This window comes from Chondromyces apiculatus DSM 436 (assembly GCF_000601485.1).
Lineage (GTDB): Bacteria > Myxococcota_A > Polyangia > Polyangiales > Polyangiaceae > Chondromyces > Chondromyces apiculatus.
Genome location: NZ_ASRX01000068.1, coordinates 1 through 57,671 on the forward strand (window position 1 = coordinate 1; position 57,671 = coordinate 57,671).

At 71.3% G+C, this 57,671-nt stretch carries 43 protein-coding genes and 1 pseudogene (1 of these 44 running past the window's edge); 24 read left to right on the forward strand and 20 right to left on the reverse strand.

The annotated features are described in order from the left end of the window. Window positions 1-97 precede the first annotated feature (97 nt). The gene (locus tag CAP_RS51275) at window positions 98-1,483 is read left to right on the forward strand and encodes a hypothetical protein (RefSeq protein WP_156041366.1); all 1,386 of its coding nucleotides are present in this window, start codon (window positions 98-100) and stop codon (window positions 1,481-1,483) included. 79 nt (window positions 1,484-1,562) lie between these two features. Here the strand turns inward: CAP_RS51275 and CAP_RS33415 are convergent, their stop codons facing one another. Continuing rightward, window positions 1,563-3,275: a potassium channel family protein gene (locus CAP_RS33415; protein WP_044248287.1), complete on the reverse strand. Its 1,713-nt coding sequence runs from the start codon at window positions 3,273-3,275 to the stop codon at window positions 1,563-1,565. A gap of 308 nt (window positions 3,276-3,583) precedes the next feature. Here CAP_RS33415 and CAP_RS33420 point away from each other — a divergent pair. Together CAP_RS33420 and CAP_RS33425 are read left to right on the forward strand one after the other, a co-directional pair. Then, window positions 3,584-3,910: pseudogene (locus CAP_RS33420) on the forward strand (alpha/beta hydrolase fold domain-containing protein); the annotation flags it as partial. A 37-nt stretch (window positions 3,911-3,947) separates the two neighbouring features. After that, on the forward strand, window positions 3,948-4,577 hold the full coding sequence (locus CAP_RS33425; protein WP_044248289.1) for a TonB C-terminal domain-containing protein: 630 nt from the start codon (window positions 3,948-3,950) through the stop codon (window positions 4,575-4,577). Window positions 4,578-4,683: 106 nt separating this feature from the next. On the opposite strand, the gene CAP_RS55295 is transcribed toward CAP_RS33425, so the two are convergent. From CAP_RS55295 to CAP_RS33440, 3 genes are all read right to left on the reverse strand, one after another. Further along, a complete protein-coding gene (locus CAP_RS55295) occupies window positions 4,684-5,730 on the reverse strand; it encodes a Kelch repeat-containing protein (protein ID WP_052376475.1) in 1,047 nt (348 codons plus the stop codon). Window positions 5,731-5,916: 186 nt separating this feature from the next. After that, entirely contained in the window at window positions 5,917-6,774 is an 858-nt protein-coding gene (locus tag CAP_RS46110) for a hypothetical protein (RefSeq protein ID WP_052376476.1), read from the reverse strand. 207 nt (window positions 6,775-6,981) lie between these two features. Beyond that, complete coding sequence (locus CAP_RS33440; protein ID WP_044248290.1) at window positions 6,982-7,860, reverse strand: hypothetical protein; 879 nt, start codon at window positions 7,858-7,860, stop codon at window positions 6,982-6,984. Window positions 7,861-8,082: 222 nt separating this feature from the next. On the opposite strand from CAP_RS33440, the gene CAP_RS33445 reads away from it, so the two are divergent. Next, on the forward strand, window positions 8,083-8,853 hold the full coding sequence (locus CAP_RS33445; protein WP_044248291.1) for a ferritin-like domain-containing protein: 771 nt from the start codon (window positions 8,083-8,085) through the stop codon (window positions 8,851-8,853). Here the strand turns inward: CAP_RS33445 and CAP_RS33450 are convergent. From CAP_RS33450 to CAP_RS33460, 3 genes are read right to left on the reverse strand one after another with little or no spacing between them, the layout of a single operon-like run. Beyond that, complete coding sequence (locus CAP_RS33450) at window positions 8,805-11,945, reverse strand: efflux RND transporter permease subunit (RefSeq protein WP_231511838.1); 3,141 nt, start codon at window positions 11,943-11,945, stop codon at window positions 8,805-8,807. The genes CAP_RS33445 and CAP_RS33450 overlap by 49 nt on opposite strands. Next, entirely contained in the window at window positions 11,942-13,150 is a 1,209-nt protein-coding gene (locus tag CAP_RS33455; protein WP_044248296.1) for an efflux RND transporter periplasmic adaptor subunit, read from the reverse strand. The genes CAP_RS33450 and CAP_RS33455 overlap by 4 nt, the downstream gene beginning before the upstream one ends. After that, window positions 13,140-14,504 carry a TolC family protein gene (locus CAP_RS33460; RefSeq protein ID WP_156041367.1) on the reverse strand — a complete coding sequence of 455 codons (1,365 nt, stop codon included), beginning with the start codon at window positions 14,502-14,504 and terminating at the stop codon, window positions 13,140-13,142. Before CAP_RS33460 ends, CAP_RS33455 begins: the two co-directional genes overlap by 11 nt. A gap of 90 nt (window positions 14,505-14,594) precedes the next feature. Between CAP_RS33460 and CAP_RS33465 the strand changes: the two genes are divergently transcribed. Together CAP_RS33465 and CAP_RS46115 are read left to right on the forward strand one after the other, a co-directional pair. Next, window positions 14,595-15,251, forward strand: coding sequence for a response regulator transcription factor (locus CAP_RS33465; RefSeq protein ID WP_044248300.1), 657 nt, complete (start codon window positions 14,595-14,597; stop codon window positions 15,249-15,251). A gap of 70 nt (window positions 15,252-15,321) precedes the next feature. Then, a complete protein-coding gene (locus tag CAP_RS46115) occupies window positions 15,322-16,614 on the forward strand; it encodes a sensor histidine kinase (protein ID WP_052376477.1) in 1,293 nt (430 codons plus the stop codon). Window positions 16,615-16,632: 18 nt separating this feature from the next. Here the strand turns inward: CAP_RS46115 and CAP_RS33475 are convergent, their stop codons facing one another. Further along, window positions 16,633-17,499 (reverse strand): hypothetical protein, encoded by an 867-nt coding sequence (locus CAP_RS33475; protein WP_197041467.1) that lies wholly within the window; start codon window positions 17,497-17,499, stop codon window positions 16,633-16,635. Between the two features lie 364 nt (window positions 17,500-17,863). Here CAP_RS33475 and CAP_RS33480 point away from each other — a divergent pair, with 364 nt between their 5' ends. After that, the gene (locus CAP_RS33480) at window positions 17,864-19,258 is read left to right on the forward strand and encodes an MFS transporter (protein ID WP_081865531.1); all 1,395 of its coding nucleotides are present in this window, start codon (window positions 17,864-17,866) and stop codon (window positions 19,256-19,258) included. A 19-nt stretch (window positions 19,259-19,277) separates the two neighbouring features. Here the strand turns inward: CAP_RS33480 and CAP_RS33485 are convergent, their stop codons facing one another. Genes CAP_RS33485 through CAP_RS33495 form a run of 3 tightly spaced genes read right to left on the reverse strand, consistent with a single transcriptional unit; the run spans window position 19,278 to window position 26,567 of the window. Further along, window positions 19,278-22,385 carry a carboxypeptidase regulatory-like domain-containing protein gene (locus CAP_RS33485; RefSeq protein WP_044248305.1) on the reverse strand — a complete coding sequence of 1,036 codons (3,108 nt, stop codon included), beginning with the start codon at window positions 22,383-22,385 and terminating at the stop codon, window positions 19,278-19,280. 42 nt (window positions 22,386-22,427) lie between these two features. Beyond that, window positions 22,428-23,756 carry a sigma-54-dependent Fis family transcriptional regulator gene (locus CAP_RS33490; protein ID WP_044248308.1) on the reverse strand — a complete coding sequence of 443 codons (1,329 nt, stop codon included), beginning with the start codon at window positions 23,754-23,756 and terminating at the stop codon, window positions 22,428-22,430. Window positions 23,757-23,795: 39 nt separating this feature from the next. Then, a complete protein-coding gene (locus tag CAP_RS33495; RefSeq protein WP_052376478.1) occupies window positions 23,796-26,567 on the reverse strand; it encodes a serine/threonine-protein kinase in 2,772 nt (923 codons plus the stop codon). A 288-nt stretch (window positions 26,568-26,855) separates the two neighbouring features. On the opposite strand from CAP_RS33495, the gene CAP_RS33500 reads away from it, so the two are divergent. The 3 genes from CAP_RS33500 to CAP_RS33510 all read left to right on the forward strand — a co-directional run bounded on the left by CAP_RS33500 (window position 26,856) and on the right by CAP_RS33510 (window position 35,098). Further along, the gene (locus tag CAP_RS33500) at window positions 26,856-29,393 is read left to right on the forward strand and encodes an MYXO-CTERM sorting domain-containing protein (RefSeq protein WP_044248311.1); all 2,538 of its coding nucleotides are present in this window, start codon (window positions 26,856-26,858) and stop codon (window positions 29,391-29,393) included. 280 nt (window positions 29,394-29,673) lie between these two features. Further along, complete coding sequence (locus tag CAP_RS33505) at window positions 29,674-32,223, forward strand: MYXO-CTERM sorting domain-containing protein (protein ID WP_044248314.1); 2,550 nt, start codon at window positions 29,674-29,676, stop codon at window positions 32,221-32,223. Window positions 32,224-32,641: 418 nt separating this feature from the next. Continuing rightward, window positions 32,642-35,098, forward strand: coding sequence for a TolB-like translocation protein (locus CAP_RS33510; RefSeq protein WP_156041371.1), 2,457 nt, complete (start codon window positions 32,642-32,644; stop codon window positions 35,096-35,098). Here CAP_RS33510 and CAP_RS33515 read toward each other — a convergent pair. The 6 genes from CAP_RS33515 to bcp form a co-directional block, all read right to left on the reverse strand. Then, a complete protein-coding gene (locus tag CAP_RS33515; protein WP_044248321.1) occupies window positions 35,070-36,317 on the reverse strand; it encodes a cytochrome P450 in 1,248 nt (415 codons plus the stop codon). The two genes, CAP_RS33510 and CAP_RS33515, sit on opposite strands and share 29 nt — an antisense overlap. A gap of 135 nt (window positions 36,318-36,452) precedes the next feature. Further along, on the reverse strand, window positions 36,453-36,650 hold the full coding sequence (locus CAP_RS33520) for a ferredoxin (RefSeq protein ID WP_044248322.1): 198 nt from the start codon (window positions 36,648-36,650) through the stop codon (window positions 36,453-36,455). Between the two features lie 65 nt (window positions 36,651-36,715). Next, window positions 36,716-37,309 carry a TetR/AcrR family transcriptional regulator gene (locus CAP_RS33525; protein ID WP_044248324.1) on the reverse strand — a complete coding sequence of 198 codons (594 nt, stop codon included), beginning with the start codon at window positions 37,307-37,309 and terminating at the stop codon, window positions 36,716-36,718. Between the two features lie 152 nt (window positions 37,310-37,461). Next, window positions 37,462-38,409: a patatin-like phospholipase family protein gene (locus tag CAP_RS33530; protein ID WP_044248326.1), complete on the reverse strand. Its 948-nt coding sequence runs from the start codon at window positions 38,407-38,409 to the stop codon at window positions 37,462-37,464. Beyond that, on the reverse strand, window positions 38,397-39,158 hold the full coding sequence (locus CAP_RS33535) for a lysophospholipid acyltransferase family protein (protein WP_052376479.1): 762 nt from the start codon (window positions 39,156-39,158) through the stop codon (window positions 38,397-38,399). The genes CAP_RS33530 and CAP_RS33535 overlap by 13 nt, the downstream gene beginning before the upstream one ends. Window positions 39,159-39,267: 109 nt before the next feature. After that, window positions 39,268-39,732, reverse strand: a complete 465-nt coding sequence (gene bcp / locus CAP_RS33540) for a thioredoxin-dependent thiol peroxidase (protein WP_044248328.1) — start codon at window positions 39,730-39,732, stop codon at window positions 39,268-39,270. A 99-nt stretch (window positions 39,733-39,831) separates the two neighbouring features. Here bcp and CAP_RS33545 point away from each other — a divergent pair, with 99 nt between their 5' ends. Then, the gene (locus tag CAP_RS33545; RefSeq protein WP_044248331.1) at window positions 39,832-40,071 is read left to right on the forward strand and encodes a YggT family protein; all 240 of its coding nucleotides are present in this window, start codon (window positions 39,832-39,834) and stop codon (window positions 40,069-40,071) included. Between the two features lie 135 nt (window positions 40,072-40,206). Here CAP_RS33545 and CAP_RS33550 read toward each other — a convergent pair whose 3' ends face one another. After that, on the reverse strand, window positions 40,207-41,250 hold the full coding sequence (locus tag CAP_RS33550) for a D-alanine--D-alanine ligase (protein ID WP_044248333.1): 1,044 nt from the start codon (window positions 41,248-41,250) through the stop codon (window positions 40,207-40,209). A gap of 364 nt (window positions 41,251-41,614) precedes the next feature. Between CAP_RS33550 and CAP_RS33555 the strand changes: the two genes are divergently transcribed. Continuing rightward, a complete protein-coding gene (locus CAP_RS33555; protein ID WP_081865534.1) occupies window positions 41,615-42,832 on the forward strand; it encodes a S1C family serine protease in 1,218 nt (405 codons plus the stop codon). A gap of 39 nt (window positions 42,833-42,871) precedes the next feature. On the opposite strand, the gene CAP_RS33560 is transcribed toward CAP_RS33555, so the two are convergent. Further along, on the reverse strand, window positions 42,872-43,210 hold the full coding sequence (locus CAP_RS33560; RefSeq protein WP_044248336.1) for an STAS domain-containing protein: 339 nt from the start codon (window positions 43,208-43,210) through the stop codon (window positions 42,872-42,874). Next, entirely contained in the window at window positions 43,210-43,791 is a 582-nt protein-coding gene (locus CAP_RS33565; protein WP_044248338.1) for a PAS domain-containing protein, read from the reverse strand. Before CAP_RS33565 ends, CAP_RS33560 begins: the two co-directional genes overlap by 1 nt. A gap of 648 nt (window positions 43,792-44,439) precedes the next feature. Here CAP_RS33565 and CAP_RS46120 point away from each other — a divergent pair. The 12 genes from CAP_RS46120 to CAP_RS33625 form a co-directional block, all read left to right on the forward strand. Then, complete coding sequence (locus CAP_RS46120; RefSeq protein ID WP_052376480.1) at window positions 44,440-46,344, forward strand: serine/threonine-protein kinase; 1,905 nt, start codon at window positions 44,440-44,442, stop codon at window positions 46,342-46,344. Window positions 46,345-46,393: 49 nt separating this feature from the next. Then, window positions 46,394-47,755 (forward strand): 3-phosphoshikimate 1-carboxyvinyltransferase, encoded by a 1,362-nt coding sequence (gene aroA / locus CAP_RS33575; RefSeq protein ID WP_044248341.1) that lies wholly within the window; start codon window positions 46,394-46,396, stop codon window positions 47,753-47,755. Further along, window positions 47,752-48,504: a (d)CMP kinase gene (cmk, locus tag CAP_RS33580; protein WP_231511840.1), complete on the forward strand. Its 753-nt coding sequence runs from the start codon at window positions 47,752-47,754 to the stop codon at window positions 48,502-48,504. Before aroA ends, cmk begins: the two co-directional genes overlap by 4 nt. Further along, window positions 48,488-49,510, forward strand: a complete 1,023-nt coding sequence (locus CAP_RS33585; RefSeq protein WP_052376481.1) for a hypothetical protein — start codon at window positions 48,488-48,490, stop codon at window positions 49,508-49,510. The genes cmk and CAP_RS33585 overlap by 17 nt, the downstream gene beginning before the upstream one ends. Window positions 49,511-49,512: 2 nt before the next feature. Beyond that, window positions 49,513-50,649, forward strand: coding sequence for a hypothetical protein (locus tag CAP_RS33590; RefSeq protein WP_044248343.1), 1,137 nt, complete (start codon window positions 49,513-49,515; stop codon window positions 50,647-50,649). A 300-nt stretch (window positions 50,650-50,949) separates the two neighbouring features. Continuing rightward, window positions 50,950-52,683 carry a 30S ribosomal protein S1 gene (locus CAP_RS33595; RefSeq protein WP_044248344.1) on the forward strand — a complete coding sequence of 578 codons (1,734 nt, stop codon included), beginning with the start codon at window positions 50,950-50,952 and terminating at the stop codon, window positions 52,681-52,683. 349 nt (window positions 52,684-53,032) lie between these two features. Next, entirely contained in the window at window positions 53,033-53,470 is a 438-nt protein-coding gene (locus CAP_RS33600; RefSeq protein WP_052376482.1) for a YfiM family lipoprotein, read from the forward strand. Between the two features lie 131 nt (window positions 53,471-53,601). Then, window positions 53,602-54,123 (forward strand): HIT family protein, encoded by a 522-nt coding sequence (locus tag CAP_RS33605; RefSeq protein ID WP_044248347.1) that lies wholly within the window; start codon window positions 53,602-53,604, stop codon window positions 54,121-54,123. A 14-nt stretch (window positions 54,124-54,137) separates the two neighbouring features. After that, on the forward strand, window positions 54,138-55,514 hold the full coding sequence (locus CAP_RS33610; protein WP_156041372.1) for an AI-2E family transporter: 1,377 nt from the start codon (window positions 54,138-54,140) through the stop codon (window positions 55,512-55,514). A 21-nt stretch (window positions 55,515-55,535) separates the two neighbouring features. Continuing rightward, window positions 55,536-56,480 (forward strand): hypothetical protein, encoded by a 945-nt coding sequence (locus CAP_RS33615; RefSeq protein ID WP_044248349.1) that lies wholly within the window; start codon window positions 55,536-55,538, stop codon window positions 56,478-56,480. 45 nt (window positions 56,481-56,525) lie between these two features. Continuing rightward, window positions 56,526-57,467 carry a type 1 glutamine amidotransferase family protein gene (locus tag CAP_RS33620; protein ID WP_044248352.1) on the forward strand — a complete coding sequence of 314 codons (942 nt, stop codon included), beginning with the start codon at window positions 56,526-56,528 and terminating at the stop codon, window positions 57,465-57,467. 24 nt (window positions 57,468-57,491) lie between these two features. Then, window positions 57,492-57,671 carry the beginning of a hypothetical protein gene (locus CAP_RS33625; protein WP_044248353.1) on the forward strand. It continues 309 nt past the right edge of the window, so 180 of the gene's 489 nt are visible here — the first part of the coding sequence; its start codon is at window positions 57,492-57,494; the stop codon falls past the right edge of the window.

The window sequence follows — 57,671 nt, forward strand, 5'->3', positions numbered from 1 at the left end:
GCGGGAGGCGCGGGAGGCGCGGGAGGCGCGGAGGGTGGCGGTGCGGGAGCAGGGGGCATGCCCATGACGACGTCCAGCGCCGGAGGAGGCTGATTCCATGAAAACGAAAGCATTCATTCATGGCAAGAGCGCTCTCTGGAGACGGTTCTCTTGCGTCGTTGCATTCATCGCTCTCGGACTGTCGAGCGCACCTGCACATGCGCAAGTACCCACCTGCGCCGAAACCCAATGCAACGCTCAGAATCCGGCGTGCATCAAGGAATGGGTAGAATTCGCCCTCGAAAAAGCAAAAGAGCTACAGAAGGAACTCGATGATACCCACGTACAGTTCAACGCAGCGACCACCCGCGCGAGAGAAGCGATCGCTGTGCTGGAACGCGACGCTAGGACCCTGGCAGCCACCGCTGGCTCCTCGACGGCTTCCGGGTCAACTGCGTCGTACGAGAACGACTGCAACGACATCGCTCAGGACACGGACAGCGCTGAGAAGTCCGTGAACTGGGTGGAGGGCTGGGACCAAGACATCGCCAAGGTCTGCCGCGCTTCGTGTGCGTCACAGGATGTCTTCTGCATTGAGGCGACGACGGGTGAGCCCTTCTGCCGTAATGAACATGGCTTTCCCTATGCGGAGCTTCCCAGAAGTGTGCGTATGAAGACGACGCTCGTAGTGCGGGTCATGGGACTCGACAATACGGAGGGAACCATCGGCATCTCGACGAATTTCTTCAAGTCCCCAGACACCCCCCTGCCTCGGAAGGTGACGGATTCGTCTGCCAGGGCCGCGTCTTCTAGGGCTCCCGGGAGTAAGGATGGCCCACCCAATTCTCGGTTCATCCAGCTGAAGGACGACCATCCGATCGAGGTCCTAGGCGACGACACCCTGCAATCCTTCGCAATCGTCTTTCAATGGAAACCGGCAAGAGAAGATCGGCGAAGGCCCTTGCAGAAGAGCATCGAGATCGCCATCGACCACGGGAAGTACTATTACGAGGTCGGCCTCCTCGTGCCTTTTATCGTGAATGGGGCCAGGACGGTGACGCTGACGCCCCTCTCCGCGACAGGTGGTGAGCGACGCATCTCTGTCGTCGAGGACTCCGTGGTGAGGCCAGCGCTGGCGCTCAGCCTCTTTCCCTGGGGTCGACGCCAGGCGCGCGTCTCCGCGTGGGGCCCCTTCAGGTGTGGTGACCTGTTCGGCGTGCAGCTCGGCGTCGACCTCGACCTGGGAGACCCCTTCAACCGGATCTACGTCGGGGGTGTGCTCGAGCCTGTAGCAGGGCTCTCCGTGAACCTGGGCCTCGCCATGGTCAAGGGCCAGTTCGTGCCGTCAGGATATGCCGCGGGTACGGTCCTCTCGGTGGAAGACACCTTCACGCCAGACACCCGGTACATGCCGCGCCTGTACCTGGGCGCCACCGTGACCACGGACGTTCTCACGACCATCAAGGGGGCAGCGGCGGAAGTCCGCACGAGCGCAGGGCGCTAGCGTCGGCGCGGAGCAGGCGCGCCGCGCTGCAGGATGAGACACGTCCTCGGCTGCACGACCTCGGGAGCAGGGCTCCGGCTCAGCGCCCCTTACGCTCGGGGTAGTGCTCCAGGAACGCGCTGCGCTGCGCCTGCGTCCCGATCACCAGCAGCACCTCGCCTCGCGACAGCACGGCGCCCGGAGCCGGGTTCGCCTCGATTTCCTCCCCGCGCTGGATGGCGATCACGTTGAGCCCTGTGCGCGCCCCGAGGTCACTCTCGGCGAGGCTCTGACCCGCGAGCGCCCGCGGCACCGGCAGCGCGTGCAGGTCGATCCCCTCGCCGAGCAGGACCAGCTCCCGGCCTTGCAGCACGGAGAACATCATCTCCTTGCCGAGCGAGGCGTAGCTCAGCACGAAGTCGGCTCCCGCGCGCAGGATGGCTTCATGGTTGCGCTCGTGCGTGATCCGGCTGACGAGCCGCACGTCGGCGCGCAGCCGGCGCACGTAGATGGACAGGTACACGTTCATGGCGTCGTCGTTGGTCGTGACGATCACCGCGCTCGCCGCCCCGAGGCCGGCGCGCTCCAGCACCGCGCGATCGGCGGCCTCGCCCACCATCACCTCGTGGGCGACCTCCTTGCAGCGCGCCGCCGCTGCCGCTTCGTGCTCCACCAGGTGCACCCGCGCGCCCCGCTCGACGAGCGCGGCCGCCGCGGCACGCCCCACCGTCCCGCCCCCGATGATGAGCACCGTCGCGGCCTGCGCCTCCCCGAGCGGCACCTCGGCCCGCAGCGCCTCGATCTGCGCTTCGCTGCCGACGAGCACCGGCACCGACGCCGCCGTGAGCGGCACGTCTCCGCGCGCAGGCGCGAGGCGCCCGTGCTCCCAGATCCCCACCACGTTCACGCCCGTCCGCTGGCGGAGCCCCAGATCCCGCAGGCTGCGCCCGACGAGCGGTGTCCCGAGCGCGGGCAGCTCGGCCATGAGCACGTCGCGGAACCGCCCGACCACGTGGATCTCGCCCGAGCGCAGGCTGATCCGGCTGGCGAGCTGCTGCCCGAGGCGATGCTTGAGCGGCATCGTGTGCGTCGCGCCCGCGAACTCCAGCAGATCGCGCGACTCCATGTGCTCTACCGTGGCCACGATGGGCACCGTCGCCGAGACCTCGCGCACCGTCAGCGTCACGTTGGTGTTCTGCGCGTCGTCCAGGTTCGCGACCACCGCGCGCGCCTCCGCCGCGTGCACCGCGTCGTAGGTGGCCCGCGCGTCCACCTCCCCGGTCACCACCCGCACCCCGTCGGACATCATCTGCACCGCGGCCACCGGGTCTGGCACCAGGACTACGTAGGGCACCCCGGCCTCCCCGAGCTTCTGCGAGAGCCCCTGGGTCACCGCGTCCCACGCGCAGAACACCACGTGCCCCGCCGACCCCTCCGGCAGCGCCCGCGGCGCCCGCAGCTTGAGCTGCGCCTCCAGCCAGGGCGCGTAGAGGAACCGGATGAACGCGAACGGCAGCAGGATGAGCAAGAGCACGTTGCCCGACAGCAGCACCACCATGCTGAACAGGCGCCCGAGATCCGTCTTGAAGGTGATGTCGCCGAACCCCAGCGTCGTCATCACCGTCAGCGTCCAGTAGAACCCCGTGAACCAGGAGTGCTCCTGCCCCTCCAGCTCCATGAGCGCGTGGAAGATCGCGGTGAACACCAGGACCAGCACGCCGACCACGGCGAGCAGCTTCCCGAGCGCCGCGAGGTTGCGCTTGGTCTGCGACTGCCGCAGGAAGAAGGCGAGCTGTATCCCCAGGTATTTCATGGGCCGCGCCGCCCACCACCCCGGGCGGCGACGAGGTGCATCATACACATCCTCGGGAGCCCCACCTCCCGCGCCCATACACGCTCAAGCGTGCAGGTCGACGCTTGCCCACGCTTGGCCTGTCCACGACGTGCACGGGCGTGAGCGCCACGCGTCGTGTGGTAGGTTGCGCGCCCCCCTGTCTGCATCCCGAAAGGAGCCGCCCATGTCGCAGCCCAAGCCGGTCCTCGAACCTGCAGCGCAGGCGTTCGCCGACGCCAACGCCAAGCCGCCGTTTCTCCCCGATCTCGGCCCCGTCGAGGGCCGCAAGGTCGTCGACCATGCAGTGGTTCTGGGACCAGTACACCACGGACGCCGCCCAGCGCGCCGAGGTCACGGCGTCGCCCCTGCGCGCCAGCAAGGAGCAGCTCACCGGGCTCCCCCGTGCGCTCGTCATCACCGCCGAGGCCGACGTGCTGCGCGACGAGGGCGAGGCTTACGCCGCCAGGCTGCGCGAGGCGGGCGTGCCGGTCACTGCCGTGCGTTACCTGGGCATCATCCACGACGTCGTGATGCTCAACGCCCTCCGCGAGACCCACGCTGCCGCAGGCGCGATCGCTCAGGCCTCCGCCTTCCTTCGCGACGCGCTTCGTTGATGCGCGAGGACCGCGGGTCGCGCGATCATGGCGCGTCATGATCCCGCTTCGCCCCTCTCGTTCGGGTCTCCTCCCGGGATGCGCGCTCGCCCTGACGGGCGCGCTCTCCGCGTGCTCCCTGTCGGCCTCTCCGCCGCCGGTCGTTCCAACCCACACCCTCGTGCTGCCCGCCGTCCCCGAGCCGTCTCCGGCACCAGCCACCCCGACCGACGAGGCCACGCAGGCAGCCCCTTCTCCGACAGCGGGCCCCGGCGCGCCCGCACCCACCGCCGAGCCCCACGACCAGGCTGCGCGCCTCGCGCAAGCGGCGTACCTGAACAAGGTCCACGCCCGCATCCACCCGATCTTCGCCGACCAGTACCTGTCCTCGCTCGACAAGCTCCCCGCGTCGCATCTGCTGAACAACATGGATCTGGCCACGCACCTGGAGATCGTGGTGACCAGGGACAGCGGCAAGCTCGTGCGCATCGGCGTCACCAAGGCGAGCGGCGTGACGACCTTCGACGTCGCGACCATCGATGCGGTGCACCGCGCCTCACCCTTCGGCGAAGCGCCTGACGCCGTCCTTTCCGACGACGCCAACGTCTACCTGCACTGGGAGATCTACCGCGACCCGCAGCGCTCCTGCGGGACGAGCGGCGCGCGCGTCCTGTTCCTCAAGAAGTGAGGTGCTCCTGCCCGTCCGAGGCGCCAACCGGCGGTGGGCCAGGCGAGCGTGGCGCACGGAGAGGTGAAGAAGACCGCGCGAGGTGCTGTCCCCTGAGGTGTGAGGCTCAGCGGAGGGCGCGGCTGCGCCGGCGAGCGCGCCGGGCTCCGAGTACGCCGAGGAGGGAGAGCCAGGGGAGGGCCTTCGTGGTGCTCCCGGGATGATGGCTGAAGCCGCAGAAGCCACCGAAGGAGAAGGGAGGCTGCTGCCCCGAGCTGGAGCTGCTCCCCGCCGCATCGCCGGGGGCTGCCCCACTGCCACCCTGTCCCGCGCCACCAGCACCGCCGGAACCGCCAGCGCTTCCAGCGCCTCCTCCGCCAGTATTGCTGGTCGTGGTGGTCACGCTGCTGGATCCTCCGCCTTCTCCGCCAGCCCCCGACGCGTCGCCGCCGGTGCCTGTCGTGCTGGTGGTGCTGGTCGAGGTGGCGCTCGCGGCTCCGTCACCGCCCATGCCGCCGACGCCAGTGGAGGAGCTGGTGGTGGCAGAGGTGCTGCTGGTGCTGGGTGCATCGCCGCCCGCACCGCCCATGCCGCCGACGCCGACGGTCGTGCTGGCGGTGCTCGTGGCTGGGCCGGTACTCGCGCCTCCAGTGCCCATGGGCTCACCGCCGCCGCTGGCGTTGCCGCCGCTGCCGCTCGCACCAGCACCGCCCGCACCGCCCGCGCTGCCAGTGCCGCCAGCACTGCCAGTGCCGCCCCCTTCGCCTCCACCGCCGGAGCCTCCCGTGCCGCTGCCTTCCGAATGAGCGGTGGCGCTCTCCGGGGCGCTGGAGCGGAGGCCGCCGACCACCAGGGCGGTGCCGTCGGGGAGGAGGTTGAGGGTGTGGCGGTCGCGGCTGACATCGAGGCGTCCGGTCTCGGTCCAGGCGCTGGTCGCCGGGTCGTAGGTCTCCGAGGTCCAGCCGCCATGGACACCGCCGGCGAGGAGCACGTCCCCGTTCAGGAGCAAGACGGCGCCGTGGCGCTTGCGGCTGCCCGTGGTCGAGGCGGTCGGCGTCCAGGTGTCGGCGAGGGGATCGTAGACCTCGGGGATGTGGACGCTGGCTCCCCCGGTGAGGAGCACCCGGCCGTCCTGCAGGAGGGTCGCCCGGTGGATTTCCCGGCCGTGGTTCATCTGAGCAACACCAGCACAGGGAGGCGCCTCTCCCCGGGCTGAACGCCTTCGCCATGCTGCGTCACCCGTCCATGTCGCCGTCGAGCTTGCGCCATCTCCACCTCCACCGAGCGAGGGTGTGATGCGCGTGAGCCCTCCGACCTTCAGGCGGGCGGGACCTCGAGGTGCTTTCCGGTCAGCGTCGCTTCAGGGAACGGCGGCGGTGGTGGCGCCGATCAGGTACTCGACATCCAGGCCGAAGTTGCAGCCGCCGCTGGTGTCGTAGTTCCGGTAGTAGCGATCGTTGGTGACTTCCAGATCGCCCACGGTAGCGGTCTCTCCGTTCTTGATGGAGACCGGCTCGCCACCGGAGGCTTCGACGGTGATGGTGTGCTCCTCGTAGCCGCACAGATCGGTGTCGCGGTAGCAGCTCGTCTCGCCCTCGGTGAGGGGGAGGCCGACGGGATCGTTCTCGCCCACGGCGGCGACGAGCTGACCGCTGCGCTCGATGCGGAGGCTCGAGATCTTGCCGCCAAAGATGGTCGTCTCGCGGTTGACGTCGAAGGTCACGTCGAGCACGTCGCCCACGGCGACGGCGCTCTCGGTGAAGCCCGGGAGATCGATGCCCACCATGACATCTGCTCCGCTCTCCGTGGTGCCCTCGATGATGACCTCCGCGCGCCCCGAGCCCACCCGGTAGAAGTAGTACTCATCCGCGTGGCAAGGCTCGGAGGCCCCGGCAGCGCGCACGGCGGTCACGGTGATGGGCTCCTGGAACGAGAAGACGTCGATCGGCTCGCTGGAGATGGTCGGGGGCAGGAGGCAGCCGGCGACCGTGATCTCGCGCGTGTCGCAGGCGGGCGCCGTGATGCCACCGCCCTCGCCACCGGCGCCACCTGCGCCGCCGCTGCTGGTGTCGCTGCCGCCCCCGCCGCTGTTGGTTCCTGCGCCGCTACCTCCGCCGCCATTGCTGGAACTCCCGTCGTCGCCGCCATCGCATGCCGGCGCGGCGAGGAGCAGGGCGAAGAGGGTCGTGAGAACAGGAAGGCTAGTTCTGTGAAGCATGCTTCACAGGGGTTGCACGCGACATGCCAGCGATGAATGCCGCGCGTGACGGAGGATCCTGGTTTGCTGCATCGGGCGGCGCTGCTCAGTTCGGGCAGGCATCGCGCAACAAGCGCAGCCGCCGCGCGAACCGGGGACTCCGCGTGTGCCACGGGCGCGGGCGCTGGCACATGCGGGGGTACGCGCGCCGGTGAGGGGGTGGCCGGCTCAGGGGATGAGCAGGGGCGCCGCGCCGACGATGTACTCGACGGCGAGGCCGAAGTTGCAGGCGCCACTGATGTCGTAGTTCCTGAAGTGGCGGTCGTTGGTGACGCTCAGGCTGCCGACGGCATCGGTCGCGCCGTTCTCGATGGAGACCGGGGAGCCATCGGGCGCGGTGACGTTCAGGGTGTGCTCCTCGTAGCCGCACAGCCCTTCGAGGCGCGTGCTGTAGCAGGAGGCGGCGCCCTCGGTGAGGGTGAGGCCCACGGGGTGGTTCTCTCCGGCGGCCACGACGAGCTCACCGCCATGCTCGACGCGGAGGCCGGTCTGCTTGCCCCCGCCGAGCGCGAACTTGGTCTCGAACGTCACGTCGAGCACGTCCCCCGTCGCGACGGCGCTCTCGGTGAACTCAGGGAGCGAGAGCCCCAGGGTGATGGTGTCGCCGCCGGTCGTGGTGCCCTCGATCATGATCTCCGGAGCGCCATGGCCGACGTGGAAGAGGTACCTGTCGGTGTGATCCGCGCAGGCCTCGTTTGCCGCGGCAGCGCGCACGTCGGTCACGGTGATGGCGCCCTCGAAGGTGTACTCCTGGTCCGGGTTTCCGACGGCTGCGGGCGACAGGAAGCAGGCGGAGACCAGGGGCGGTCTGCTGTCCGCGCAGGCAGGCACCTCGGGCCCGCCACCCGCGCCGCCGCTGCCGCCAGCGCCACCGCTGCCGCCAGCGCCACCGCTGCCGGGGTCGCTGCCGCCACCACCGCTGTTGGTACCGGCGCCGCTGCCTCCGCCTCCCTCGTTCGTACCCCCGTCGCCGCCGTCACAGGCGGGCGCGGCGAGGAGCAAGGCACAGAGGGTGGTGAGGAGCGGCAGGCTGGTCCGGTGGAGCATGATGTCCTGCGAAATTGCATGCGACATGCCAGGCCGAGGGCCCTCGCCGCGGGGTGGTCCTGGTTTTGCTGAGCCGATCGCGAGACCATGCGTCGCGCGTCGTGCAGCGCCGCGGATGGCGAGGACTCCGGGGGCTCCCTCCCCGGGGCAGGGTTGTGCCACGGGTCCGATCGATGGCACACGACAGGCCTCGCCGTCATACCTTCGCCCGAGCACCGAACGATGTCCTCCAAGCCCCCCGCCGCTCCCTCCGTCACCTCTGCCGTCGACTTCTCCGCCCTCGATCCCGCGTCGCTGCCCCCCGTCCTGGTGGAGCACGCGCGGCTCGTGTGGGCCGACCGGGTGCGCACTGAGTACCAATCGATCCAGGTGGTGGGGCGGTTCTTGATCGAGGCGCTCGCGGCAGGAGAGCCGCTCGACGTGACGCAGCGGGTGTCGGAGACCATCGAGGAGGAGATCCGCCACGCGGCGCTCTGCCAGCAGATGTGCGCGGCGCTCGGGGGGAAGGTGCCCACGCCGAAGGAGGTGGCGGCGCCACTCGACGACCTGCACGAGGTGCCGGTGGAGGAGCGGGTGCTGGCGACGGCGATCTCGCTGTTCCTGGTCGCCGAGACGTTCTCGGTGGGCTACCTGGAGGACCTCTGGGCGCGGGCCAGCCACCCGGTGACGAAGGCGGTGCTCGAAGCCATCGTGGGGGACGAGGCGGAGCACGAGGCGTTCGGGCCGGAGCTGGTGGAGCGCAAGCTGCGGGAGGCGCCCGCGGCGAAGCGGGCAGGGTGGAAGACGTTCACGCAGCGGCTGGTGCGGGCGCACCTCGACCGCGCGGAGAAGTCGCTCGCGCAGGTGCCGGCGGAGGCGCGGGTGCTCGCGCGCTGGCCGGAGGAGGAGCGGGCGGTGCTCGGGCTCCTCGGGAAAGAGCGGCTCGCGCTCCTGTGCCAGCGGACCTACGCCGAGAGGCTCGAGCCCACGCTCGTGCGGCTCGGGCTCGGCTGATCCGGCGCAGGTGCGCCGGAGCCGGTTGGCCGGGAGAACCTCAGGTAGGCGCAAGGGACGGCGAAGACATTCAAGAGCGTCGAGCTCACCAGGCCTCCGAGGATGACGACGGCCATGGGTTGCTCGATCTCGTGGCCAGGCCGCGCGCCCGCGGCCACGAGGGGGATGAGGGCGAGGCCGGTGGCGAGCGCGGTCATGGCGATGGGGGTGAGGCGCTCGCGCACGCCGCGGAGGACCAGCTCGGCGCCGAAGGGGACGCCTTCTTCGCGTTCGAGGTGCTGGAAGTGGCTGACGAGCATCACGCCGTTGCGCGCGGCGATGCCGAGCACGGTGACGAACCCGACGAGGGAGCCGAGAGAGACCACGGCGCCCGTCAGGAGCACGGCGGCGATGCCGCCGACGAGGGCGAGCGGGAGGGTCGCAAAGACCAGCAGCGTGAGGCGGAAGGTCTGGAACTCGAGCTGCAGCACCAGGAAGATGCCGAGGAGCGCCACGGTCGAGAGGAGGGCGAGGCGTTGCTGGGCGGTGGTGCGGGCGGCGTACTCGCCGAGGACCTCAGCGTGGTGACCGGGCGTCATGGTGAGGGCCACGACCTTGTCCTGCACGTTCCTGGCGACCGCGCCGAGGTCGCGCCCCGAGGCGTCGCAGGAGATGTCGATGCGGCGCTGTCCGCCCTCGTGCTGGACGACGTTCGGCGCGTCGCCGAGGGTGATGTGGGCGAGGTCGCCGAGGCGGGCCTCGACGCCCAGCGGTGAGACCAAGACCAGGTTCTGGAGGGCTGCGATGTCGGTGCGCAGGCGAGGCTCGCCGACGACCACCACCTCGCGGAGCATGCCGGCGTCGGTCACCTCGCCGACGCGGGTGCCTTGCAGGACGGTGCGCAGCAAGGCCTGCACGTCGAGGGCGCTGAGCCCGGCGCGGGCGAGCGCGTCCTGTCGGAGGCGGACGTCGATCTGGGGGACGAGGACCTGGGGCTCGACCTTGATGTTGATGGTTCCCTCGACGGTCGCGAGGGTGCTGGCGACGAGGGCGGCCTCGCTGCGGAGGGCGTCGAGGTTGTGGCCCTGGATGCGTACCACGATGGAGCCCGAGCCGCCGCTGAGGACCTCTTTCATGCGCTCGTGCAGGTAGGTCTGCACGTCGCGCTGGAGACCTGGGTAGCCATCGACGACGCGCTGGACCTCGGCCGTGGTGGCGGCGAGATCGACCTCTGGGTCGACGCTGATCCACAGCTCGGCGAAGTTCGCGCCGACGACCTCATCGGCGGCCTCGGCGCGGCCGAGGTGGGCGCCGAAGTGGTGGACGCCGGGGATCCCGCGCAGCTCCTTGCTGGCGCGGAGGGCGGTGCGCTGCAGCTCTTCGAGAGAGGTCCCTGGCTTCGCGACCCAGTGCATGAGGAAGTCGTTCTCGCGGAAGTCCGGCAGGAAGGACTCGCCGAGGGAGGTGGCGGCGAGGCCAGCGGCGAGGAAGGCGCCGAGGGTGGTGACGAGGGCGACGCGAGGACGGGCCACGCTCCAGCGGATCGCGGGCATGGCGGCGTGGGTGAGGGCGGCAGCGACGGGAGAGGTGCGGTGCGCGCGGGGGGCGCCTCCCGCGCCGGGGAGGAGGAGCAGGCACAGCGCCGGGGTGATGGTGAGCGCGACGACGAGCGACGCGAGGATCGCGAGGACGTAGGCACCGGCGAGGGGGCGGAAGAAGGCACCCGCGAGGCCATCGAGGAAGAACACCGGGAGGAAGACGAGGATGACGATGGCGGTGGCGTGGACGACTGCGCTGCGCACCTCGAGCGAGGCTTCGAGGACGACCACCAGCGTGGGTCGTGGGGAAGGGGACGCGCGCTCCAGGTCGAGGCGGCGGAGGACGTTCTCGACGTCGATGATGGCGTCGTCGACCACCTCCCCGAGGGCGACCGCGAGGCCGGCGAGGGTCATGGTGTCGACGGTGCCGAAGACGGCGTTCATGATCACCGCGGCGGCGAGGAGCGAGGTCGGGATGGCGATGACGCTGATGAAGGCGGTGCGCAGGTCGTAGAGGAAGGCGCCGAGGACGAGGATGACCAGGAGGCAGCCGATGAGCAGCGCCTCACCGAGGTTGTGGAGGGCGCGCTCGACGAAGCTCGCCGGGCGAAAGATGGCGGGATCGACGTCGACGCCGGGCATGGCGGGGCGCAGGGCGGCGAGGGCCGCCTCGACGTCGCGGGTGACCTCCAGGGTGTTGCCCCAGGGCTGCTTCTCCACGATGAGGAGCAGACCCGCCGTGTCGTTGACCACCGCGTCCCCGATGGGCGGCGCGGAGCCCTCGCGGACGCTGGCGATCTCACCGAGGGGGATGGTGACGAGCCTGGGGCGGGGCACGGACGCTTCGGCGAGCTGTGCGGTGGTGACGGCGGCGGGGTGCACCGCGACGCCGAGGCGCTGCTGGGGGGTGTCGATGAAGCCGCCTCCCGCGGGGACCACGGCGCTTCGCGTGGTCTCCACCACCTCCTCGAGGCGGACGCCGCTTGCGCGCAGGCGCGCCGGATCGACGACGACCTGGAGCTGGCGGGGGCGCTCGCCCCAGATGGCGACGTTGGCCACACCCGCGATGGAAAGGAGCCGGGGCCGCACCACGAAGCGGGCCAGATCGGTGAGCGCCATCTGGTCCTTCGTGGCCGAGGTGAGGCCGATCTTCATGATGCGGCTCGTCGACGAGACGGGGGCCATCATCACGGGGGGGAGGGCCACGGCGGGAAGCTGCGACGCGGCGCGGGTGAGCCGCTCCTGGACGAGCTGGCGGACCTCCAGCACGTCGGCGCTCTGCGCGAACAGCAGGACCACCGACGAGAGGCCGGAGACGGACTTCGAGCGCAGGGCCTGGACGAAGGGCACCCCCTGGAGCGCGCGCTCGATGGGAGTGGTGACGAGCACCTCGACCTCCTGGCTGGAGAGGCCAGGGGCCTCGGTCTGCACCTCGACGCGCGGCGGGGCGAACTCGGGGAACACGTCGACCGGGATGTGCCGCACGCGCTGGATGCCGAGGACGAGCAGGACGAGGGCCAGGCCGAGGACAACCACGCGCCTCTGGAGGCAGAGCTCGACGAGCGCGCGCATCATTTGCCGCTCCCCAGCTCCACGCCGAACAGCTCGGCGGCCCCGGTCCGGACGACGCGCGTGGAAGGCGCAGGTCCGTGCGCGAGCACGGCGAACTCTCCGTCGACGCGGAGGAGATCGATGCGGCTGCGCTCGTAGGTGTGCTCGGCCTTTTCCACGTAGACCCAGGCGCCCCCCACCGCGTCGAACAGCACCGCCGACCAGGGGACGACCAGGGCGCGCCCGGCGCGGCTGGTGGTGAGCGTGGCGGTGACGCGCTCCCCGGGGCGCCGCAGGGAGCCTTCCGGCAGCTCGTAGAACAGGTCCACGGTGGCGCTCTGGGGGTCGGCCGATGGCGGGGCGATGACGGGCAACGCGGTCACCGGGGGCTCATCGGCCATGAGGTCAGGGCGGAACCCGACCGAGGTGATCGTCGCCGGTGCGTCGAGCAGGACGCGCGAAGCCGCGCCGGCATACACCGCGGCGCGCACCCACAAGGCAGGCGTGCCGAGGATCTCGAAGAGCGGCGCGCCGGCAGAGACGAGCTGGCCCGGGGCGACCGAGATGCGGAGTAGCACCCCGTCGCGGGGAGCGCGTAGGGGGATGGTGACGTCGGCGTCGAGGGGCGCCCTGCGGATGGAGGCGAGGCGCTTCTCGCCCGCCGCGAGCTCGGCCCTGCGGGCATCGCGCTCCGCCCGCGCTTCCTCGATCTGACGGGTGCTCGCGCCTCCTTCCTGGAGCAGCTTTTCGAGCCGCTGGGTGCGCAGCTCCAGGGCCTCCAGGCTGGCGGCGGCGACGGCCACCGCCCGCTCGCCCTGCGCCTTCACGTCGCGATCGAGCGGCGCGAAGGGAGAGAGCATGATCAGCGGATCGCCTCGCTTCACCCGCGCGCCAGGGCGCCGGGCGACGCCGGGCGCCGCGGAGATGCGCGCGGAGAAGGGCGCCACCAGCACCACGGCGCCGTCGGCAGGGACGGTGACCTCACCGGCGACGGAGAGGGTGGCTTTCACGTCGCGCACCTCTGCCTCGGCCACCTCGATGCCGAGCCTGGTCGCGGCTTCCGGCGAGAGCGTCACCGTGGCGAGGGCCGTCTCGCCGGGCTTCGGGGTGAGCTTCGCGGGGGGCGGGGGCCCGGCGCCTGGCTCGGTGGCTCGTCCGCACCCGGGCGTGAGCCCGAGCGCTCCGAGCACTCCGAGCACGGCGATGAGGGCAAGGCGATCAGCGCACATTCGGTCTCCTTCCGACGTGGCGTTCCAGGGCGGCGCGGGCGCGGCGCACCTCGGCTTCGAGATCGATCCGCCGGAGCCGCGCGTCGCGCAGCCTCCGTGTCGCGTCGAGCACGACGAGGTAAGGCTCGGCGCCCACCTTGAAGCTCTCGTACGAGATGGCCGCCGCGCGCTCCAGGAGGGGGAGCACGGTCTCGCGGAAGCGACGCAGCGAGGACAGGGCCTGCACGAACTGCATGCGGGCGAGGCGAATGTCGGTGACCATGGTCTGCTTGAGGAGCCGGTAGCGATGCGCGGAGGCAGCCATCTCGGCCTCGGCGCGCCCCCTGCCGCCGGGGTTCCAGTCGAAGAGGGGGATCTCGATCTGCCCGCCGGGGAGGGGCAGGAGCGGAGGGCCGCCCATCGAGCCGATGGGCTTGACGTCCAGGCGGCCCAGGAGCTGAAAGATCTTCGCCTTCTCCCAGCCGAGGCGCTCTCCGGCTGCCTCGATGGCAAGCTCCGCGGCGCGGACATCGGGCCTCGACGCCGTGGCGAGCTGGAGGAGCGCTGCCTCCTCGGGCGGCGGCTCCTCGTCGATCGGCGCGGAGCGGGTGCCGAGCCCTTTGCCCAGCGGGACCTCGGCGAGACCGAGCATGAGGCGGAGGCGCGCGAGCGACGAGGCGAGATCGGTGAGCGCCCGCTCGCTCTGATCGAGCGCATCGGTGGCGTCAGCCTCGGCGGTGGCGACCTCGATCTCGGCAGCATCTCCGGCCTCGTGGCGGACGCGGGCGACACGCGCCACGTCTCGCCAGGTCGTTGCGAGGTCCCGCCGCGCCTGCGCTCTCGCCTTCGCCGCCTCCACCTCGATCCAGGCGAGCCTCGCGTCGCGCGCCAGGTCGAGGCCGCGCTGGACGAGGCCACGCGCGACCCGCTCCATGTCGAGCTTCGCGGCTTTCACCCGGTAGGGGCGCTGGATGAGCGCCGAGATCGGCGCGAGCGCCGTCAGCTCGAGCTGGCGCGGGCCGATCGGCAGCAGCAGCGAGAGGGTGGGGTTGGGCAGCGTGCCCGCCTCCGCGAGATCGGCCTGGGAGGCGTCGAGCTGGGCGAGTTCCGCGCCGAAGGCCGCGCTGTTCCAGAGGGCGACCGCGACCGCATCGTCCTCGCGCAGCGCCTCCGGTTGCGGGACGCCCGGAGGCAAGGTGGGGGCCCGGGTGGGGTCGCCCGGCGCATGGCGGGTGGCCCGCTGGATCTCGCGCCCCACCCAGGCGCGGTCGTGGGGCGACGACGCCGAGCAACCCAGCGACGCGAGCGCAACCGCGAGCGCGACCGCACGAGCACAGGCCCGTGAAGCTCTCCGGACGGCGGGGGCGTGACGCATGGCCAGGAGCACACCACGTCGCCCTGAACGCAACCTGAACGGGCCTGAGGTGGCGCCTATCCACCCCGGGGCGCGTGCTATCCAGCAGGGATGCGGGTGCTGATCGTCGACGATCACGAAGAGGTCCGCGATCTCCTCGTGCGCAGCCTCCGGCGTGAGGGCCACGAGGTGCTCGCGGCAGCCACGGCCGGGGAAGCCCGCGCGCGGTTCGCCGCGGGCGCGCTGGACGTGGTGGTGCTCGACGTCGCGCTGCCCGACGGCTCCGGGATCGATCTCTGTAGCGAGCTCCGTCAGTCGGGGGTGAGCACGCCCGTGCTTCTGCTCACGGCGCACGCCGCGGTGCCGGAGCGGGTCGCGGGGCTCGACGCTGGGGCCGACGATTTCCTGGGCAAGCCGTTCGCGGTGTCGGAGCTGCGGGCGCGGGTCCGCGCGCTCGGGCGGCGAGGGCCAGCGATGCGGCCCATGGAGACCCGCTGCGGCGACGCGCTGCTCGACTTCCGGGCGCGGCGGGCAGAGCGCGCAGGCGTCGAGGTACCGCTCACCGCGCGGGAGTGGTCGCTCCTCGAGCTGCTCGCCGCGCGGTCAGGCAGGTTCGTGTCACGGGGGGAGATCCTGGAGCTGGTCTGGGGCGCGGAGGTGGAGGCGACGGCGAGCCTGGAGGTGCTGGTCGCGCGGATCCGGCGCAAGCTCGGCGAGGGCGTGCTGCGCACCATGAGGGGGCACGGGTATGCGCTCGCAGTCGACTGAACCACGCGGCGCGAGCTCCCGGCGGGTCACCCCTTCGGGCGCGGGAACGCTGGTCGGCCGGGTGGCGGGAGTGGCTGCGGTCGCCGCGATCGGGGGGGGGTTGCTCGCCGCCGTGGCCTCCGTGGGGCTCGCCGAGGCCGAGGTGCGGCGCGCGGAAGATCGGCGGCTCGGCGACGAGGCAGCGGAGATCGTGGCGGAGGTCCAGGGGCTGTCCGGAGAGGCGCTCGGCGCGCTGGTCGCGGAGGAGCTGCACGAGCTGGAGCCGGCCGGTCTGCGGGTGGCCGTCCGCAAGGAAGGGGTGCTCGTGGGCGGCGACGCGACTTTGCCGATGAATGCCGAGGGCTGCACCACGCAGCGCGAGCCGCGCGAGATGCGGGTGTGCATGGCCGTGGGCGGGCCGTGGTCGTGCGCCGTCGCGACCGGCGCAGTGCCGAGCCTCGGGGGCCGCGCCATGGGGACCATCGTGCTCGGGGCCGTGGTGGTCGCAGCGCTGATCGGGGTGATTGCGAGCCGGATGCTGGCCGGGTGGGCGGTGGGGCCCCTGGCGCGGCTCGGACAGCGGATCGGGGATGCGCCCCTGGACGAAGCCGTGGACCTCGGCGCCGATGAGGGCGTGCACGAGATCGATGCCCTGCGCCAGACGCTCCGTGCGCTGCTCGATCGGCGCACCGAGGCGCTCCGTGCCGCGCGCCTGTTCGCGGCGGGGGCGGCCCACGAGCTGCGCACGCCGTTGACGACGCTCTCCGGGGAGCTGGAGCTGCTCGCCGAGGAGTCGCTCCCCGGTCCGGCGCTCGGGCGCATCGCGGCGCTCAGGGCCATCACTGGAAGGATCGGGCGGCTCGTCGAGCGGCTCCTCGTGCTCGCGCGGGTGGGCGCGGCGGAGGCGATGAGACACGACGCCGTGGAGATCGGCGAGGTGCTGGAGGAGCTGGCGCACCGCCTGCCTGCCGAGGCCACGGAGCGGTTGACGCTCTCGCTGGAAGGGCAGGGGACCGTGCGGGGGGACGAGTCGTTGCTCGCCGTGCTCTGCGAGAACCTGATGCACAACGCGCTCGTCCACGCGAGGCCCGCCGCGGTGCGGGTGGTGCTGCGCGAGGAAGAAGAGACGGTGTTGCTCGACGTGATCGACGAAGGCCCCGGCATCCCTGCCGCCGAGCGGGCGCGCCTCTTCGCGCCCTTCCAGCGTGGCGCCGCCGCGGGACCAGGCGAAGGGCTCGGCCTCGCGCTCGTGGCGCAGATCGCGCGGGCTCACGGCGGTGAGGTGCTGTTCCAGGACGCGCCCCGGGGCACCCACCTGCGCGTGCGGCTGCCCCGCTGGTCGCCGCGCGCGGCTGCACCTGTCACGCTCGCTGTGTGCGGATGACGGGTACTGCGGCAGCCATCAGGGGGAGGGGGTGGTGTAGGCGCCGATGACGTACTCCACGTCCGTGCCGAAGTTGCAGCTCCCGGTGATGTCGTAGATGCTGTGGAAGCGGTGGTTGATGACCGTCAGATCGCCCACCTCGGCGCTCTCGCCGGCATCGAGGGTCACCTCCGACGCGTCCCCAGCTTGCACTGCCATCGGGGCTCTCTCGATGGAACAGACATAATCGGTCCAGACTCTGCAGGTCGAGGGGCCGCCCTTGCTGACGTTGAGGCCGAGGGGATCATTGCTACCCGCGGCGACGAGGAGCTGCCCGTCGCGGGAGACGCGGATGCTCGACGTCTCGGTGGGGATGATCTCGTACTCTAGGTAGTGGGAAGCCTCGATCTGCAGCACGTCACCAACCGCGAGTTCGCCCATGTCGAAGTCGCCCACGCCGAGCGACAAGTTGATCTCGGTCCCCTCCTCGTCGACGAGGTCGAGCACGGTCTCGAAGTTCCTGGCGCCGACCCAGTAAAGGGGAGCGCCGCCAGCGAAGCAGTAGTCCTGGTCGGAGTGGAGGCGGATGGCCACCACCGTCGCGGTCTTCGCGAAGGTGGAAGGCGGATCCTCGCTCCCGGCCGGTGAGGGACCAGGGTAAAGGCAGGCACCCACGCTCCTCGCAGGCTCCCCACATTGCTGCATGTCAGGGTCCCAGCCGTTCTCGGTGCCGCCGGCGCCGGTGCCGCCGGCGCCGGTGCCGCCAGCGCCGGTGCCGCCAGCGCCGCCGGAGCTGGCGGTGGGGTCGCCACCTTCACCTCCTCCGCCGCCGTCATCGCAGGCGGGTAGCACCAGGAGCAGGGTGAAGAGTGTTGCCAGGATCGGGAGGCTGGTTCGGTGCTTCATGTTGCCCACGAGCAGCATGCAACATGCCATGTGTGCCGTTGCTGGCAGAGAGGTGTGACACCGTGGGAGCGCTGTCACTCCGAGGTGCTCTCCAGGGGCGGCGCGTTGCCTCGATACGACGCGATACGAGGGCAGCTTGAATGTCGAGGTGTCACGTAACATGGCCGCTCTCCGGAGAGCGTGCTGTCTCGGGAGGTGGAGATGTCACGTGACTCCGCGACGGTGTGCCACGGACGAGCGCTCGTGGCACAGGGAGGCCGCAGAGATTGCATGTTGCATGGGGGTGGCAAGGTGCCCGTCGACAGCGGGATGGCCTCCGAGGCGACGGCTCCTTCCTGCGAGTGATAGCGTCCGCGCGACGCCCATGATCCCGCCCCGCGCCGAGCCTCCCACCGACCTGCCTGAGACCCCCCCTTCGCACGACGCGCGTGACCTGCGCGAGGCAATCGATGCGACTCAGCGCGGCGTGCGGGAGCGGCTCACCTCCATCTTCGGCGGCTCGGTCGGCAACCTGATCGAGTGGTACGACTTCTACGTCTACTCGGCCTTCTCGCTGTACTTTGCGAAGTCGTTCTTCCCCAACGAGAACCCCATCGTGGAGCAGCTCAACACCGCGGGGGTGTTCGCCGCCGGCTTCCTGATCCGGCCCGTGGGAGGGTGGCTGATGGGGCTCTACGCCGACCTGCGGGGGCGGCGCGCGGCGCTCACCTTCTCCGTGACGCTGATGTGCCTCGGCTCGTTCGTGATCGCCATCTGCCCCACCTACGCGCGCATCGGGGTGGCGGCGCCGGTGATCCTGCTCCTCGCGCGCCTGCTCCAGGGGCTGTCCCTGGGCGGGGAGTACGGCACCAGCGCCACCTACCTCAGCGAGGTGGCCACCTCGCGCCACCGGGGGTTCTACAGCGCCTTCCAGTACGTGACCCTGATCATGGGGCAACTCCTGGCGACGCTGACCTTGCTCCTGCTGCAGCGGCTGGTGCTGACCTCCGACCAGCTCACGGCCTGGGGGTGGCGCATCCCCTTCCTGATCGGCGCCGGGCTCGCCGTCTTCGGCTTCTACATGCGCCGCAACATGGTGGAGACCGAGGCGTTCAAGGCCGAGGCGGAGAAGCACGCGCAGCGCAGGCCGATGCGCGATCTCCTCCGTCACCCGCGGGAGATCGCCGTCGTCGTCGGGCTGACGCTCGGGGGGACGCTCGCGTTCTACACGTACACCGTCTACATGCAGAAGTTCCTGGTCCACTCGGTGCGGCTCACCCGCGACCAGGCGACGCTGGTCTCGGCGGCCTCGCTGTTCCTCTACATGCTCGTCCAGCCGGTGTTCGGGCTGATCTCCGACAAGGTGGGGCGCCGGCCCGTGCTGATGTGGTTCGGGGTGATGGGGTCCCTGTGCACGGTCCCGCTGCTCACGGCGATGCGGGAGACGCGCGACGCCTTCACCGCGTTCCTGCTGCTGATGGCCGCGCTCCTGATCCTCTCGGGCTACACCTCGGTGAACGCGGTGGTGAAGGCCGAGCTGTTCCCGGCGCGCATCCGGGCGCTCGGCGTGGGCCTCCCCTACGCGCTGACGGTCTCCATCTTCGGGGGGACGGCGGAGTACGTGGGCACCTGGCTCAAGCTCCAGGGAAGGGAGACCTGGTTCTTCTGGTACGTGAGCGGGGGCATCCTGTGCTCGCTGCTGGTGTACGCCTTCATGCGCGAGTCGAAGACGCACAGCCGCCTGGACGCAGAGGGCGAGGGGGCCGCAGCGTCGGGCTGAAGCGAGGCCGGCCTGTGGCTCAAGGCGGAGGCTGCGACGGAGCCTGCGACGGAGGCGAAGGCTGGGGCGGGAGCCCCGGAGGCATCTGAAGCCCGCCGCTCAGCTCCGCGGCGACGATGGGCACGCGGGCGCCGCGCGCGAGGCCGAGGGTCACCGTGGTGCCTGCGTGGACGGCCGTCAGCGAGTGGTAGAGGTAGCCCCACCTGCCTGTGACGTCGTGGCCGTCGACCGACACGATCGTGTCGCCCACCTGGAGGCCCCCCTTCGCCGCGGGGCCGTCCGGGCGCACCGTGCCGACCTTGAGGATCGGCGCGAGCATCGCCGCCTGGGGGTTCTCGGGAGGCGCGAGCATGAAGCCCAGATCGCCGGGGGGCGAAGGCAGCGTCAGCCGGCGCTTCGCCATGGGGATCACGCCGAGGTCGAGGGCCGCCCCGGGCTGCGCCTCGAAGGGCATCATCACCGGATCGTACGCGGAGAGCGCTGGCGTGGGCGCCATCATGAACGTGGCCATGAGCGCCACCTTGCCGGCGGTCACCTGCGTCAGCTCGAAGCGCCCGGCAGCGTCGGTCGTGGTGGGCGGTCCAGGCACCTGCAGCGGAGACCCGTAGCCGGAGGGCATCACGGAGACCCTCGCTCCGGCGACCGGCGTGCCATCGTCGAGCGAGACGATCTGCCCTTTGATGGTGGCGCGCGGTGTGAGGACCAGCTCCACGCCCGTCCTTTGCTCCCCGGAGGCGATCGTCACCGTCGCCGACGCGGTCCCCTCGGGGGCCACGGCGTCGAGCTGGTACGTGCCCTCGGGGAGGTCGTCGATGGTCCACGCGCCGCCCGTCTGGAAGAACGACTCCTGGCGGGTGGGCATCCCTCCCTCGCGGACGCCGAGGGTGAACTGCGCCGGTGGTGGTGCGCCGCGCGCGCCGCGCTCCAGGAACGTGCCAGCGATGCTGCCGGTCTTGCGGATGGTGAGGGTCACGGTCTGCCCCGCGCTGACGTGCTCGGCGAAGGCGTCACCGCCTCCCTTGCGGTAGGCGCGGAGGGTGTACTTGCCCTGACCCAGGTTCCCGACCGTGAACGCGCCATCCGGATCGGTGAGGACAGGGTTCGGGGACCAGTTCCCCATGCGCGCCCGCGGTGAGGAGGCGCCGGGGAGCGACGGCCCTCCCTCCTGATCGAGCATGGTGTGGATGAAGGCGTCGGTCACCGGCGCGCCGCCCTCGTCGACGACCCGCCCGTGGATCTCGCCTTCCTGCAGCTCCACCACGAGCTTCACCCGCGCGACGGCGCCCTCCTTCACAGTCACCGGGACGCCCTGAGGGGGCGGGAGCCCGAGCGGGACCATCATCGCGCCTCCGAAGGGACCCGCAGCCTGGCTCGCCGCGCGGGGCGGCTCGTCCTGCTGACCCGGCGCTTTCAGGGGAATCCCCTCCTTCGCGGCGGTGATGCGGTACTCGCCCGGCTTGACCGCCTTGAGGACGAAGCTCCCGTCCGTGCCAGAGCGGGTCATGCGGCCCTCGTACACCTTCCCGCCCATCACGGAGATGTCGGCGCCCACCACGGGGCGTTGCTGGGTGTCGACGAGGGTGCCCTCGATGCGGCTGCCGCCGGTGTCGATCGTCAGCGTCACCTCGGGCGTGCGCTCCTCGACCTCGACCTCCACCTCGGCGGACGGCGGGTAGCCCTCGACCTGGGCGAAGACGTGGTGCTTGCCCGCGGAGAGGCCATGGATCTCGAAGTGCCCGTCCTCGTCGCTGCGGCCGAAGCCAATGGGAACAGCGCTGGTCCGGAGGCCGGCGGCGTTCGCGTGGACCATGGCGCGCATCGGCCGGTTCTCGCGGTCCACCACCTTCCCCTGGACCGTCAGCCCGGCGCGGACCGGCCACTCCAGATCCTCGCGGTCCTCCTCACCCAGCACGAGCAGCGGGTAGTCCTGCGTTACCCCGTGCTGCTTGCAGATCACCACGGTGCGGTACGTGTCGGGGAGCAGGCCCTCGAAGCGCGCCCAGCCGTCGGCACCGATGGGCTCCTGCCGCCCCTCGATCCGGGTCTGGCTCTGGAGGGCGACGAGGCCGCCCGTGCACGGCGCCTTGCTGGGCTCGATCACCACCCGGCCCGCCACGTTGCGAGCGGCGTGGACCTCGATCACCACCTTCCCCACGCTCTGGCCGACGCCGAGGAGGATGCTGCTGTGCACCTGACCGAACCCGCCGGAGGCGCGCGCCGAGGGCTTGTAGCGGCCTGGAGTGAGCTTCTGCAGGCGGAAGCGACCCTCCTCGTCGGTCGACGTCGTCACCCCGGAGACCATGCCCGACATCGGATCGCCCCCGGCCTCGACGCGCGCCCCCGCGACCGGCGTGTCGGTCCCGGCTTCCACGACCCTGCCGGTGAGGGTAGAGCCGGGCGTGAGCATGATCTCGATGGGCGGGCCAGGCGCCTCGCCCACGCTCCAGCCGTCGGCATATTCCTCGGCGCTCGCGCGCGCCACGTAGTGGCCCTCGTCGACCCACGCCACGAAGGCTCCCTCGGCGTCGGTCCGGGCCGCCGCGACGCCCTGGAGCGCGCCGAAGGTCGTGCTGAAGCTGACGAGGGCCTCCGCGATGCCGCCGCCGCCCACGTCCTTGATCTGGCCGCGCACCTCGACCCCGCCCTCGATGAGGGTGAGGTCCACGCCGGTGCGCGCCTCGCCTGCGCCGAGGCTCAGGGCGCGCTCACGCTCCGGCCCTGGAGAGACGTAGCCCCGCGGGCGGTATCCCCGGGCGGAAGCGAAGACCGTCCACCGGGCGGCGTGCAGCGGAGAGATGCGGTAGGTGCCGTCGGGCGCGGCGCTCGTGCAGGTGGGCGCGGCGTCCGAGGGCATCATCATCTCGGCCTCGGGGCTCGCGCACACCGTGGCCTGCGCGATGGGCGCGCCCGCGGGGCCGGTGATCCGTCCCGAGATGCTCCCGGGCGTGAGGAGCCGCGCCTGGGTCGCCCGGAAGCGGGGAGAGGATCCGTTCGGGTTGCTGCTCGGGGCAGGGGAGGGGAGCCCGGCCTCGGGGCTTCGCCACCGGAAGAACAGATACACCCCCCCCATCACCCCCAGGACCACCTGTGCCACCAGAAAGAGGACGTGCACTTGCCGCCTGGTCATGCGCCGACTCATAGCGCAGACCTGCTGGCGAGGCCGCCCCGATCAGTTCCCGCGCTGGAGCCCGTACCGCTCCATGAGGCGGTAGACGAGCTGCCGTGACACCCCCATCGCGTCCGCGGCCTGCGCCACGTTCCCGCCGTGCTCGCGCAGCTTCTCGGAGATGTACGCCCGCTCGAACTGCTCCACGGCCATCTCGCGCGCCTCGCGCAAGGGCAGCGCGGTGAGCGGGCGTGGACCCTCGCCCTCCCGCGCCGGTCGCTTGAGGATGGCCTGCTCGCCGAGGTCCGGGAACAGCACCAGGCGCGCCACGGTGTTGCGCAGCTCCCGCACGTTGCCGGGCCAGTGGTGCGAGCGCAGCATCTCCAGCGCCCCGGGCGGGAGGTCCTTGAGCGACAGCGGCGGGGTCTGCAGCGCGAGGAAGCGCTGCACGAGCAGGGGAATGTCCTCCCGCCGCTCGCGCAGGGGAGGCACCACCACCTGCACCACCGCCAGCCGGTAGTACAGGTCCTCGCGGAACGCCCCCTCCGCCACGCGCCCGGCGAGATCGCGGTGCGTCGCGGCGACCACGCGCGCGTCGAAGCCCTTGTAGGTGCTGCTCCCGAGGCGCCGGACCTGCCGCGACTCCAGCGCGCGCAGGAGCTTGGGCTGGAGATCGAGCGGCAGCTCCCCGATCTCGTCGAGGAACAGGGTCCCTCCCTCGGCCTGCTCGAGCAGCCCCGCGCGCGCCGCGTGCGCGCCCGTGAACGCCCCGCGCACGTACCCGAACAGCTCGGCCTCGACCAGGTTCGGCGACAGCGCCCCGCAGTCGAAGACCATGAACGGACCGTCGCGCCTGGGGCTCGCCGCGTGGATCCCCCGGGCGATCAGCTCCTTGCCGGTGCCCGACTCCCCGAGCACCAGGATGGTCTCCTGGGTGACCGCCGCGCGCTCCAGCCGGGCGAAGAGCACGCGCATCGGCAGCGTGCTGCCCACCACGTCGCCGAAGCGCGTCGAGGTCGAGAGCGGCAGGATGGACGGCGCGCCCGCCTCGCGGACGACGAGCGACGCGGCGCCGATGGTGGCGGTCTTCCCGGGCGCGAGCTGCGCCTCGACGATGCGCACGTCGCCGATCAGCGTCCCGTTCTTGCTCCCGAGGTCCTTGAGCATCACCCCCCGCTCGGTGAGCACCAGCTCGCAGTGCCGCCGCGAGACGCGCGCGTCGGCGAGGGTGAGGTCGCACTCGGGGCTCGACCCGATCACGAGCGGCGTGAGGGAGAGAGGGGCCGCGAGCGATCTGCCACCCTCCAGGGTGACCACCGCCTCCAGGGTGGGAACCTCCAGGGCGCCGTCGGGCGACGCGGTGAGCGTCGGACGGTGGGGCGAGTCGGGCATATGTCGCCATCTTCCCGGCGCATCCCGAGACCCGTCAAGTCAAGGGACGCCCGAGCGCTCGGAGCGCCGGGCTGGATCGTGCGTCCCCGACTGCTCCAGCCAGATGGCGGCGAGCTTGTGGCCGAGGGCCTGGTCTTCCTCGGTCAGCATCGCATGCGCAGCCTCCCAGATGAGCAGGTCGTGGAACCGGTACTGCGCCCGGCCTGGCGCGCGCGCCTCCTCCAGCAGCGGCGTGACCAGATCGCGCTCCTCGAGCTCGGTGAGCCCCGAGGAAGCATCGATCCCGTCGAGCAGCGCCTCCACGCCCTCTCGCCAGAACGACTGCCCGAACAGGCTCGCCGCTTCGAGGATCCTCCGCGCGCCGTTGCCGAGCCCCTCCAGCCGGCTCTGCACCATGAGGAGCACCGTCTCGGGGATCCCGGGCACCGCGCGCGCCGCGCGCGCCGAGCCCTCGCCCCCGCCCTCGCCCCCATCCTCGTCCCCGTCCGCGCCTGCGTCTCGGATCAGCTCCTCCAGCAGGAAGGCGTTGCCGCCCCCGCGCTCCACCACCGCGGAGAGCACCTCCTCGCGCGTGCCGCCTCCCAGCACCTGCCGCGCGAGCTTCTCGCTCGCCTTGCGCGACAGCGGTTCGAGCCGCACCCGCGTGAGCCTCCGCCTCTCCCACAGCTTCGGGAACCCCTCGTCCACGCCGCCCGCACCGGCGCGCCCCAGCCCGAGCACCACGAGCGGCAGATCGGAGAGCTCCCCGAGCGCTGCGTCGACGAGCCGCAGCGTCTGCGCGTCTCCCCACTGCAGATCCTCCAGCACGAGCAGCAGCGGTCGCGCCTGGCACTCCGCGCGGAGCAGGTGCACCCAGGCGCTGCGCATCTGCTCCCGCAGCCGCGCCGGATCGCGGAACACGGTGTGACCGAGCTCGACCCCCTCCACCTTCGGGGGCAACCCGAACAGCTCCCCGAGCGCCGCCACGATCGCCTCCGGCGCGATCGGCCCTGCCGCGAGGTGCCGCCCGAGGAGCGCGTCCACCTTGCGCCGCCGCTCCTCGCCCGTGTCGCTCCCCGTGATCCCCGCCGCGCGTCGCAGCACGTCTCCGAGCAGCCCGAACGCCCCCCCAGCGCGCGCCGGATCCCCGCAGCCCACCCACACCTCCACCTCCGCCCCCCGCGCCCGGAGCCTCCTCACCAGCTCCTGCGCGACGCGCGACTTGCCAGCCCCCGCCTCCGCGGTCACGAGCACCACGCCCGACTCCGACTCCTCCACGCACCGCCCGAACAGCCCTTCGAGCTGCGCCAGCTCCCGCTCCCGGCCCACGCACGAGGTGACCTTGCCGAGCAGGAGCCTCACCCGGTCGAGCGGAGCGCGCTCCCTGCGGAGCACGCCCCCACCCGGCGTCCCCTCCACCTCGAAGCGACCCCCGAGCAGCCCGACCATCTCCTCGTCCACCCGGGCTGCCCCCTCCCCGCCGAGCAGCGCCGCCGCCCGCGCCTGCAGCGCCCCTGCAGGCAGCCCCTTTCCTGCCACCACCGCACGGCCCGCGACCGCCGCCACCTCCGCCCCCCGCACGCCCTGCAGCGCCAGCGCCGCCCGCGCCGCCCGCGCCGCCAGATCCGTGGCCGCCCCGGCGCCTGTCAGCACCACCGCGATCTCTCCCTCCCCGAGCGCCTCGAACCGCCCCCGCTGCCGCTCCGCGGCCGCCCGTCCAGCACGCGCCAGCGCCTCCCGCGCGCCTCCCTCCCGCGCCTCCGCTTCCGGCGACGATCGCGCCAGCACCAGGGCCACCACCCGCTGCTCCGCGGCGCTCAGGCGCTCCGGCGCGCGCCACACCCCGCCCGGCATCCACCCCCCCGCCATCCATCCCCCGGCGGCCGCTCCACCCGCTGCCGCGGCCATCTCGCGCGCGATCTGTCGCAGCTCGGCCGCCACCTCGCCGCCGTGCTTCGGGCGCGCGCTCGGCGACCGCGCCAGCATCCGTCCGACCAGCGCATCGAGCGCGGCAGGCACCTCCGCCCGCAGCGACCGGAGCCGCGGGGGCTCCTCCGTCATCGCGTTGAACAGCCCCGAGATCGGATCTCCCTCGGCGACCGGCACGCGCCCCGCGAGGCAGCGGTACATGACGCACCCGAGCGAGAACACGTCGGCCCGCGCGTCCACGTCCGAGGCCCCGCGCGCCTGCTCCGGTGCCACGTAGCCCACCGTGCCCAGGAGCGCCCCTGGCACCGTCAAGACCAGCGTCGCGCTCAGTCCCCGCGCGATGCCGAAGTCGATCAGCGTCAGCCCCTCCACCGCTCCGCCCCGCAAGAACAGGTTGCTTGGCTTCACGTCGCGGTGGACGACCCCGAGGCGGTGCACGGCGCCCAGCGCCTCCGCGGCGCGCAGCCCGAGCATGAGGGTCTCCTCCACGCCGAGCGGCCCGCGCTTCAGCCGGTCCGAGAGCGTCTCCCCCTCCAGCCACTCCATCACCAGGTACGGCTCCCCGTCCGCCGTCACGCCCGCCGCGATGTACCGGACCACCCGCGGGTGCCCCAGCCGCGACAAGAGCCGCGCTTCCCGCGCCAGCCGCTCCACCTCGCGTGCCCCCGGCGCCTGCAGCACCCGGAGCGCCACCGCCTCCCCCGTGCCGTCCGACGTCAGCGTCAGCGTCCCCGGCTTGCCCCCTGCGAACCCTTGCTGCACCGCGGAGCCGCGCAGCACCTTGAGCGCGACTGGCGCACCCGAGCGTCGATCGAGCGCCCGGTACACCCGACCCATCCCTCCAGCGCCTGCGAGCCGCTCCACCTGGAAGCGGTCCGCGACGACCTCGCGTTCCCAGACCATTGGATGTCCGAGTACCACCAGAACGCGGATCCGCGGAGTCCAGGCAAGGCCATGACGATCTGACGGTGCGGACGTGTGTACCGCGTCAACTGCAGGTTGACAGCCTCGGTGTCCTCGTCGCCGCGGATTTCGCGCGTTTCACGCCTCCGCAGCGCTGGCCCGAAGCCTGCACGGGCAGCCTCCCCGCGCGAGCACCCCTCGCCCCCGCCGCTCGCGTCCCTGGATGCGGCGAAGGGCCATGTTCCACGAGCCCAGAAAGATCGAGCACCTGCATGAACAGCATCAGGCGTGAACCTTCCCTCCACCCGCGGGCCCTCCGGAGCGCCCGCGTTCTCCGACGCCTCCGCCGCGCGCTCTCGCGCCCGGCCCCCCCTGGCCCTGCTCCTGTCCCTCTCCGCCTGTGCCGAAGCCCCCTCCTCACCGGGCGTCGGCGAGGCCTCCCAGCCGCTCTCCCTTCTCCCCGATCTCGTCTCCGTCTCCGGCGAGGTCGCCCTCAGCGCTCCGACCACAGGCCCCGCCGCAGGCCTCCAGGAGCAGCCGAGCATCGCCTGGAACGGCACGCACCACCTCATCACCTGGCAGGATGACCGCAGCGGCAGCACCGACCTCTGGGTCACCCGCGCTGCCGCCGACGGCAGCCTCCTCGACCCGGTCGGCACCCTGCTCATCAACGACGCTCAGGACCCCGAGGTGGCCAGCAACGGCACCGACTTCCTCGTGGTCTACGGCCGCGAGAACGGCGCCCTCGAAGCCGCCCGCGTCAGCGCCAGCGGAGCGCTGCTCGGCCAGGCGGTGATCCCCGGCGCCAGCTACGCGGACTACCGCAGACACCGCGTCGCGTTCGACGGCCAGAGCTACGTCATCGCCTGGGCAGACGGCGACCTCCACTACGCCCGCGTCAGCCCCCAGGGGACCGTGCTCGGTCCGGGCGCGATCACGGTCGGCGAAGGGGAAGAGGCCGCCCTCGCTTTCGACGGCACCAACACCCTCCTCGTGACCAACGACGTCACCGACCACGCGCGGGTGGTGGGCAGGCGCCTCTCCCCTCAGGGCGTCCTGCTCGACCCGGAGCCCTTCGTGATCGCCTCCATCGACGACGGCGCCACGGGCTACAGGACCGTGGGCGTGGGGTGCACGAGCGGCGTGTGCACCGTCGCCTGGGGGGCGATCTTCTCCTCCTGGTCCGACTGGGTCGCGTCGATCGAGGCGGTGCGCATCACCCCCCAGGGCACCGTCCTCGATCCGCAGCCCATCCTCGTTTCGAGCAGCCACGGCAGCGAGTCCCAGGAGATCCTGGTCGGCCACGACGGGCAGGACGCGGTGCTGGTCTGGCAGCTCGGCTACGACGACGGCATGCTGCCCGCCGCGGGCCTCTACACCGCGCGCCTCCCCGCCCAGGCCACCTCGGTCGGCCCCATCGTCACCCTCGCCAACCGGTACGGCGTACCGGGACACCACCCCGCCCTCGCCTCCGGAGGCCCCAGCGGCCCGAGCCCCCTCGTGGCCTGGTCGGATGAGCGCGACCAGAAGGACTACGCCTACAAGGCCAACGACGTCACCGGCGTGCGGCTCGGCGCGAGCGGCCCTGTCGGCACCCCCTTCATCGTCTCGGGCGCGCCCGACCAGCGCCACCCCTCGGTCGCCTTCGACGGCCAGAGCTTCGTGGTCGCCTGGAGCGACGGCCGCAACGGCCAGAGCGGCGCCGCGTCGGACATCGTCGCGGCGCGGGTGTCTTCCAGCGGGAGCGTGCTCGACCCGCAAGGCCTCCAGCTCCCCACAGACTCCTTCGACTGGTTCGCGGGGTGGGACGTCCGCCCGCGCGTCGCCACGGACGGCGAGCGAGCCGTGGTGGGGTGGATGAGCTGCAACGCCGGCATGGAGCCGGAGTGCGTCCACCAGGCCGCGCGGGTCTCTCCGGCGGGGGCCGTGCTCGATGCCTCCCCCCTCAACCCGCAGAGGATCGCCCTCGGAAACTACGACGCGAGGACCGTGAGCCCACCGGCGCTGCTCTCCGGCGAGGACCAGGCGCTGTTCGTCGACCCCTACGACCTCGCCTGGTCCCGCGTCGATCAGGCCGGTCAGGTCACCACGAGCTTCGTGGTCGATGCGTGGTACCCCTTCCACTGGTCGGACCTCATCCTCCCCACGGCGTCCGCGTCCGACGGCACGAACCACCTCCTCATCCGCGCCGGGGACAGCGGCGGGCTCGAAGGCGCGCGCCTCTCGCCCGGCGGTGACCCGCTCGACGATCCCCCCTGGTTCTCCATCGCCCCCGCGGGCGGCAGCGTGGAGAGTGCCACGGTGGCCTTCGACGGCGCGCACTACGTGGTGGCCTGGCACGATGCCGCCAGCCCTGCGCCGCGCATCCTCGCGGCCCGCGTCGCGCCCGACGGCACCGTGGTCGACGCCACGCCGGTCACGGTCTCCGAGCACCCCGGCTGCGACGCCGTGGCACTCGACACCCAGGGCGCCGCGCACAGCGGCCACCGCACCCTCGTCGCCTGGCAGGCCTGTGGCGCCAGCGGCCCCGACCTCTTCGGCGCCGCGCTTGACGACGACCTCGGCGTCTCCCTCTTCCGCATCACCAGCGACGCCCACTCCGACCGCGCCCCCGCGCTCGCTGCCGACGGCGACAAGGTCCTCGCCACCTACTCCAGCTACCGCGCGGCGGCCCCCCTCGCCGCCGAGCGCGTCTACGGCCGCGTGCTCACGGACATCCCGGCCCTGGGCTGCTCGATGCAGGGCGGCTCCGCCGGCAATGCCTTGCCTCTCGCCGGCCTCGGCCTGCTCGCCCTCGTCGCCCAGCGGCGCCGTCGCAGCCGCTGAACACCCCCCCGACCGGGGCGCGCGGCGTGTCCTGGTTGGCACCTCGACACCTTGCCCTGTCAACCGTGTCAACCGCGCGTTGACGACGCCCGCGCCTTGTCGCCCACGAATCCCCTCGGCTCCCCGCCCTGAAGCCCTCGGCTTCATCCTCCGGAGCGCTGGCCCGAAGTCTGCACAGGTGCCCGCCGCAACCGCTGCGGCGACACCTCGCTGAAAGCCATGCCGCCGCGTCGACGACACGCGGCAGGTACCTCGTCACAACATCCACAAGGTTCGATCCATGCCCACCCACCCGTCCGCGCCCGCACTTTCCCGGCACCTCCAGGGCACCCGGAGCGCCCGTACCCTCCGCCGCGCGCTCTCGCGCACGGCTCCCCTGGCCCTGCTCCTGTCTCTTGCCGCCTGCGCCGAGGCTCCCTCTTCGACCGGCGTCGGCGAGGCCTCCCAGCCGCTCTCCCTCCTCCCCGATCTCGTCTCCGTCTCTGGCGAGGTCGCCCTCGGCGCGCCGGTCTCGGGACCCGCCGCGGGCCTGCAAACCCGGCCGGGCGTCGCCTGGAACGGCACCCACTACCTCGTCGTCTGGCAGGACGACCGCAGCGGCGGCTCCGATCTCTGGGTCACCCGCGCCGCCGCCGACGGCACCCTCCTCGATCCGGTCGGCACCCTGCTCATCAAGGACGCCGAGGACCCTGTCGTGTCCAGCGACGGCACCGACTTCCTCGTCGTCTACGGCCGCGCCAATGGCACCCTCGAAGCCGCGCACGTCAGCGCCACGGGCGCGCTGCTCAGCCAGGCGGCGATCCCCGGCGGCTTCTACGCGGACTACTACAAGTACCGCATCGCGTTCGACGGCCAGAGCTACGTCATCGCCTGGGCCGACAGCAACCTCTACTACGCCCGCGTCAGCCCCCAGGGCGCCGTGCTCGGCCCGGGCGCGGTCTCGCTCGGCCCGGGCTACGAGGCCGACGTCGCCTTCGACGGCACGAGCACCCTCCTCGTGACCAACGACTTCACCGACCACGCGCGGATCCTGGGCAGGCGCCTCTCCCCTCAGGGCATCCTCCTCGACGCCGAGCCCTTCGTGATCGCCTCCATCGACGACGGCGCCACGGCCTACCAGGGTGTGGGCGTGGGCTGCACGAGCAGCCAGTGCACCGTCGCCTACGGCACGCTCTACGTCACCTGGATCGACGCGTACTCCACCATCGAGGCGGTGCGCATCACCCCCCAGGGCACCGTCCTCGACCCGCAGCCCATCGTCGTCCTCGACAGCCAGAACCACAGCGGCGACCCCCAGGAGATCCTGGTCGGCAACGACGGTGAGGACGCGGTGCTGGTCTGGCAGCTCGGCTACGACGACGACTCCCTGCCACCCGCAGGCCTCTACACCGCGCACCTCCCCGCCCAGGCCACCTCGGCCGGATCCATCGTCACCCTCGCCGAGCGCGACACCACGCCGGGCATCCACGCCGTCCTCGCCTCCGGAGGGCCGAGTCCCCTCGTGACCTGGTCCGATCAGCGCGACGAGTACAACGGCGTCTACGAGGCGCATGATCTCACCGGCGTGCGGCTCGGCGCGAGCGGCCCCGTTGGCACGCCCTTCGTCGTCTCGGGCGCGCCTGATCAGCGCCACCCCTCGGTCGCCTTCGACGGCCAGAGCTTCGTGGTCGCCTGGAGCGACGGCCGCAACGGTCGGAGCGGCGCCGCGACGGACATCGTCGCCGCGCGCGTGTCCTCCAGCGGGAGCGTGCTCGACCCGCAAGGCCTCCCGCTCCCGACAGCCTCCTTCGGCTGGTACAACGCGTGGGACGTGCGTCCGCGCGTCGCCACCGACGGCGAGAAGGCCGTGGTGGGGTGGGTGAGCTGCAATGGGAGCGACCTCGAACCCACCTGCGTCAACCAGGCCGCGCGGGTCTCCCCGGCGGGCGCCGTGCTCGACACCTCCCCCCTCAACCCGCAGATGCTCCTCTTCGGACGCTTCGACGCGCGGACCGAGACCCCGCCGGCGCTGCTCTCCGGCGACAGCCAGGCGCTGTTCGTCGACCCCTTCGATCTCGCCTGGTCCAGCATCGATCAGGCTGGCCAGGTCACCTCGAGCTTCGTGACCGACGAGTGGTTCCCCTTCCACGAAGGGGGCAGCAGCCTCCCCGTGGCCTCCGCGTCTGACGGCACAAACCACCTCGTGGTCCGCGCCGGCTACTCCGGCGGCCTCGAAGGCGCGCGCCTCTCGCCCGGCGGTGACCCGCTCGACGACCCGCCCTGGTTCCCCATCGTCCCCGCAGGCGGCGCCGTGCAGAGCGCCACCGTCGCCTTCGACGGCGCGCATTACGTGGTGGTCTGGCACGATGCCGCCGGCCCCGCGCCGCGCATCCTCGCGGCCCGCGTCGCGCCCGACGGCACCGTGGTCGACGCCCCGCCGGTCACCGTCTCCGAGCACGCCGGCTGCGCCGCCATGGCGCTCGACACCCAGGGCGCCGCGCACAGCGGCCACCGCACCTTCGTCGCCTGGCAGGCCTGCGGCGCCAGCGGCCCCGACCTCTTCGGCGCCACGCTCGACGACGACCTCGGCGTCTCCACCTTCCGCATCACCGACGACGCCTACCCCGACCGCGCCCCCGCGCTCGCTGCCGACGGCGACAAGCTCCTCGCGGTCTACTCCAGCTACCGCGCCGCGGCCCCCCTCGCCGCCGAGCGCGTCTACGGCCGCGTCCTCACCGACATCCCGGCCGTGGGCTGCTCGATGCAGGGCGGCTCCGCCGGCAACGCCCTGCCCCTCGCCGGCCTCGGCCTGCTCGCCCTCGTCGCCCAGCGGCGCCGTCGCAGCCGCTGAACACTCCCCGACCGTGGCGCGCGGCGCGTCCCTTTGCGGGCGCGCCGTGCGCCACAGGTCCCTTCCTCGCCCGAGGGCACCTCCAGCGCCTGGGCACCGCTTCCTGATTCCCAGCGATCGCACTTCATGACGACCCTCGGCCCCGCACCCGCGGGCGAGCCCGGACCTTCGGCGACCACGACCCTGCGCCGACCCGAGCATCGCCAGGGCGTGTCGAGCCACGCTCATGTCCATCGCGCCAACTGCGGGTTGACGCGCCGCAACCGTGCCCCCTGCGGATCTCCCGCGTTTTCACGACCCAACGCGCTGGCCCGCAGCCTGCACAGGGCCTGCCCCCACCATCACCCCGACCCGCGAGGCCGCTGCTCCTGCGGGCGGCAGGTCCCTCGTCACGAACTCCAGAAAGAGAGATCGGTCCATGTCCACGCCTCGACCCATGTCCGCGCTTCCCCAGCATTCCCGGGGCAGCTTCCTGGGCGCCCGCGCCCTCCGGAGCCTGTGCTCGCGCACCGCTCCCCTGGCCCTGCTCCTCGCGCTCTCAGCCTGTGTCGAGGTGAGCTTCTCGCACGATACCTCCCCGAACCCCCCTTCGCCCCCGAGTGCCGTCGTCGTCGCCGACGAGTTCGCCCTGAGCAACCCGGCCACGGGACCCGCCGCGGGCCTGCAGAACGAACCGGCCGTCGCCTGGAACGGCACCTATTACCTCCTCGTCTGGCACGACGACCGCAGCGGCAGCTCCGACCTCTGGTTCACCCGCGTCGCCGCGGATGGCACCCTCCTCGACTCGGTCGGCGAGCGGCTCGTCGCGAACGCCTTCGATCCTGTCGTGGCCAGCGACGGTGCCGATTTTCTCGTCGTCTACAGCCGCCACGACGGCACCCACGAAGCCGCGCGGATCAGCGCCGCCGGCGTGCTCCTCGGCCAGGTGGAGATCCCCGGCGCCCATGTCTACGTCCGCCGCAGGTCCCGCATCGCGTTCGACGGCCAGAGCTACGTGATCGCCTGGGGGGACGGCAACCTCTCGTACACCCGCGTGAGCCCCCAGGGTGCCGTGCTCGGCCAGGGCGCAGTCCTGGTCGGCAAAGGCCTCGACGTGGATCTCGCCTTCGATGGAACCAACACCCTCCTCGTGGCGATCGACAGCGCCGACAGGACCAGGGTCATGGGCTACCGCCTCTCACCCCAGGGCGTTCTCCTCAACACCACGCCTCTCGTGATCGCCTCCACCAGCGCCCCCCTCACCCAGTACCACTCGGTGGGCGTGGGTTGCGTCGGCGGCCTCTGCACCGTCGCCTGGGGCAAGGTCGACTCGGAGCTCCCGGTGGCAATGGCGGTCGAAGCGGCCCGCGTCGACACTCAGGCTACCGTCCTCGATCCACAGCCCATCGTCGTCTGGGAAACTGACGGACATAACGGCGAGCCGCAGAGGGTCCAGGTAGGGATCGACGGACAGAACACCCTGCTGGTCTGGGAGTTCGGTGCCTACGAGTACGACAACCATGTCGCGCCCTCCAGCCTCCGTGCGGCGCGCCTCTCCCCCCAGGGCACGCCCGTCGGTGCCACCTTCACCTTCGCCGAGCGATCCAGCACGCCCGGCGCCCACGTCACCCTCGCCTCCGGAGGTCCGAGCCCCCTCGCCGTCTGGTCCGATCAGCGCGACAAGTTCGACGTCATCTACGAGGCCCATGACCTGACCGGCGTGCGGCTCGGCGCGAACGGGCCCCTCGGAGCGCCTTTCCTCGTCGTGGGGGCGCCCGACCAGCGCCACCCTTCGGTCGCCTTCGACGGTGACAGCTTCATGATCGCCTGGAGCGACGGCCGCAACGGCCAGAGCGGGGCCGCGACGGACATCGTCGCTACCCGGGTCTCTCCCGAGGGCGACCTGCGCGATCCCGAGAACCTCCTGCTCGGAACAACCTCGTCCGGCTGGCTACGTTGGGACGTCCGTCCTGCCGTCTCCACCGACGGTGAGAACACGGTGGTCGGCTGGTTGACGTGCGACGCGAGCGAGATGGAGTCCGAGTGCCTCCACCAGGCGGCGCGGGTGTCTCCCGCGGGCGCGGTGCTCGACGCGGCGCCGCTGAGCACCGAGATGCGCTTCGACAGGATCTCCGATGCGAGGTTCATGAGCCCGCCGGCGCTGCTTTCCGGGGACAGCTACGTGGTCTCCGTCTCACCCCACAGCCTCCACCGTGCCCGCATCGATCAAGCAGGCCAGGTCACCCTCAGCTTCGTGCCGCCCGCTGACACCCTCCCGCCCGCGGAGAGGATCGAGCCCGCGACGGTCTCCGCCACCGCTTCCGACGGCACGAACCATCTCCTGCTCCGCTCCCCGGCCAGCGCCATCGAGGGCGCGCGCCTCTCACCCGACGGTGAGCCGCTGGACGACCCGCCCTGGTTCACCCTCTCTCCCCCGGGCTTCCACGCCCACCGCCTCACGGCCGCCTTCAACGGCGCGCATTACGTGGTCGTCTGGCATGACACCACCCCCCCCGCCTCGCGCATCCTGGCCATGCGCGTCACGCCCGACGGCGCCGTGGTCGACCCCGCGCCGGTGGTGATCGCCGAGTACACCGGCTGCGACGCCGTGGAGCTGGACCGCCAGGGCGCCGTGCACGGCGCTCACCGCACCCTGGTCGCCTGGCGGGCCTGTGGCGCGAACAGCTCCGACCTCTTCGGCGCCGCGCTCGACGCCGACCTCAACGTGGCCACCTTCCGCATCACCGACGACGGCAGCCCGGATCACGCCCCTGCGCTCGCGGTCCACGACGGCAAGATCCTCGCGGTCTACTCCAGCTACCGCGCCGCGGCCCCCCTCGCCGCCGAGCGCGTCTACGGCCGCTTCCTCACCGAGGTGGCCCCAGCCGCACCTTGAGCGAGTCGAGCTTCCGGATCAGCGGGTGCGGCCCGAACACCGCCTCCCCTTCGAGCTGCATCTCCGGGTAGCGCGCGACGAGCGTGCCCACTGCCACCTGACCTTCGAGCCGCGCCAGGTTGGCCCCCAGGCAGAAGTGCGCGCCGTTGCCGAAGGCGATGCTGGTGACTGACTCCCGGCTCGGATCGAAGGCGTCGGGCATGTCGATCGCCGACGCATCGCGCATCGCGCTGTTGAGCAGGAGGACCATCATCTGGCCCTTCTTGATCGGCACGCCCTCGACCTCCGTGTCCTCCTTGGCGTAGCGGGTGATCCCCAGCTTGCCGAAGTTGTCGAAGCGAAGCACCTCCTCCAGCACGCCCTTCATCAGCTCCGGGTTCTCTTTCACCTGCTCCATGAGGGCCGGCCTCCGCAGGAGGTTGAGCACCATGAACCCGATGAGGTGCACCGTGGTCTCCGAGCCCCCCACGATGAGGCCCGACACCAGCGCCATCAGCTCGTCCTTGTTCAGCCGATCTCCCAGCTCCTCCGCCTGGATCAGGCTGGTCAGGATGTCTCCCTCGATGGGGTTCTTGCGCCGGTCGTCGATGATCTCCCCGATCATCGCGATGCCCTCCCGGATCGCCGCGAAGTTCGCCTCGATCGACCCCGGCGGGATCAGCATGGGGAGGAGCTGCTGGATCACGGCGTCGGCGAAGTGGTGGAACTTGTCCTGGTAGCTCACGGGGATCCCGAGCATCGCCCCGATGACCCGCACCGGGATCTTGTCGGCGAAGTCGCGCGCCACGTCGAACGTCTCCCCGGCCTCGGCGGTGCTCAGCACCTCGTCCACGATCGCCTGCACCGCGGGGCGCAGCCGCTCGGTCGCGCGCGGGGTGAAGGACGGGCTCACGAGCTTCCGCACCCGGGTGTGCGCCGCCTGATCCAGCGAGAAGAGCCCGTTCTTGTTCATCGCCACGAACTCCGGGCACTGCGTGTGCGCCGGGTTCGCCGAGGCGAACTCCCAGGCCTGCCGGTCCGTCGTGAACCGCGGATCCCGCAGGAGCTGCACCACCATCGCGTACCGGCTCACCAGCCAGCAGCGCCCCTCGTCCCAGTAGAGCAGCGGCGCGCTCTCGCGGAGCCGCTCCAGCGCGGGATAAGGGTCCCTGGTGTACTCGGACGAGAATGGCTTGAAATCCGCCGATCGGCCTGCCGCGTGGCTCTGTTGTTCGAGCATGAGTTCCTCTCTTTCCCCGCTTCCCCGCTTCCCCGCTTCCCCGCTTCCCCGCGGAGACGCGCCCCTCACTTCCCCTGGCTCACTTCCCCTGGCTCACTTCCCCTGGCTCACTTCTCCTGGCTCACTTCTCCTGGCTCACTTCTCGCGCGTCGACAGCGCCTGGCGCGGGCACACCCGCACCGCCCTCTCGACCTTCTCCTGGAGCTCGGACGGCACCTCCTCCATCAGCACGTTCAGCCTGTCCTCGGCCTCGTCGAGGCGAAAGACCTCGGGCGCTGCCTTGACACACACACCGTTGGCCTCGCAACGATCCCAGTCCACCACGAGACGCATGCACCCTCCAGGTCTCGGACCCTCTCTCACCCGCGGCGCCTCCGCGGACCCCGGAACCCTCTCCATCACGCCTTGAGCAGCCGCAGCACCACGTCGAGCGATGGCCACGTCGCCCCCGGGTTCATGAGCTGGCTGAGCGTCATTCCCTGCACCACGGAGAGCAGCGCGCTCGCCAGCTCCTCGGGCGCCGCCGGGGTGATCTGACCTGCGCGCTGCCCCTCCTCGATCATCGCCGTCAGATCCTCCAGCACCTTCATCCCATGGCACTTCAGCGCCTCGCGCAGCGGCGCGGGGACCGCCTCGCTCAGGTGTGCATGCAGGATGATCAGCAGGTATTCCGGCTCATCGCGCATCCCGGCCATCATCTGCGCGCACACCGACGCCAGCCGGTCCCAGGGCGTCCCTCCCTGCTGCGCCGCCGCCCAGAGCAGGCCCTTCCATCCCTCCACGGCCGCACCCACCGTGGCGGCGAAGAGGGCTTCCTTGTCAGGAAAGTAGTGATAGACGAGCCCGTGGCTGATCCCTGCGCCCGCGGCGACATCCGCGATCTTGGTCGCCGCGAAGCCATTCCTGGCGAATGCGACGCGGGCCGCCTGTAGCAATGCCGCCCGCCGCTCGTCTTTGAGCTGCTCGACCTGCTCTGCGCTGCGCGGGCACACGCCGCTCCCCGCCCTCCCGTGCCGTTGACTTACCGTTCAATCAACGGCCGCGCAAGGCGCAATCGTCACGTTGCAATGGCGAGGTAGGTGTCAGGGCGCGCTCCTGCGCGACGACCCCCGGTGCAGACCGGAGCGCACCGGAGCCTCTCGTCTCAGGCTGTCGAACGCGTCCCGCGCATGCGGTACACCGGCGCCCCCGTCATCCGAGCCATCGCCGTCCGCGGCGTCTCCCATGGCTTGCCGGGAGCCTCGCCATCGGCAGTCTCCGGGTGGGACGCCCACCGCGCCTGCCCCAGCGCGTGCTCCGCCATCTCCCGCCCCCGCTCGATCAGCGCCTCCATTGAGCTCTTGCGCGGCAGCATGCGCCCCAGCATCGGCCCCAGCCGGTGCGTCGGCGGCGGCGTGATCGCCAGGAACCGCGCCCCCCGGTACGCCCCCTCCCGGATCTCCGCGTCCGCGAACCCCACGTTCGAGGCTCGGCGCGCGAAAATCTCTGCGTACCGCGTCACCGCCCGCCGCGTCGTCGGGGGGAACCCGGACGACGGCACCACGTGCACGTTGCACAGGTAGACGATCTCGGACGCCCCCAGCTCGATCGCCGCGTCGAGCGGCGCGTTGTGCAAGAGCCCCCCGTCCGAGAGCACCTGCCCCTGCAGCAGCACCGGCGGGAACAGCGGCGGCAGCGAGTACGACGCGTGCGCCACCTGCCGCAGCTCCTCCGCGTTCGCCTCCGTGCGGTTGCCGCGGATCTTCACCTCCCCCGTGCACAGGTCCACCACCAGGAACCCGATGCACCGCGTGTCGTGGAACATCGTCTCGAACGACACCCCCTCGTCCACCCGCGCGTGGAACCGGTTCTCGTCGAGGATCCCCAGGGTCGGCGTCTTCACCCCCTCCCAGAGCAGCTTCGCCCAGTGCAGGGACATCCAGAAATCCACCGCCGCCCGCGGCCCTCCCGCGTATGCGCGCAGCAGGTTGATGCTCCCCGCGCTGGAGCCGATCATCGCGTCGGCGCTCCACCCCGCGTCGTCCAGCACCCCCAGCGCCCCTGCCGAGAACGCCCCGAGGGTGCCGCCCCCGCCCAGGATCATGACGCGCATCGCAGCGCCCCCTCGTCCTTCGTGCCCTTCATCCCGCGCGCCTCGCGCCACTCCCCGACGAGCCCGTCGAGCAGCGACTGCGTCTGCGCCCACACCTCACGGTGCAGCGCCCTCGTGCCCACCTCGTCGCCTTCCTTGCATGTCGCCTGGATCGGCTTGCCGATGCGGAACCAGAACGGCACCGCCTCCGGCAGCGGCCCCCGCCCCCAGAGCAGCGGCAGATCGTACTTGTCGTTCCCCATCAGGTACCGCCCCGAGCCCTCGATGCGCGAGAGGATATGGTACGTGTCGTCGACCCCCGCCGCCGCGAAGGGGATGATCGGCACCCCCGCCTTGAGCGCCACCTTCACGAACCCCAGGCTCTTCTCCCAGCGCAGCCGGTAGCAGTCCCCGGGGTTTCGCTTGAGCACCTCGCGCGCGCCCCCCGGGTAGCAGACCACCAGGTGATCCCGCCCGAGCGCGTGCAGCGCGTTCTCCACGTTCCCATACATCCCCCCGAGCCGCACGAGCGCGTCCCGCACACCAGGAACCCGGAAGAACCACCGGTCTGCGAGCCCCCTCGGCATCCTCCCGGTCATCTCGAAGAGCCGGTCGAAGAAGAGGACCGTCTCGTACCCGAGCAGCCCGTGGTTCCCCACGAGGAGCGCCGGCCCATGCGGCAGGTGCTCCAGCCCCTCGAAGCGCGGCGTGTGCACCGCATGAAGCGCCTTCACCAGTGGCCGGACGAGAGAGATGAGACGGGGATCCACCCGGTCACGCCACTGCTCGCAAACTTCACGTTGAGTCCACATGCGCCGGGACCGCTGCAACCAGCATGCCCCTGACAGCCGCGCTCCTCGTGCCGCCGCCGCCCTCCGCTCACGCTGAAGCGCGGACGGCGGCGAGCACTTCCTCCACGTGCCCGTCCACCTTCACCGGAGAGAACACCTTCACCACCTTGCCCTGACCATCCAGGACGAACGTGCTCCGGATCGTCCCTTCCACCTTCTTGCCGTACATCGTCTTCTCTCCCCAGACGCCGTAGGCGGTGTGCACCGTGCGGTCGGGGTCGCTGAGCAGCGCCACCTTCAGCCCCTGCTTCTCGCGGAAGTTCCCGTGGATCTTCACCGAGTCCCGGGAGATCCCCACCACGTCCGCCCCCGCCTTCGCGAACTGCCCGAGCGCCTCCGAGAACCCGATGGCCTCACGGGTGCAGCCCGGGGTGTTGTCCTTCGGATAGAAGAACATCACCAGCTTGCGCCCCTTGAAATCCTCCAGCTTCACCGTCTTGCCCGCGTCGCTCTGGAGCGCGAACCCCGGCGCCCTGTCTCCCTCTTTCAGCATCCTTCCATCCTCTCCCTTTTTTGCCCCCGGAACCCAACAGGGAGGCGTACCCGACCACGGCGGACTTGCACGCCGCCCTGGCGACATTAGCCTGAAGGTATGGGCATCCTCGGTCTCGTTTCGTTCGCGGTGTGGGTTTACGAGCTGATCGTCATCGCCAGGGTGGTCGGCTCCTGGTTCGGCGCCGACCCGCGCAAGCCCCTCATGAAGGCGCTCACCGCCGCGACCGAGCCAGTCTTCCAGCTCGTGCGGCCCGTCGCCCGCAAGATCCCGGGCCCTATCGACTGGACCCCCGCCATCGTGATCCTGGGCCTCGGCCTCCTCCGTCACTTCATCTAGGTCTCGATGAGGGGACTGTGGTCCCTTGCTTCCCCTGAAATGCAGCGAGGCCGACGTCGGGTGACGCCGGCCTCGTCGTGCTTCAGGCGCTGACGCGAGGGAGACGCCTCCCCCGAGCCCCACCCGCCTCCCGCGCTACCCCGCGGACTTCACCAGCCGCAGATCCTTCGGGCGCTTCGCCCGCTCGTGCAGCCGCACCTCGGTGGTGGTCGTGGCAGGCGCCCGCCGGCGCGTCGGCTGGTGGAGCCGCGCGCTCTCCAGGATCGACTCGCACAGCGTCCCGAAGTCGAGGCCAGCCGACGCGGCGATCTTGGGAAGCAGGCTGGTCTGGGTCATTCCCGGCAGGGTGTTGACCTCCAGCACGTACTCGTTCTCGCCGCTGGTCACGAGCAGGTCCACCCGCGCCGCGCCGCTGCAGCCGAGCGCCCGCGCCGCCCGCTCCGCCAGGTTCAGCACCCCGCGGTAGCGCGCCGGCGAGAGCCGCGCCGGCATGAAGTACTCGGTCATCCCGGGCGTGTACTTCGCCTCGTAGTCGTAGATGCCGTTCTTCGGGGCGATCTCGATGGCGCCGAGCACCTTGCCGTCGAGGATGCCCACGTTGACCTCCATCCCGGAGACGAAGCGCTCCACGATGGCGGCGTCATCGAACTCGAACGCCTTCTCCAGCGCGGGCACGAGCTCCTCGAACGAGGCCACCTTGGTCAGCCCGAGGCTCGACCCCTCGCCCCGCGGCTTGACGATCACCGGGAACCCGAACGACCCGTGCATCGACGCGACGTCGCTCCGGTCATCGGCCGCGTGCACCGTGTAGTAGGGCGGCGTCGGCACGTTGTGGAGCCGGAACATCTCCTTCGCCTTGAGCTTGTCCATGGCCAGGGCGCTCGTGAGCACGCTCGATCCCGTGTACGGGATGCGGGCCAGCTCCAGGAGTCCCTGGACGCAGCCGTCCTCGCCGAGCCTGCCGTGGAGCGCCAGGAACGCCACCTCCACCCGGGAACGCCGCAGCGTGGAGAGCAGCTCGGGCCCGAGGTCGTCGCCCAGGGTGATCCGGACGACGTCGTGGCCACGCGACTCCAGCGCCTCTGCGATGGCGGCCCCGGAGCGCAGCGATACCTCGCGCTCCCCGGACGAACCGCCCATCACCACGCCGACGCGCCTGCGGATCTGGTGCTTGATCATCAAACCTCCGACGCCCCCACCCACGAAATCCAATGCCACGCCGACACCTCCGGCAAAGGACAGCCACGCTGTCCACCGTCCTGGTGTCCGCAAGAACCGAACCAGCTTCGAACCAAGGTCAGACCGACGCGCCTTCCGGGCTCGGTCTGGGCCGCAAAATCCACGGGATCGGAGGGGAATTGACGTTCCCCTCCAGCGCCTTTTCCTCGCCCGGATCACCCGGCGAGGCGCACCTCCCGTGTCGATTCGCCCACGGTCCGACCATCGATTCGTTCGGGTATCAAGGTCCGCCCGCGGGGTCAACTAAACGGGGAACAGATCCCCGGGGGGTGAAACTGGGGGACGCCGTACTAGATTTGCGGCCATGCGGTATGAAGCCCTCGCCACTGCCTTCCGGGTGGCTCTCCTTCCTGTCCTCGTCCTCCTCGGACCTGCCTGCAGGATCGACACTGGTACTGGCGGCTCCTCGTCGACCCTGGGCCCCGATTCCTCGGTCACCCCCGGCGTGCCCGGCGTGCCCGGCGTCGGCGCCCCACCGGCCTCCGCGAGCGCGAGCGCCCTCGTCGACGTGCCTCCGGTCCCGCCGCCTTCGCCTGGCGCGCGCATCGAGGACGAGCGCAACACCATCGGTGTCTTCCGCGAGGTGGCCAGCTCCACGGTCTTCGTCACCCAGAAGCGCCAGGTCGTCGACCGCTACTCGGGCACTGCGGTCGACGTCCCCGCCGGCTCCGGCTCCGGCTTCGTCTGGGACCAGGAGGGCCACATCGTCACCAACTTCCACGTCATCGAGGGCGCCCAGGCCCTCACCGTCACCCTCCAGGGCGACAAGGCCTTCCCGGCGCGCGTCGTCGGCGTCGAGCCCCGCAAGGACATCGCCGTCCTCAAGATCGAGGCCGCCCGCGAGGAGCTGAAGCCCATCCGCGTCGCCCCCAGCCGCGAGCCCCTGGAGGTCGGCCAGAAGACCATCGCCATCGGCAACCCCTTCGGCCTCGACCACACCCTCACCACGGGCGTGGTCAGCGCCATCGGCCGCCAGGTCGACGGCATCGGCGGGGTCACCATCCGCGACATGATCCAGACCGACGCCGCCATCAACCCCGGCAACTCCGGCGGCCCGCTGCTCGATTCGAGCGGTCAGCTCATCGGCATGAACACCATGATCTACTCGAAGACCGGGTCCTCCGCCGGCATCGGCTTCGCGGTCCCCGCCGCCACCATCGCCCGCATCGTTCCCCAGCTCGTGAAGACCGGCCGCGTCGAGCAGGTCGGCCTCGGCATCCACCTCGACCCCTCCCAGCGCCTGGAGCGCCGCCTCCGCCTGCGCGGGGTCATCGTCACCGCCGTCATGCCCGGCGGCGCCGCCGAGAAGGCAGGCCTGCAAGGCCTCACCGAGACCGACCGCGGCCTCGCCCTCGGCGACGTGATCGTGGGCATCGATGGCGCCCCCATCGAGGACTACGACGGCCTCTACAACGCGCTCGACGGCAAGAAGGTCGGCGACAAGGCCAAGGTCGACGTGGTCCGCGGTCGCGACAAGCGCTCTGTGGAGGTCGACCTCCAGGCCCTCCCGCAAGCGCAGTAGCCGCAGTCCCCCCTCGCGACGTCCTCGACCTTCTCGACGCTACAGCGCAGCCCGCCCCGGCTTGCCGCGCAGCTTCTGCAGCGCGTGGGTGATGCCGCTCTGCAAGCTGCCCCGGGTGACGAGGCCCCGGAGATCCACGCCCAGGGTCACCAGGGTCTGGGCGACCTCGGGGCGGATGCCGGTGAGCACCACCTCGACGCCGAGCAGCCGGGCGCCTTGCGCGGCGCGGAGGAGCGAGTCCGCGACCTGGCTGTCGACCACCTTCACGCCCGTGATGTCGAGGATCGCCACCGTCGCGCGCGAGGTGGCGAGGCCCTCCAGCAAGGTGTTCATCACCTGCTGCGCGCGCACCGAGTCCACCACGCCCACGAGCGGCATCACCACCACCTCATCGGTGATGGGAATGAGCGGCGTGGAGAGCTCGGCGATGACGACCGCCTGAGCGCGAATGAGGTCTTCCTGCCGGCGTTGCGCTCCGCCTCGGCCTCCTTGCGCGCGGTCATGTCGTTGTTGATCTCGAGCACCGCCTCCGGCTCGCCCCGAGCGTCCCGCCGCAGCGCCCACCGGCTGTCGACGGTGACCTGGCCGCGCGGACCGGAGTGCCGCAGCTCGCCCTCCCAGTGGCCGCTCTCGATGAGCGCGCGCTCGATCTGTGTCAGCGGGACCGGGAACTCGGTGGCGAGGATCTCGTGCGAGGTGCGGCCCACCGCCTCTTCCCGGGTCAGGCCGTACATCCGCTCGGCGCCCTTGTTCCAGTAGAGGATCACCCCGTCAAGGCGCCGGACCATGATGGTGTCGTGCGCTAGATCGAGGAGGTGGGCTTGCTCCTCCAGCGTCTTCAGCTCGCGCGCGCGCTCGTGATCCACCGCGGCCGCTGCGCGGAGCTGGTCCTCCAGCTCGGCGACGCGCTGCCTCAGCCCGTCGTGATCCGAGCGCTCCGCTGGGCCGGGTGTGCTCATGCGGCTGGTGATAGCGCAGCCGTCACCGACGTTGGAAAGGGGGACCCGAACCGACCCGAAGGCGTCTGGGCGTGGACGTGAGGTGCTGAATCGTTGGCGCCCGCGGGTGCAGGTGCGCCCTCACCAAGGAGCGGGGCGCTCCTGAGTTGACCTCTGCGCTCCCGTGCATGGGCGCGGCGCTCCCGAGGTGACCCACCCGCTTCCGCAGGTTCACCGGCGCTCCCGCAGAGGAACGGCGCGCTCCCGCAAGTGAACCGTCCGCTCCCGCAAACACGCCGTCTGCTCCCGCAGAGGAACGGCGCGCTCCCGCAAGTGAACCGTCCGCTCCCGCAGAGGAACGGAGCGCTTCCCCAGGTGCGACACCGGCTCACGCCAGCGCAGCTCTCCTCCCGCAGTCCGCCCGAGCACCGCGCGAGCGCCAGCCACGCATCTCGGAGCCGGTCCTTCTGGATCCTCAGCCTACGAGCGCCGCCCGACAGCCCTCCGGCGCCTCCTCCTGCTCACCTCGGAGTGCTCCCGTGGTCTCCCGTCCCACATGTGGGGGTTTTCACCCAGTATCCGAACAACCTGCGCCGTTTTCCAGCCGTTGCGACTTCTCCCCGGCTGGCTGCCGTGTACCATCGGTTGCTCGGGACACCGGAGGGCGACATGGATGATCCGGTCAGCCTGGGCGACGTCATTGCAGACAAGTACCGCATTGATCGTGTGCTCGGACGTGGGGGGATGGGCGTCGTGGTGGCGGTCACCCATCTCCGTCTGCAGAAGCTTCGCGCCATCAAGCTGATGATGCCGCAGGCCCTGGAGATCCAGGGCATGGCGGAGTGCTTCATCCGCGAGGCCTGGACGGCCTGCGCGCTGGAGAGCGATCACGTCGCGCGCGTGATCGACGTGGGCGACCACGACGGCATCCCCTTCATGGTCATGGAGCACCTCGAAGGCAGCGATCTCGCCGCCGTGCTCGGGCGCCGCAGCACGCTGCCCGTCCGCGAGGCCACGCGCTACGCCATCGAGGTCTGCGACGCCCTCGCCGAGGCGCACACCCTCGGGATCGTGCACCGCGACATCAAGCCCGCGAACCTGTTCCTCGCGCAGCGGCGCCACGGCGCGGTGATGATCAAGGTGCTCGACTTCGGCCTCGCCAAGATGGCCGTGGTGCAGGCCCCCGACAGCCAGCGCAGCCCGATGAGCACCGGCTTCCTCGCCGGATCCCCGAACTACATGTCGCCGGAGCAGGCCCAGACCCGCCGCGACATCGACGGCCGCAGCGACATCTGGTCGCTCGGCGTCGTGCTCTACCAGATGCTCACCGGCAAGCTCCCCTTCGGCCAGGAAGGGACCACGGTTCTGCAGCTCATCGCCGCCATCTGCAGCGAGGCGCCGACGCCGCCCACCGAGTACCTGCCGAGCCTGCCGCCAGGCCTCTCTGCGGTGATCCTGCGCTGCCTGGAGAAGGACCGCGACAAGCGCTACCAGACGGCCGCGGAGCTCGCCGTGGCGCTCGCGCCCTTCGCCCCCGTGGACTGCGCGCCCATCGTCGCGCGCATCCGTCGGGTGATGGGCGCCCCTGCCTCGCTCATCCCGGACGCCTCGCCCATCCGCCTCATCGCGGTGAGCGATCTACCGCCGCCCCCGGTGCTCGACCCCTCGCCGCTCCTGGTCTCCACGGACGAGACGGTTCGCGTCGGGGCACGCATCTCCTCGCCGGGCCTGATGCCGGTGGTCCTCGCCTCTCCCTCGACGCCGCCCGCGGCGACGCCTCCCGCGGCCACCGAGAACGCGGCGCCCGCACGCGCGAAGGACGCGATGGCGACGCCGACGGACGCGGTGGCGACGCCGACCAGCGCGACAGCGGCGATGGCAACCCCCGCGACGGGTGTGCCAGCGGAGACGCCGACGGCGATGGCAACGCCCGCCACGGGTGTGCCGGCGAAGACGACCTCCGTCAAGCCGACGCCCGCGAACGTGGTGTCTGCCAGTGTGGTGCTCGCGAACGCGGTGCCCGCGAACGAGGTGCCCGCGAACACGCCCGCCGCGAACCAGACCTCCACGACGGAGCGCTCCGAGGACACGGCCGCGGTCGCTCCCACGAAGCGGCCCCCCCCACCCGTGCCCGTCGAGGGGTCCCCCTCCATCCCGCCGCTGGCGGCGCTGCCTCGGCCACCCTCGCTCCCTTCATCCCTGTCGTCGCCTGCGTCCTTGTCGTCGCCCGCGCCGATGTCATCGTCGCCTCCGGCCTCGTCGCTCGGGCCCGCCACGCTCACCAACGCGAGCTGGGATCGCAGCGGCATGCCGCTCACGCCGGTGCCCCAGGCGCCTCCCCTCCCGAGGTTCTCGGACTTCCCCCGCCCCTCGCGCGCGCGCCGGGGGACGGCGTTCACCGTCGCTGCTGCGGCGGCGATGTGCCTCGTCGCCGGAGGCTTTGGCGTGCTCGCCGGGGGCGGCATGGCCACCTCGCGGGGCGCCGCCTCGGGCGGGCTGCAGGGGCAAGCTCAGGCAGGCATCGCCGTCGCCGCTCAGCTCGCCACGGCCTCGATCCGCGCCCTCGGGCGCTGAGGCTCTGACGACCGACCCCGCGGCGGCGGGTTTCTGCTAAGCCGCCCCCGTGCCTGATCTGGTCATCCAGCCGTCAGTCCGGCCCCTCTTCGGGAGCGTGCCGGTCCCGGCCGACAAAAGCATCACCCACCGGGCCATCCTGCTGGCCGGCATCGCCAGCGGACGCAGCCGGATCCGGGGCAACACCCTGGGTGAGGACAACCGGGCCACGCTCGGCGCCCTGCGCGCGCTCGGGGTGGGCGTGGAAGAGCCGACGCCCGGCGAGCTGCTGATCGAGGGCAAGGGCCTCTCGGGGCTCACCGCGCCCGCCGCGCCAATCGACTGCGGCAACTCCGGGACCACCATGCGCCTGCTCGCGGGGATCCTCGCCGCGCAGCCGTTCACCACCATCCTCGTCGGCGACGCCTCGCTCTCGAAGCGGCCCATGGAGCGGGTGGCGAAGCCGCTGCGCCTGCGCGGCGCCCGCATCGAGGGCCGCCTCGACCCGCGGCGCGTCGGAGAGATCACCGCCCCGCTCGAGATCGGCCCGCTCCGCCCCCCGCACGCGCTCTGCGGGATCGAGTACGACCAGCCCGTGGCGAGCGCCCAGGTGAAGAGCGCCCTCCTCCTCTCGGGCCTCTACGCACCCGACGCCACCTACGTGCGCGAGCCCCTCGTCTCGCGCGACCACACCGAGCGCATGCTCAGCGCCCTCGGTGTGCCGATCCGCACCGCCGGATCGATGGTCGAGCTGGATCCCTCCGGCTGGTCCGGCGAGATCCCCGCGCTCGACCTGGAGGTACCGGGCGACATCTCCGCCGCGAGCTTCCTCCTCGCCGCCGCGCAGCTCGTCCCGGAGAGCCGGGTGACCGTGCGCAGGGTCGGCTGGAACCCGACCCGCACCGGCATCTTCGAGGCGCTCCGCGACATGGACGGGGTCTTCGCCATGGAGGCCAAGGGCGAGGTGATGGCCGAGCCCATCGGCGACCTGCACGCGAGCCCCGCGACCCTGCGCGCCTCGCGCATCGGCGGCGAGATCGCGGCGCGATCCATCGACGAGATCCCCATCCTCTGCGCCCTCGCGGCGCGCGCCCACGGGGTGACCGAGATCTACGACGCCGCCGAGCTGCGGGTGAAGGAGAGCGACCGCATCGCGGTGATGGCCGAGGTGCTCCGCGCCTTCGGGGTGCGCTGCGAGGAGCGCCGCGACGGCATGCTGATTGAGGGGCGCCCCGACCGCCCCCTCGACGCCGCCGGCGTGTCGAGCCACGGCGACCACCGGATCGCCATGGCCGCCGCTGTGCTGGCGCTCTGCGCCGATGGCCCGAGCCGGGTCCGCGACGCGGCGTGCATCGCCACGAGCTTCCCGCGCTTCGTGGGCACCCTGCGCGCGCTCGGAGCGACCATCGAGGTCGACGAGGGGGCGCCGTGAGCGAGCACCACGAGCATCACGAGCACCACGGGCCTGACGCGCGCCGCCTGCGCGTCGCCATCGACGGCCCGGCCGGGGCAGGGAAGGGGACCGTGGCCCGGGGCCTCTCCGAGCGCCTCGGTTACCTGCTGCTCGACACCGGCGCCCTCTACCGCACCGTCGCCCTCGCCAGCGCCCGCGCCGGCATCGCCTGGGAAGACGTCGAGGCCATCGGCGCCCTGGCCCGGCGCCTCGCCGACGAGGGCCGCATCGCGCTCCCCGGCGTGAGCGGGGCCGCTGCTCGGCACGTCGACCACATGCAGATCCTGCTCGACGGCGAGGACGTCTCGTTCGCGATCCGTACGCCCGAGATGAGCCTCGGCGCGAGCCGCGTCTCCGCCGTCCCCGCGGTGCGCGAGGCCCTGCTCGCCATGCAGCGCCAGGCCGGCAGCGAAGGCGGCGTGGTGCTGGAGGGCCGCGACATCGGCACCGTGGTGTTCCCGGACGCCGAGGTGAAGTTCTTCCTCACCGCCCCCGCCGAGATCCGCGCCCGCCGCCGCTTCGACGAGCTCGCCGGCAGAGGCGTCGACGTGAGCTTCGAGGAGACGCTCGCCGACGTGATCCAGCGCGACAAGGCCGACAGCGAGCGCGCCGTCGCCCCGCTCCGCCAGGCCGCCGACGCCCTGGTGGTCGACTCGGCGGGCCGCGCGCCCGAGGCGATCGTGGACGAGATGGCGCGCGTCGTGGAGCTGCGTGCGCGCGCGGGCTAGCACCGCGCTGCCTGCGAGCGCCGCGCTGCCTGCGAGCGCCGCGCTGCCTGCGAGCGCTGCGCATGTCGCGCGCGCCGCTCGGCTCGTGGCGGTGGCGCTCCTGCTCGCGGCCACCGGCTGCTCGGAGGTCCCCGGCGCCGCCCCGAAGCCGCGCACCCCAGGCACTTCCGGCACCCCCGCCGCTGCCGTGACCCCGCGCCGCCTCGACCCCGCCGACTTCATCCCCGCCGATCTCGACCTCGTGCTCCGCGTCGACGTCGCCCGCATGCGCTCCGGGCTCGGCGCCGCCACCACCGAGGAGCTCGCCGCGCGTGCCCTCGCCTCCGAGCCGGACACGCTGCTGCGCGACGCCGCGGGCCGCGCCGACGTGATCTGGGTCGGCCTGCGCCTCGCCCACCTCGATGAGGGGGATCGCGTCCTCGTGCTGGAGGGCAAGATGCGCGGCCTCGATCCCGATCCAGCCCTCTGGCAGGACGGCCCCAACCACCGCGAGGGCACCAAGGTCCACGACCGCAGCGGCTACGTGCCTCGCTCCGGGGTCGCGCGGGTGGTGGCCTTCGGCGATCGCGCGCTGCTCTTCGCGTCGCCGGTGGAAGCCAGCAGCGTGGGCCGCGTGCTCCGCGACGGCGCCGACCAGAGCCGCCGCGATCCGGCCGCCGACGGCCTGGTGACGCTCGACCTCAAGGCCGGCCGCCTCCCCGCGCACCTGGAGCGCCGCTTCCCCTCGATCGCGCACATCATCGGCGGCCTCGAACGCATCCGCGCCACCGCCTCGCTGAGCGACGACGGCGTCCTCCTGGAGGCCGAGATCCTCGCGCGCACGCCCGAGGGCGCGGGTCGCGCCTCCCGCTTCCTGGAGGTCCTCCGGGACAACACCCGCGACTTGCGCTACGCAGAGGTCATGAACGCGCTGAGCATCGAGCAGGTGGAGCGCACGGTGCGGGTGCGCTGGAAGGTCCCCGCCCAGGTGGTGCTCGCGCTGCTCTCCAGCACGGAGACCGGCTGACCATGTCGAAGACGCTGATCGACGACCCGCCGCCGGGCGGCGAACCCAGGCCCACCATCGTCGACGACCCTTACCAGCCGCCCGCCGCAGACCCTGCCTACGCGCCCCGGTCCACGGTGCTCGACGCCCCCGAAGGCGCCCCTCCCGAGCCTGCTGCGACGCCCCCGTCCGGCCCGAAGCCCCCCTCGAAGCGAGGCCGCCTCGGCTGCGCCATCGCCGCCATCGTGCTCACCCTCGCCGCGCTCGTGGGCGGCGGCCTGTGGCTCTACTTCGGCGTCATTCACTACGAGCCCGTCGCCCGCCGGCACATCCCCGGCAACGCCAACATGGCCGCCCGCCTCGACGCAGTGGGCGTCGCGACCTTCGCCCCCGTGCGCAAGCACCTCTGGCCGCTGCTCGACGCCGCGCCCGGCGGCAAGACGCGCAAGTCCCGCCTCGAAGACGCGGGGATCAGCCCCACCGACATCCGCGAGATCCTCGTCGCCTCCACCGACGCCACGAGCTGGGTGGTGCTGCTCGGAGGCCGCATCGACAAGGGCCGCGCCGTGACGGGCATCGAGAAGGTGATCCGCGAGGAGGGCTGGCCCGGCTGGCGCCGCGATGGCGAGGTGCTCGTGGGCCCGGGCGGCGTGACCATCGGCCAGGCCGAAGACGGCACGCTCCTCCTCGGGACCGACACCTCCATCGTGCGCGCCTCGCTGAACGCCTCCGACGACTGGAAGCGCATCGGTCTGCCCGAGGGCGGCGAGATGACCTTCGTGGTGACCCGCGAGGCCTGGGACGGTGTCGGCGGCGAGATCGGCGGCCTCCTCACCGGCGGGCGCGGCCTGTTCCGGCGGGCGGGGCGCACCACCGGCGCCTTCACCCTCGGCGACACGCCGCGGATCGCGATGAAGATCACCCCGGCCTCCGGAGAGACCGCCGCCGCCCTCGCCGGCGATCTGCAGGGCATCCTCTCCGGCCTGAAGATCGTGACCCTGCTCCTGCCCGATCAGATGGGCGAGAAGCGCGCCCTCCAGTCCGCCGTGGTGAGCGCCGCCGCCGACGGGGCAGACCTCCAGGCCACCTGGCCCCTCGACGGCCTCGACCAGGCCTGCCAGCGCCTCGCCGCCTCCCTGAAGACGTTCACTGGACCCTGAGCGACCCTGAGCGACCCTGAGCGACCCTGAGCGACCCTGAGCGACCCCTGAGCGACCCCTGAGCGACCCCTGAGACTTCCAGCCAGAGGCGTCTATCTTCCGTCGCCCGCGGACAAAAGGGGCCGTGGCTCGGACGTTGCATTGACAGAGCGCCTTGCTGGCAGTACACGCTCGCCCTCCCGAGGGGACGGGTGCATGCTGCGGGTGCGTCTGCCCTTCCGTCGTTCGATCGCGGGCCCACAAAGTCGTCGCGATCGCCCGGCGAATCCCAGGGAAGGAAAGGAAATAAGAACCGGTAACATGACAAGCAACGTGAGTATGGAGGAAGCCTCGTCCGGAATGGACAGCTTCGCCTCGCTCTTCGAGCAGAGCGTCGAGGGGGGCGATTTCGCGCGCGAGGGGGAGATCATCGCGGGCACGGTGGTGGCGGTGAACCGCGACTCCGTGGTCGTCGACATCGGTGGCAAGAGCGAAGGTGTGATCCCTCTGCGGGAGTTCGCCGACGCCGGTGGTCAGTCGACGGTGAAGGCCGGCGACAAGGTCGACGTCTACATCGAGAGCCGCGAGAACGACGACGGCCTCGTCACCTTGTCGAAGGAAAAAGCCGACAAGATGAAGGTCTGGGATGAGATCTCGAACGCCTGCGAGGCGGATGAGCTCATCGAAGGCACCATCAGTCAGCGTGTGAAGGGTGGCCTGTCCGTCACGATCAAGGGCGGCGTGAAGGCATTCCTTCCGGGGTCGCAGGTCGACCTCCGTCCGATCCGCAACCTCGATAAGCTGATCGGGCAGACCTACAAGTTCAAGGTCATCAAGTTCAACAAGAAGCGTGGCAACATCGTGCTGTCGCGGCGCGTGCTCCTGGAGCGCGAGCGCGACGAGATGAAGCAGAAGACGCTCGAGACCCTGACCGAGGGCATGGTCGTCAAGGGCACCATCAAGAACATCACCGAGTACGGCGCCTTCGTCGATCTCGGCGGTATCGATGGTCTGCTCCACATCACCGACATGTCCTGGGGTCGGGTCAATCACCCGAACGAGGTGTTCCAGGTCGGCGACGAGGTCACCGTCAAGGTCCTCAAGTACAACCCGGACACGGAGCGCGTCTCGCTGGGCCTCAAGCAGACCCAGGAAGACCCGTGGAACCACGCGGAAGAGGCCTACCCGGCCGGCAAGAAGGTCCGCGGCAAGGTCATGTCGATCACCGACTACGGCGCCTTCGTGGAGCTGGAGCCGGGCATCGAGGGCCTGATCCACGTGAGCGAGATGAGCTGGACCAAGAAGGTCAAGCACCCCTCGAAACTCCTCGAGGTGGGTCAGGAAATCGAGTGCCAGGTGCTCGAGGTGGACGCGCGCGCCAAGCGCATCAGCCTCGGTCTCAAGCAGCTCGAGCCCGATCCCTGGATGCTCTTCACCGACAAGTACCACCCCGGCGACAAGATCACCGGGAAGGTCCGGTCGCTCACCGACTACGGCGTGTTCGTCGGGATCGAAGAGGGCGTCGACGGCATGGTCCACAAGAGCGATCTCTCGTGGACGGTGCGGGTCAACAACCCCAGCGATCTCTACCACAAGGGCGACGAGGTCGAGGCGATCATCCTGTCGATCAACCACGACGAGAAGAAGGTCTCGCTCGGCATCAAGCAGCTCTGGGACGACCCCTGGCCGACGATGCTGGCAGACTTCCCCCCCGGCAAGGTGATCGACGAGGCCGCCGTGGTGAGCACCATCGACTACGGTGTGTTCGTGCGGCTGCGCGAGGGCATCGAGGGTCTGATCCCGACCAACGAGGTGGTGGAGCCCGAGGGCGCCAAGCTGAAGATCGGCGACAAGGTGAAGGTCGAGGTCTCCTCGCTCGACACCGTGGACCGGCGTCTCTTCGTGACGATGAAGAACATCGGCATGGAGCGGCCCGCACCCCAGCCGCGTCAGCAGCAGAAGCGCAAGGAAGAGGGCGGCGACGACAAGCCGGCCGCCGGAACGATCGGCGATCTGATCAAGGAGAAGTTGGGCGCCAAGCTCGACCTCAAGTGATCAGCCTCTGATCCGCTGAAACGGTGAAGGGCCGGCCCTGCAAAGGCGCCGGCCCTTTGCTTTTGGTACTGCGGTACTGCGTACCCTGGCTCAGGGGCCTGTCGGCCCCTGCTCTGAAAAGGACTCCAAGGTCTCTGAATCAGAAGCCTTTTCCTCGGGTCCTGTGGAGGCGCAGCCTCCATTCGAGACTACGCTCCCGTTGGTCGGTACTGCGTACCCTGGCTCAGGGGCCTGTCGGCCCCTGCGCTCCCGTTGGTCGCTACCCCGCTCGGCAGGAGCCGTCCTGTCCTCGGCTTCCGTATGGTGCAAACCACTCGCGCTGCTGGGCGAGTTGCTCCATGGATGAGGGATGAGCCTGGGGATCTCGGTGCGCTCGATGAAGCTCCGCGCCTTTTTGCCGATCGCCTCCGCGGTCGCCATGGCCCTCCTGCTGGCTCCGAGGCCCGCCGCGGCCGAACCGCGCATCCAGCGCAGTCGCCCCGTGGTCCGGGCCGATCCGTGGCGGGGGCCCGACAAGGCGCTGCACTTCACTGCCTCGGCCCTCCTCGCCGGCGGGGGCTACGCGCTGGGCGCGCTGGGGACCGAGGACCTGCCAGGACGGCTCGCGGTCGGCGGCGCCCTCTCCCTGAGCGCCGGGGTGGCGAAGGAGACGCTCGACGCCGCCGGGCTGGGTACGCCCTCGTTCAAGGACCTCGCCTGGGATGTCGCGGGCATCGCCTTCGGGCTCCTCTTCTCGGTGGCCGTGGATCGCGCGGCGCGGCCCGCGTGGTTCGCGGCAGGTCACTGACGCGCCGCCTCCCTGCACGGTTCGCGGGCGATCGCTGACGCGCCGCCTCCCTGCACGGTTCGCGGGCGATCGCTGACGCGCCGCCTCGCCGCCTCGCCCCCCGCGCTTTCGTCATGCTAGCGTCTCGACCGATGGGCAATCCGCTCTGGGCTCCCTGGCGCATGGAGTACATCCTGGGGCCGAAGGACCGCGGTGACTGCATCTTCTGCGGCATCCCCGATGCCGAGGAGGAGGAGCAGCGAAGCCGTCTGGTGGTCGCGAAGACCCCCCGCGCCTTCGTGATGATGAACCGTTACCCCTTCGCCGCTGGCCACCTGCTCGTGGTGCCGCACACGCACACCTCGGCGCTCCACGAGCTTTCCCTCGCCGAGCACGACGCGCTGTTCCGGCTGGTGCGAGAGGCGGCGACGCGGCTGCAGCGCGCGGTGAAGGCAGAGGGGCTGAACGTGGGGCTGAACCTCGGGGCCGTGGCGGGCGCCGGCGTCGCGGCCCACCTGCACGTGCACATCGTCCCCCGCTGGGCAGGCGATACCAACTTCATGCCGGTGCTCGCAGACACGCGGGTCATTCCCCAGGCGCTCGAGGCGACGCGGGACCATCTGGCCGGCTTCTTCCAGGATCTGCCGTCCGACGACGGCTCCCTGGGTTCGTGAACGAGGGACCTGGTTTGCAGCGATCCACAAAGAGCACGCTCTTCCTGGCCATCAGCGCCGTCTCCGCCGTGGTCATCGTGGTGTGGGCGCGGGCGGTCCTGCTGCCCTTCATCCTGGCGCTGGTCGTGGCCTACATCGGGACGCCCGCCGTGCTGCGCCTGGAGCGGCTGCGGGTGCCGCGGTGGGCGGCCATCCTGCTGGTGTACGCGATCGCGCTCGGCGCCATCGGCGGGTTTGTCGGGCTGACGGTGCCGCGCCTGATCGTGGAGGGGAAGGCGCTCACCCGGGAGGCGCCGCGCTACGTGGCGAAGGCCCGCGAGGAGTGGCTGCCCATGCTCGACGCGCGGCTGCGCGGCTGGACCGGCCGCGACATGCGCGAGGGACCGAAGCCGCCGCCCCCGCCGCCTGGCACCGAGGCCGAGGTCACCGCTCGGGGGCCCATCCCGGAACTCGCCGAGCCCGCGCCGCTCCGCATCGTGCCCCGTGACGACGGGTCGTTCGACGTGCACCTGAGCGGCGACGTGCAGATCCGCGAGGCGCAGGGCGGCGTCTGGAAGCTGGAGCAGGACAAGCCCCGCCCGGTGCTCACCAGCGCGACCATGCTCCAGGAGGGGCTCGACCGCACCGTCAGCTTCCTCGGGGAGAACTCGCTCACCCTGCTCAAGATCGGCCAGCAGATCGCGTCGGCCATCTCGCGAGGCATCTTCAACCTGTTCCTGACGCTGATGCTCGCGGGCTACATCATCCTCACCCACGAGCGGATCTTCGCGTTCTTCCGCGAGCTGTGGCCGCCCCAGAACCGGCCGGCATTCGACCGCTTCCTGCGCCGGCTCGACCGGGGCCTCTCCGGCGTGGTGCGCGGGCAGCTCCTCATCTGCCTCGTGAACGGCGTGCTCTCGGCGATCGGCTTCTGGCTCTTCGACCTCAAGTACTGGCCAATCCTCTCGGTGGTCGCCGGGGTGATGTCGCTCATCCCGATCTTCGGCTCGATCCTCAGCTCGGTCCCCGCAGTGGCCATCGGGCTCACCCAGTCGCCCGCGACGGCGTTCGGGGTGCTGGCGTGGATCGTGGGCATCCACCAGCTCGAAGCGAACTTCCTGAACCCGAAGATCATCGGCGACTCGGCGAAGATCCACCCGGTGCTGGTGGTGTTCTCGCTCCTCGTCGGCGAGCACTACTTCCAGATCGCGGGGGCGCTCTTCGCCGTCCCCTGCCTGTCCATCCTCCAGACCATCTTCCTGCACTTCCGCGAGTCGGCCCTCGGCTTGCCAGACCCGACCTCCACCATCCCGCCCGGGCGTTCTCCCCCCACGACCCCGGGCACGCCCCTGCCGGTGGTGGCCCCCGAGGCCGCCGAAGTGGTCAGCGCCCGCGCTGAGCCCACCGAGTGATCCGAACCTGGACTCCGACGCATGAGCAACCCCGCAAAACCCAAGAAGCAGACCCAGAAGCAGCAGCGCGAAGGCGCGCTGGCCGCGCTGCGCAACCAGCAGCAGCAGCAGGCACCCGATCCGCTGGCCCAGCTCAACCCGCGCGCGCTCGCGCTGCGGATCGGCATCGGCGCGGTGGTGGTGTGGGGCATCGCGCTCGCCATCCCGGGCTGGTGGCCGAAGATCGTGGCCGCCGTGCTGACGGTGGCCGTGGCCGGCATCGTGCTGTGGGCCCTCCGGTTCGCGAAGCGCACCCGCGCCGTCGCCCAGATCGTGCGCGGCGCCGACTCGGCCGAGGCGCGCAAGGAGGCGATCTCCAAGCTCGAGAGCGACTTCAAGAAAGACGACGTGGCCGCGGTGTTCGCCAAGGCCCAGCTCCAGATCCAGGAAGACCCGCGCGCCGCCCTCGCGACCCTGGAGACCCTCAAGCTCGACAAGCTGATGGCGCCCATGGCCGACGAGGCGCGGGCACAGCGGGCAATGATCCACCTGATGCTCGGCGAGACCGACGAGGCCCGGGCGCTCGTCGACCCCATCGACCTGTCGCGCCACAAGGAGGCGAAGTCGCGGGCGACCCTGGCGTCGATCATCGGCGAGGCCTGGGGCCGCACGGGCCAGGCGAAGAAGGCCGTGGAACTCCTGGAGACGTTCGATCCGAACGACCCCGCCTACGTGGACCTGAAGCCGCAGCTCCTCCGCGCCAGGGCCTTCGCCTACGCCTGGGCGAACAACAGCACGAAGATGAAGCAGACCCTGAAGGCCTTGGCGGCGATGAACATCCAGTTCCTGACCGGATTCATCACCAAGAAGAAGAACCCGATGGGGGTGAACCCCCGCGGCGTGCACCCGGCCCTGGAGAAGGAAGCGCTCGACGCGCTGATGCGCTCCGGCGCCGTGCCGCGGAAGATGCAGCAGCGTCGGCTTTGAGCCCCCTTGACGCGGGCGGGGGCTGCCGGTTCACATGGCGGCCTCATGCAAGGTACCGCCCTGGTCTACAGCTCCCACGAGCGCTCTCACCACATCCACAACGACCTCATCGTCCAGAGGGCGCTGCGCGGTAGGGACAACAAGCGCGTCCTCTTCCTGCCCATGTCGGAGACGCCGCAGGGAGGCAGCGAGATGGAGCGGCAAGAGTTCTCCTGGGGCCGCTTCCAGTACTACTTCAGCCACTACCGGCGCTACGGGCTGGAAGCCGTGCCCTTCTTCTGGACCAGCGGCCTGCGCAAGGAGGACGTGGACGCCCTCTGGCACCTCCTCTGGAGCTCCGAGGTGGTGATCCTCGGCGGCGGCTTCCCGGCGCTGGGCCTGCACCGCTACAAGGAACTCGGGGCGCGGTTCAACGGAGAGCGCGGCCTGTTCGGGCGCATCCTGCACGAGCGGCGGGCGCGAGGCCTCCTGACCGTGGGCTTCTCGGCGGGCGCCGATCAGCTCTGCGAGCACCTGTTCCGCCGCACCTGGGACTCGCCCGGAGACAGCGACGGCTTCGGCCTGGTGCGCCGGACGATGGTGACGCTCCACCACGACGACTCGCGCAACGGCGACCTGCACTACGCAGCGCGCAGGTTCCAGGACCATTTCGTGTTCGGCCTGCCCAACGACTCCGGCCTGAACACCGACTGGGGCGTGCTGCCGAGCGGCAACGTCTGGCAGGTGTACGAGTTCGTGGTCGACACCTCGTGGGACGATCCGAGTGATCAGTTCCACATCAGGACGCGTCAGGGCGCGCTGATCGATCACTTCGACGCCGACGGGCGGCACTGGGCATTCCGCGGGGGAGACCGGCTGGTGCGCATCGAGTCCGCGGACGGGCGCTACCGGGAGGCATGGATGACGAGCGGGGGGCGGCTGCTCAACTACTGGAGCCGGCAGCCTTCCCGGTTCCACAGCATCGAGGATGTGCTCGCGTCCCACTGATCCCGCGGCGTAGGATCCGGCGCGTTGGCCAGTTCGGACCGCAGCCTGGCGCGCCGCACGCTCAAGCAGGTCGCGCTCTTCGCCGTGGGCTCGGCGCTCTTCGTGGCGCTGACGTCGACGCTCCTCGTGGTGATCGCGCGGGCGCTCCTGCCCCCCGAGCCGCTGGTCGAAGGAGCCCGCCCCGCGCGCGCGGTGGACGAGGCC

Bases quoted from the DNA above. Each gene is read 5' to 3' on its own strand.
- CAP_RS33515 (WP_044248321.1), bottom strand. From the start codon at position 36,317: ATGCTCGAACAACAGAGCCACGCGGCAGGCCGATCGGCGGATTTCAAG.
- CAP_RS33480 (WP_081865531.1), top strand. From the start codon at position 17,864: ATGATCCCGCCCCGCGCCGAGCCTCCCACCGACCTGCCTGAGACCCCC.
- CAP_RS33520 (WP_044248322.1), bottom strand. From the start codon at position 36,650: ATGCGTCTCGTGGTGGACTGGGATCGTTGCGAGGCCAACGGTGTGTGT.
- CAP_RS33425 (WP_044248289.1), top strand. From the start codon at position 3,948: ATGATCCCGCTTCGCCCCTCTCGTTCGGGTCTCCTCCCGGGATGCGCG.
- CAP_RS51275 (WP_156041366.1), top strand. From the start codon at position 98: ATGAAAACGAAAGCATTCATTCATGGCAAGAGCGCTCTCTGGAGACGG.
- CAP_RS33495 (WP_052376478.1), bottom strand. From the start codon at position 26,567: ATGGTCTGGGAACGCGAGGTCGTCGCGGACCGCTTCCAGGTGGAGCGG.
- CAP_RS33615 (WP_044248349.1), top strand. From the start codon at position 55,536: ATGAGCAACCCCGCAAAACCCAAGAAGCAGACCCAGAAGCAGCAGCGC.
- CAP_RS33490 (WP_044248308.1), bottom strand. From the start codon at position 23,756: ATGCCCGACTCGCCCCACCGTCCGACGCTCACCGCGTCGCCCGACGGC.
- CAP_RS33450 (WP_231511838.1), bottom strand. From the start codon at position 11,945: ATGATGCGCGCGCTCGTCGAGCTCTGCCTCCAGAGGCGCGTGGTTGTC.
- CAP_RS33485 (WP_044248305.1), bottom strand. From the start codon at position 22,385: ATGACCAGGCGGCAAGTGCACGTCCTCTTTCTGGTGGCACAGGTGGTC.
- CAP_RS33475 (WP_197041467.1), bottom strand. From the start codon at position 17,499: ATGAAGCACCGAACCAGCCTCCCGATCCTGGCAACACTCTTCACCCTG.
- CAP_RS33560 (WP_044248336.1), bottom strand. From the start codon at position 43,210: ATGCCGCTCGTGGGCGTGGTGGACTCGGTGCGCGCGCAGCAGGTGATG.
- CAP_RS46110 (WP_052376476.1), bottom strand. From the start codon at position 6,774: ATGCTTCACAGAACTAGCCTTCCTGTTCTCACGACCCTCTTCGCCCTG.
- CAP_RS33550 (WP_044248333.1), bottom strand. From the start codon at position 41,250: ATGATCAAGCACCAGATCCGCAGGCGCGTCGGCGTGGTGATGGGCGGT.
- CAP_RS33505 (WP_044248314.1), top strand. From the start codon at position 29,674: ATGCCCACCCACCCGTCCGCGCCCGCACTTTCCCGGCACCTCCAGGGC.
- CAP_RS33595 (WP_044248344.1), top strand. From the start codon at position 50,950: ATGACAAGCAACGTGAGTATGGAGGAAGCCTCGTCCGGAATGGACAGC.
- CAP_RS33510 (WP_156041371.1), top strand. From the start codon at position 32,642: ATGTCCACGCCTCGACCCATGTCCGCGCTTCCCCAGCATTCCCGGGGC.
- bcp (WP_044248328.1), bottom strand. From the start codon at position 39,732: ATGCTGAAAGAGGGAGACAGGGCGCCGGGGTTCGCGCTCCAGAGCGAC.
- CAP_RS46120 (WP_052376480.1), top strand. From the start codon at position 44,440: ATGGATGATCCGGTCAGCCTGGGCGACGTCATTGCAGACAAGTACCGC.
- CAP_RS55295 (WP_052376475.1), bottom strand. From the start codon at position 5,730: ATGAACCACGGCCGGGAAATCCACCGGGCGACCCTCCTGCAGGACGGC.
- CAP_RS33460 (WP_156041367.1), bottom strand. From the start codon at position 14,504: ATGCGTCACGCCCCCGCCGTCCGGAGAGCTTCACGGGCCTGTGCTCGT.
- CAP_RS33545 (WP_044248331.1), top strand. From the start codon at position 39,832: ATGGGCATCCTCGGTCTCGTTTCGTTCGCGGTGTGGGTTTACGAGCTG.
- CAP_RS33590 (WP_044248343.1), top strand. From the start codon at position 49,513: ATGTCGAAGACGCTGATCGACGACCCGCCGCCGGGCGGCGAACCCAGG.
- CAP_RS33555 (WP_081865534.1), top strand. From the start codon at position 41,615: ATGCGGTATGAAGCCCTCGCCACTGCCTTCCGGGTGGCTCTCCTTCCT.
- CAP_RS33465 (WP_044248300.1), top strand. From the start codon at position 14,595: ATGCGGGTGCTGATCGTCGACGATCACGAAGAGGTCCGCGATCTCCTC.
- CAP_RS33415 (WP_044248287.1), bottom strand. From the start codon at position 3,275: ATGAAATACCTGGGGATACAGCTCGCCTTCTTCCTGCGGCAGTCGCAG.
- CAP_RS33620 (WP_044248352.1), top strand. From the start codon at position 56,526: ATGCAAGGTACCGCCCTGGTCTACAGCTCCCACGAGCGCTCTCACCAC.
- CAP_RS33445 (WP_044248291.1), top strand. From the start codon at position 8,083: ATGTCCTCCAAGCCCCCCGCCGCTCCCTCCGTCACCTCTGCCGTCGAC.
- CAP_RS33455 (WP_044248296.1), bottom strand. From the start codon at position 13,150: ATGTGCGCTGATCGCCTTGCCCTCATCGCCGTGCTCGGAGTGCTCGGA.
- CAP_RS33600 (WP_052376482.1), top strand. From the start codon at position 53,033: ATGAGCCTGGGGATCTCGGTGCGCTCGATGAAGCTCCGCGCCTTTTTG.
- CAP_RS33605 (WP_044248347.1), top strand. From the start codon at position 53,602: ATGGGCAATCCGCTCTGGGCTCCCTGGCGCATGGAGTACATCCTGGGG.
- CAP_RS33440 (WP_044248290.1), bottom strand. From the start codon at position 7,860: ATGCTCCACCGGACCAGCCTGCCGCTCCTCACCACCCTCTGTGCCTTG.
- CAP_RS33565 (WP_044248338.1), bottom strand. From the start codon at position 43,791: ATGAGCACACCCGGCCCAGCGGAGCGCTCGGATCACGACGGGCTGAGG.
- CAP_RS33530 (WP_044248326.1), bottom strand. From the start codon at position 38,409: ATGCGCGTCATGATCCTGGGCGGGGGCGGCACCCTCGGGGCGTTCTCG.